This window comes from Nocardia sp. GTS18 (assembly GCF_013839555.1).
GTDB lineage: Bacteria > Actinomycetota > Actinomycetes > Mycobacteriales > Mycobacteriaceae > Nocardia > Nocardia rosealba.
On sequence record NZ_JACBIU010000003.1, the window covers coordinates 230687 to 287449 of the forward strand.

Annotated in this window: 56 protein-coding genes (2 of these 56 only partly in view); 31 read left to right on the top strand and 25 right to left on the bottom strand. The window is 69.0% G+C overall.

What is annotated here, in order from left to right; translation table 11 throughout:
• The 3 genes from hflX to HYG95_RS05845 all read left to right on the top strand — a co-directional run.
• Positions 1–410, top strand: the 3' end of a protein-coding gene (gene hflX / locus HYG95_RS05835) for a GTPase HflX (protein WP_225280811.1). Its footprint begins 1021 nt before the window's first position; only the last 410 of its 1431 coding nucleotides appear in the window; its start codon lies beyond the left edge, outside the window; it ends in the stop codon at positions 408–410.
• 89 nt (positions 411–499) lie between these two features.
• Entirely contained in the window at positions 500–1372 is an 873-nt protein-coding gene (locus HYG95_RS05840) for a lysophospholipid acyltransferase family protein (RefSeq protein WP_181696959.1), read from the top strand.
• Positions 1373–1466: 94 nt separating this feature from the next.
• Entirely contained in the window at positions 1467–2207 is a 741-nt protein-coding gene (locus tag HYG95_RS05845) for a pirin family protein (protein ID WP_181696960.1), read from the top strand.
• A gap of 2 nt (positions 2208–2209) precedes the next feature.
• Here HYG95_RS05845 and lexA read toward each other — a convergent pair whose 3' ends face one another.
• On the bottom strand, positions 2210–2929 hold the full coding sequence (lexA, locus tag HYG95_RS05850; RefSeq protein ID WP_181696961.1) for a transcriptional repressor LexA: 720 nt from the start codon (positions 2927–2929) through the stop codon (positions 2210–2212).
• Positions 2930–3156: 227 nt separating this feature from the next.
• Here lexA and HYG95_RS05855 point away from each other — a divergent pair, with 227 nt between their 5' ends.
• The 3 genes from HYG95_RS05855 to nrdR all read left to right on the top strand — a co-directional run bounded on the left by HYG95_RS05855 (position 3157) and on the right by nrdR (position 5681).
• Entirely contained in the window at positions 3157–3864 is a 708-nt protein-coding gene (locus tag HYG95_RS05855) for a hypothetical protein (protein ID WP_181696962.1), read from the top strand.
• A gap of 66 nt (positions 3865–3930) precedes the next feature.
• Positions 3931–5148, top strand: a complete 1218-nt coding sequence (locus HYG95_RS05860) for a hypothetical protein (protein WP_181696963.1) — start codon at positions 3931–3933, stop codon at positions 5146–5148.
• Between the two features lie 65 nt (positions 5149–5213).
• Positions 5214–5681: a transcriptional regulator NrdR gene (nrdR, locus tag HYG95_RS05865; RefSeq protein ID WP_067492770.1), complete on the top strand. Its 468-nt coding sequence runs from the start codon at positions 5214–5216 to the stop codon at positions 5679–5681.
• 67 nt (positions 5682–5748) lie between these two features.
• Here the strand turns inward: nrdR and hrpA are convergent, their stop codons facing one another.
• Positions 5749–9849: an ATP-dependent RNA helicase HrpA gene (hrpA, locus tag HYG95_RS05870; protein WP_181696964.1), complete on the bottom strand. Its 4101-nt coding sequence runs from the start codon at positions 9847–9849 to the stop codon at positions 5749–5751.
• A 235-nt stretch (positions 9850–10084) separates the two neighbouring features.
• Here hrpA and HYG95_RS05875 point away from each other — a divergent pair, with 235 nt between their 5' ends.
• The 4 genes from HYG95_RS05875 (at position 10085) to HYG95_RS05890 (ending at position 14930) form a co-directional block, all read left to right on the top strand.
• Complete coding sequence (locus HYG95_RS05875) at positions 10085–10738, top strand: Pr6Pr family membrane protein (protein WP_255495021.1); 654 nt, start codon at positions 10085–10087, stop codon at positions 10736–10738.
• A 10-nt stretch (positions 10739–10748) separates the two neighbouring features.
• Complete coding sequence (locus tag HYG95_RS05880) at positions 10749–11972, top strand: aspartate aminotransferase family protein (RefSeq protein ID WP_181696966.1); 1224 nt, start codon at positions 10749–10751, stop codon at positions 11970–11972.
• Positions 11973–12066: 94 nt separating this feature from the next.
• A complete protein-coding gene (locus HYG95_RS24680) occupies positions 12067–13413 on the top strand; it encodes an AAA family ATPase (protein WP_255495009.1) in 1347 nt (448 codons plus the stop codon).
• Between the two features lie 122 nt (positions 13414–13535).
• On the top strand, positions 13536–14930 hold the full coding sequence (locus HYG95_RS05890; RefSeq protein WP_255495022.1) for a hypothetical protein: 1395 nt from the start codon (positions 13536–13538) through the stop codon (positions 14928–14930).
• On the opposite strand, the gene HYG95_RS05895 is transcribed toward HYG95_RS05890, so the two are convergent.
• Positions 14917–15414 carry a GNAT family N-acetyltransferase gene (locus HYG95_RS05895; protein ID WP_181696967.1) on the bottom strand — a complete coding sequence of 166 codons (498 nt, stop codon included), beginning with the start codon at positions 15412–15414 and terminating at the stop codon, positions 14917–14919. The two genes, HYG95_RS05890 and HYG95_RS05895, sit on opposite strands and share 14 nt — an antisense overlap.
• A 102-nt stretch (positions 15415–15516) precedes the next feature.
• Between HYG95_RS05895 and HYG95_RS05900 the strand changes: the two genes are divergently transcribed.
• Positions 15517–16095 carry a DUF5134 domain-containing protein gene (locus HYG95_RS05900; RefSeq protein ID WP_181696968.1) on the top strand — a complete coding sequence of 193 codons (579 nt, stop codon included), beginning with the start codon at positions 15517–15519 and terminating at the stop codon, positions 16093–16095.
• Positions 16096–16714: 619 nt separating this feature from the next.
• On the opposite strand, the gene HYG95_RS05905 is transcribed toward HYG95_RS05900, so the two are convergent.
• Positions 16715–17008: a hypothetical protein gene (locus tag HYG95_RS05905; RefSeq protein WP_181696969.1), complete on the bottom strand. Its 294-nt coding sequence runs from the start codon at positions 17006–17008 to the stop codon at positions 16715–16717.
• A 42-nt stretch (positions 17009–17050) separates the two neighbouring features.
• On the opposite strand from HYG95_RS05905, the gene HYG95_RS05910 reads away from it, so the two are divergent.
• Positions 17051–17803, top strand: coding sequence for a sigma-70 family RNA polymerase sigma factor (locus HYG95_RS05910; RefSeq protein ID WP_181696970.1), 753 nt, complete (start codon positions 17051–17053; stop codon positions 17801–17803).
• A 13-nt stretch (positions 17804–17816) separates the two neighbouring features.
• Here the strand turns inward: HYG95_RS05910 and HYG95_RS05915 are convergent, their stop codons facing one another.
• The 3 genes from HYG95_RS05915 to HYG95_RS05925 form a co-directional block, all read right to left on the bottom strand.
• The gene (locus tag HYG95_RS05915; RefSeq protein ID WP_181696971.1) at positions 17817–18518 is read right to left on the bottom strand and encodes a PhzF family phenazine biosynthesis protein; all 702 of its coding nucleotides are present in this window, start codon (positions 18516–18518) and stop codon (positions 17817–17819) included.
• 121 nt (positions 18519–18639) lie between these two features.
• Complete coding sequence (locus HYG95_RS05920; RefSeq protein ID WP_181696972.1) at positions 18640–19179, bottom strand: carboxymuconolactone decarboxylase family protein; 540 nt, start codon at positions 19177–19179, stop codon at positions 18640–18642.
• Between the two features lie 44 nt (positions 19180–19223).
• The gene (locus HYG95_RS05925) at positions 19224–19811 is read right to left on the bottom strand and encodes a peroxiredoxin (protein ID WP_067981263.1); all 588 of its coding nucleotides are present in this window, start codon (positions 19809–19811) and stop codon (positions 19224–19226) included.
• A 109-nt stretch (positions 19812–19920) separates the two neighbouring features.
• Between HYG95_RS05925 and HYG95_RS05930 the strand changes: the two genes are divergently transcribed.
• The 7 genes from HYG95_RS05930 to HYG95_RS05960 all read left to right on the top strand — a co-directional run bounded on the left by HYG95_RS05930 (position 19921) and on the right by HYG95_RS05960 (position 24454).
• The gene (locus HYG95_RS05930; RefSeq protein ID WP_181696973.1) at positions 19921–20829 is read left to right on the top strand and encodes a hydrogen peroxide-inducible genes activator; all 909 of its coding nucleotides are present in this window, start codon (positions 19921–19923) and stop codon (positions 20827–20829) included.
• An 80-nt stretch (positions 20830–20909) separates the two neighbouring features.
• A complete protein-coding gene (locus tag HYG95_RS05935) occupies positions 20910–21494 on the top strand; it encodes a biotin transporter BioY (RefSeq protein ID WP_181696974.1) in 585 nt (194 codons plus the stop codon).
• A gap of 4 nt (positions 21495–21498) precedes the next feature.
• Positions 21499–22179 carry an energy-coupling factor ABC transporter ATP-binding protein gene (locus HYG95_RS05940; protein ID WP_181696975.1) on the top strand — a complete coding sequence of 227 codons (681 nt, stop codon included), beginning with the start codon at positions 21499–21501 and terminating at the stop codon, positions 22177–22179.
• On the top strand, positions 22176–22775 hold the full coding sequence (locus HYG95_RS05945) for an energy-coupling factor transporter transmembrane protein EcfT (RefSeq protein ID WP_181696976.1): 600 nt from the start codon (positions 22176–22178) through the stop codon (positions 22773–22775). Before HYG95_RS05940 ends, HYG95_RS05945 begins: the two co-directional genes overlap by 4 nt.
• A gap of 46 nt (positions 22776–22821) precedes the next feature.
• Positions 22822–23412, top strand: a complete 591-nt coding sequence (locus HYG95_RS05950; RefSeq protein ID WP_181696977.1) for a TetR/AcrR family transcriptional regulator — start codon at positions 22822–22824, stop codon at positions 23410–23412.
• A 74-nt stretch (positions 23413–23486) separates the two neighbouring features.
• Entirely contained in the window at positions 23487–24227 is a 741-nt protein-coding gene (locus HYG95_RS05955) for an SDR family NAD(P)-dependent oxidoreductase (protein ID WP_181696978.1), read from the top strand.
• Between the two features lie 14 nt (positions 24228–24241).
• Positions 24242–24454, top strand: coding sequence for a 4-oxalocrotonate tautomerase family protein (locus HYG95_RS05960; protein ID WP_181696979.1), 213 nt, complete (start codon positions 24242–24244; stop codon positions 24452–24454).
• 12 nt (positions 24455–24466) lie between these two features.
• Here the strand turns inward: HYG95_RS05960 and HYG95_RS05965 are convergent, their stop codons facing one another.
• The 5 genes from HYG95_RS05965 to HYG95_RS05985 form a co-directional block, all read right to left on the bottom strand.
• Entirely contained in the window at positions 24467–25024 is a 558-nt protein-coding gene (locus tag HYG95_RS05965; RefSeq protein WP_181696980.1) for a hypothetical protein, read from the bottom strand.
• Positions 25025–25151: 127 nt separating this feature from the next.
• On the bottom strand, positions 25152–26354 hold the full coding sequence (gene speD, locus HYG95_RS05970; RefSeq protein ID WP_181697035.1) for an adenosylmethionine decarboxylase: 1203 nt from the start codon (positions 26352–26354) through the stop codon (positions 25152–25154).
• Positions 26355–26362: 8 nt separating this feature from the next.
• Positions 26363–27478 (bottom strand): type III PLP-dependent enzyme, encoded by a 1116-nt coding sequence (locus HYG95_RS05975; RefSeq protein WP_181696981.1) that lies wholly within the window; start codon positions 27476–27478, stop codon positions 26363–26365.
• A 103-nt stretch (positions 27479–27581) separates the two neighbouring features.
• Positions 27582–30080: an RNA helicase gene (locus tag HYG95_RS05980; RefSeq protein WP_181696982.1), complete on the bottom strand. Its 2499-nt coding sequence runs from the start codon at positions 30078–30080 to the stop codon at positions 27582–27584.
• 39 nt (positions 30081–30119) lie between these two features.
• Positions 30120–31055 carry a PAC2 family protein gene (locus HYG95_RS05985; RefSeq protein ID WP_181696983.1) on the bottom strand — a complete coding sequence of 312 codons (936 nt, stop codon included), beginning with the start codon at positions 31053–31055 and terminating at the stop codon, positions 30120–30122.
• Between the two features lie 193 nt (positions 31056–31248).
• Between HYG95_RS05985 and HYG95_RS05990 the strand changes: the two genes are divergently transcribed.
• The gene (locus tag HYG95_RS05990) at positions 31249–31977 is read left to right on the top strand and encodes a sensor domain-containing protein (protein ID WP_220139088.1); all 729 of its coding nucleotides are present in this window, start codon (positions 31249–31251) and stop codon (positions 31975–31977) included.
• A 148-nt stretch (positions 31978–32125) separates the two neighbouring features.
• Entirely contained in the window at positions 32126–33283 is a 1158-nt protein-coding gene (locus tag HYG95_RS05995) for a DUF4192 domain-containing protein (RefSeq protein WP_181696984.1), read from the top strand.
• A gap of 23 nt (positions 33284–33306) precedes the next feature.
• Here HYG95_RS05995 and galE read toward each other — a convergent pair whose 3' ends face one another.
• Positions 33307–34287, bottom strand: a complete 981-nt coding sequence (galE, locus tag HYG95_RS06000) for a UDP-glucose 4-epimerase GalE (protein ID WP_067492813.1) — start codon at positions 34285–34287, stop codon at positions 33307–33309.
• Between the two features lie 3 nt (positions 34288–34290).
• Positions 34291–34977 carry a metal-dependent transcriptional regulator gene (locus HYG95_RS06005; protein WP_067492815.1) on the bottom strand — a complete coding sequence of 229 codons (687 nt, stop codon included), beginning with the start codon at positions 34975–34977 and terminating at the stop codon, positions 34291–34293.
• A 129-nt stretch (positions 34978–35106) separates the two neighbouring features.
• Between HYG95_RS06005 and HYG95_RS06010 the strand changes: the two genes are divergently transcribed.
• Together HYG95_RS06010 and HYG95_RS06015 are read left to right on the top strand one after the other, a co-directional pair.
• Positions 35107–36348: an acetoin utilization protein AcuC gene (locus tag HYG95_RS06010; protein WP_181696985.1), complete on the top strand. Its 1242-nt coding sequence runs from the start codon at positions 35107–35109 to the stop codon at positions 36346–36348.
• Positions 36341–39109: a GNAT family N-acetyltransferase gene (locus HYG95_RS06015; RefSeq protein WP_181696986.1), complete on the top strand. Its 2769-nt coding sequence runs from the start codon at positions 36341–36343 to the stop codon at positions 39107–39109. Before HYG95_RS06010 ends, HYG95_RS06015 begins: the two co-directional genes overlap by 8 nt.
• A 232-nt stretch (positions 39110–39341) precedes the next feature.
• Here HYG95_RS06015 and HYG95_RS06020 read toward each other — a convergent pair whose 3' ends face one another.
• The 3 genes from HYG95_RS06020 to HYG95_RS06030 form a co-directional block, all read right to left on the bottom strand.
• Complete coding sequence (locus HYG95_RS06020; protein ID WP_067492821.1) at positions 39342–40310, bottom strand: sigma-70 family RNA polymerase sigma factor; 969 nt, start codon at positions 40308–40310, stop codon at positions 39342–39344.
• 168 nt (positions 40311–40478) lie between these two features.
• The gene (locus HYG95_RS06025; RefSeq protein WP_181696987.1) at positions 40479–41996 is read right to left on the bottom strand and encodes a methyltransferase; all 1518 of its coding nucleotides are present in this window, start codon (positions 41994–41996) and stop codon (positions 40479–40481) included.
• A gap of 42 nt (positions 41997–42038) precedes the next feature.
• Positions 42039–42764, bottom strand: a complete 726-nt coding sequence (locus HYG95_RS06030) for a VOC family protein (protein WP_181696988.1) — start codon at positions 42762–42764, stop codon at positions 42039–42041.
• Positions 42765–43010: 246 nt separating this feature from the next.
• Between HYG95_RS06030 and HYG95_RS06035 the strand changes: the two genes are divergently transcribed.
• A complete protein-coding gene (locus tag HYG95_RS06035; protein WP_255495010.1) occupies positions 43011–44369 on the top strand; it encodes an MFS transporter in 1359 nt (452 codons plus the stop codon).
• Here the strand turns inward: HYG95_RS06035 and HYG95_RS06040 are convergent.
• Positions 44349–44759, bottom strand: coding sequence for a DUF3099 domain-containing protein (locus HYG95_RS06040; protein WP_181696989.1), 411 nt, complete (start codon positions 44757–44759; stop codon positions 44349–44351). The genes HYG95_RS06035 and HYG95_RS06040 overlap by 21 nt on opposite strands.
• Positions 44760–44843: 84 nt before the next feature.
• On the opposite strand from HYG95_RS06040, the gene HYG95_RS06045 reads away from it, so the two are divergent.
• Positions 44844–45083, top strand: coding sequence for a DUF3039 domain-containing protein (locus tag HYG95_RS06045; protein WP_067493022.1), 240 nt, complete (start codon positions 44844–44846; stop codon positions 45081–45083).
• Here the strand turns inward: HYG95_RS06045 and HYG95_RS06050 are convergent.
• Positions 45053–46192: a YihY/virulence factor BrkB family protein gene (locus HYG95_RS06050; protein ID WP_181696990.1), complete on the bottom strand. Its 1140-nt coding sequence runs from the start codon at positions 46190–46192 to the stop codon at positions 45053–45055. The two genes, HYG95_RS06045 and HYG95_RS06050, sit on opposite strands and share 31 nt — an antisense overlap.
• A 251-nt stretch (positions 46193–46443) precedes the next feature.
• Between HYG95_RS06050 and HYG95_RS06055 the strand changes: the two genes are divergently transcribed.
• Positions 46444–48120: a DEAD/DEAH box helicase gene (locus HYG95_RS06055; protein WP_067493026.1), complete on the top strand. Its 1677-nt coding sequence runs from the start codon at positions 46444–46446 to the stop codon at positions 48118–48120.
• 230 nt (positions 48121–48350) lie between these two features.
• Here the strand turns inward: HYG95_RS06055 and HYG95_RS06060 are convergent, their stop codons facing one another.
• On the bottom strand, positions 48351–48956 hold the full coding sequence (locus HYG95_RS06060) for a TetR/AcrR family transcriptional regulator (RefSeq protein ID WP_181696991.1): 606 nt from the start codon (positions 48954–48956) through the stop codon (positions 48351–48353).
• A gap of 149 nt (positions 48957–49105) precedes the next feature.
• Here HYG95_RS06060 and HYG95_RS06065 point away from each other — a divergent pair, with 149 nt between their 5' ends.
• Positions 49106–49843 carry an SDR family NAD(P)-dependent oxidoreductase gene (locus tag HYG95_RS06065; protein WP_181696992.1) on the top strand — a complete coding sequence of 246 codons (738 nt, stop codon included), beginning with the start codon at positions 49106–49108 and terminating at the stop codon, positions 49841–49843.
• Between the two features lie 423 nt (positions 49844–50266).
• Here HYG95_RS06065 and HYG95_RS06070 read toward each other — a convergent pair whose 3' ends face one another.
• Both HYG95_RS06070 and HYG95_RS06075 read right to left on the bottom strand, forming a co-directional pair.
• The gene (locus HYG95_RS06070; protein ID WP_181696993.1) at positions 50267–50815 is read right to left on the bottom strand and encodes a hypothetical protein; all 549 of its coding nucleotides are present in this window, start codon (positions 50813–50815) and stop codon (positions 50267–50269) included.
• Positions 50815–52674: a DEAD/DEAH box helicase gene (locus HYG95_RS06075; RefSeq protein WP_181697038.1), complete on the bottom strand. Its 1860-nt coding sequence runs from the start codon at positions 52672–52674 to the stop codon at positions 50815–50817. Before HYG95_RS06075 ends, HYG95_RS06070 begins: the two co-directional genes overlap by 1 nt.
• A 128-nt stretch (positions 52675–52802) precedes the next feature.
• On the opposite strand from HYG95_RS06075, the gene HYG95_RS06080 reads away from it, so the two are divergent.
• Positions 52803–53555 carry a TetR/AcrR family transcriptional regulator gene (locus HYG95_RS06080; protein WP_181696994.1) on the top strand — a complete coding sequence of 251 codons (753 nt, stop codon included), beginning with the start codon at positions 52803–52805 and terminating at the stop codon, positions 53553–53555.
• A gap of 97 nt (positions 53556–53652) precedes the next feature.
• Here HYG95_RS06080 and HYG95_RS24685 read toward each other — a convergent pair whose 3' ends face one another.
• Positions 53653–53847: a hypothetical protein gene (locus tag HYG95_RS24685; protein ID WP_029903635.1), complete on the bottom strand. Its 195-nt coding sequence runs from the start codon at positions 53845–53847 to the stop codon at positions 53653–53655.
• A gap of 105 nt (positions 53848–53952) precedes the next feature.
• Positions 53953–54126: a hypothetical protein gene (locus tag HYG95_RS06085; RefSeq protein ID WP_157104669.1), complete on the bottom strand. Its 174-nt coding sequence runs from the start codon at positions 54124–54126 to the stop codon at positions 53953–53955.
• Between the two features lie 126 nt (positions 54127–54252).
• Here HYG95_RS06085 and HYG95_RS06090 point away from each other — a divergent pair, with 126 nt between their 5' ends.
• The 3 genes from HYG95_RS06090 to HYG95_RS06100 are packed head-to-tail and all read left to right on the top strand — an operon-like array spanning position 54253 to position 56324.
• Positions 54253–54642, top strand: coding sequence for a DUF952 domain-containing protein (locus tag HYG95_RS06090; protein ID WP_181696995.1), 390 nt, complete (start codon positions 54253–54255; stop codon positions 54640–54642).
• A gap of 18 nt (positions 54643–54660) precedes the next feature.
• A complete protein-coding gene (locus tag HYG95_RS06095) occupies positions 54661–55143 on the top strand; it encodes a TrkA C-terminal domain-containing protein (RefSeq protein ID WP_067492837.1) in 483 nt (160 codons plus the stop codon).
• A gap of 5 nt (positions 55144–55148) precedes the next feature.
• Positions 55149–56324 carry a cation:proton antiporter gene (locus HYG95_RS06100; protein ID WP_181696996.1) on the top strand — a complete coding sequence of 392 codons (1176 nt, stop codon included), beginning with the start codon at positions 55149–55151 and terminating at the stop codon, positions 56322–56324.
• Here the strand turns inward: HYG95_RS06100 and HYG95_RS06105 are convergent, their stop codons facing one another.
• A protein-coding gene (locus tag HYG95_RS06105) for an MHYT domain-containing protein (RefSeq protein ID WP_181696997.1) crosses the window boundary here: on the bottom strand, positions 56325–56763 show its final stretch. Its footprint extends 452 nt past the window's final position; 439 of the gene's 891 nt are visible here — the last part of the coding sequence; its start codon lies off the right edge, out of view — the gene reads right to left on this strand; it ends in the stop codon at positions 56325–56327.

A 56763-nucleotide genomic window follows, 5' to 3' on the forward strand; every position in this document is an offset into this window, starting at 1 on the left:
AGATCCGCGCGGTGCGCGAGGTCATCACCGACGTGATCAAGGAGCAGGGCACGGCGGCTCCGCCGGAACTGCTGGTGGTCAACAAGATCGACGCCGCTGACCCCGACGAGCTCACCCGCCTGCGCGGGCTGCTGCCGGGCGCCGCGTTCGTGTCGGCCCGCACCGGGGCAGGCATCGAGGAACTGCGCGAACGCCTGTCCGAGGTACTCGGCGGGCTCGATGTCGACATCAGTGTGCTGCTGCCCTACAGCCGCGGCGACCTGCTCGCCCGCATCCACGCCGACGGCCGGATCATCTCCTCCGATCACGAGGAGGGCGGCACCCGCGTGCGCGCTCGGGTGCCACACGCGCTGGCGGCGGCCCTGTCGGAATTCGCCCATTCCGGGCCTGCGGAGTCGGCCGGTCGCTAGCGGCGGGTTGCCGCTCGTTTGCGGCTGACACCGATGCGACACAGCCATATTCGGACGCTATGGTCGATTGTCGACAGCAGGAGGGTGTTATGTCGAACGACCAGAAGAACGAAATCGAGCAGGGCGATCACGTTCTCAGCGATGGCGCGCCGTTGAATCCGGCGCCGAGCGAGTGGGAGATCCGGGCCTTCGAGGCGGTGTTCGCACCGGTGCGTGCCTGGGCCAGTCCGCGCTTCTACGGTTTGGAGAACATTCCGGCCGAGGGCCCGGTGTTGATCGTGGCCAACCACAACCTGCTCGGCGGGATCGATGCGCCGCTGCTGATGCCCGCGATCCTGCGGGAGCGTGGGCGGCTGGTGCGTGGCCTGGCCGAGCATGTGCTGATGGTGCCGGGTGTGCGGGAGATCCTGCACCGTTTCGGTGCTGTGCGCGGTACCAGGTCGAACTGCCTCGCGCTGCTCGAACGCGGCGAGGCGGTGGTGGTGTTTCCCGGCGGCGGTCGTGAGGCGATCCGCCGCAAGGGGGAGAAGTATGTGCTCAAGTGGGAGGGCCGCACCGGCTTCGCGCGGATGGCGATCCAGGCCGGCGTCCCCATCGTGCCGTTGGCGATGATCGGTATCGACGATGCCTTCGACATCGTCTTCGACGGCCAGCATCCCGTGATGTCGCCGCTGCGGTGGACGTGTCAATTGCTCGGTATCAACCCCGAACTGAACCCGCCGCTGGTGAAGGGCATCGGGCCGACCCCGATTCCGCGCCCGGAGCGGTTCTACTACTCGGCGGGTACCCCGATCGATCCCACCCCGTGGCTCGGTGCCGACGACATCGACAGTGCTGCCGCCGACCTGCGTGACGTGGTGCAGAAGAGCCTGGAGGAGGAGCTGCAGTTCCTGTTCTCCGAACGTGAGCGCGATACCGGCCGCGGTCTGATCGGCCGATTGCGTAGCGCGCTGCCCTTCTGACCAGCCCGAGCGGTGGGTGTTCGCGGAATACCCACCGCTCACCTCGCGTTACGCGCTATACGGACCAAGGTCCGAATAGTGAGAGGCGAGGTCGATGGCGGCACAGGTGCAGGTGATTCCGGCTGCGAACCGCAGGTACTGGCGCACCGAGTGGCTCGACTCGCGTCAGTCGTTCCCCGTGACCGGCAATTTCGTGCTCGAGGACTACGCGCACGGGCTGCTGCTGGTGCACAACGAGGACATCGTCGACCCCGGCGAGGGCTTCGACACGCATCAGCACCGTGACACCGAGATCTTGACCTGGGTGCTGGAAGGCACAGTGGTGCACCAGGATTCGGCAGGCAACTCGGGATTGATCCGGCCCGGCCTCGCACAAGGGATGAGTGCGGGTACCGGCATCCTGCATTCCGAACGCAACGGCGCCGGCTGGACGGAACGCGAACGGCTGCACGTGGTGCAGATGTGGATCCCACCGGACACTCTCGGCGCGCCGCCGAGCTATCAGGAACTCGACGTCGACGGTGCGTTGCGCCGCAACTCGCTGGTGCCGGTGGCCTCCGGCATGCCGAGGTATCGCGGCGACGCCGCGATCGGAATCGGCAACCGCCACGCCACTTTCCATGTCGCCCGGCTGGATCCGGGACACAGCATCACCGTTCCCGACGCACCGTACGGTCACGTGTTCATCGCCCGGGGCGGCGTCGACTACGAGAACCACGGCGCACTCGGGCAGGGCGACGCCGTCCGGCTCACCGCGACGGGCGGTCACCGCGTGACGGCGACGACTCCCGCCGAGGTGCTGATCTGGGAGATGGACGCGGCGGCGAGCCGCTGACCTCACACTTTACGGATGACGGTGACGACTTTCCCCAGAATTTGCGCGTCGTTTCCTGGGATCGGTTCGAAATGTGGGTTGTGTGGCATCAGCCACACGTCTTTGCCGGTGCGCTTGAAGGTCTTCACGGTCGCCTCGCCGTCGATCATGGCAGCGACGATGTCGCCGCCCTCGGCGACGTTCTGCTGACGTACGACCACCCAGTCGCCGTCACAGATCGCGGCATCGACCATCGACTGGCCGACGACCTTGAGCAGGAACAGCGACCCGTCGCCGACGAGTTCGCGCGGCAGCGGGAACACTTCCTCCACCGCCTGCTCGGCCAGGATCGGCCCACCGGCGGCGATCCGGCCGAGGACCGGAACGAAGGTGGGGGTGGGGCGGCTCGGATCGGCCACGTCGTCCACGGGTTCGGCGGGCAGGGTGGTGACCGCGCGCACCGCTTCGTCGAGTCCGCGCACATTCACCGCGCGCGGCCGGTTCGGGTCGCGGCGCAGGTAGCCCTTGCGCTCCAGGGCGCGCAGCTGATGGGCCACCGAGGAGGTGGAGGTGAGCCCGACCGCGTCGCCGATCTCGCGGATGCTCGGCGGGTAGCCGCGTTCGGTCACCGAGGAGCGGATGACCTCGAGGACCGTGCGCTGACGCACGGTGAGATCCGCGCCGGATCCCGATGTGACGGTGCCGGTAGCGCTTTCGTCACCCGTGTCGTCTGTGTGGGTCACCTGTCCCGCCCTTCCGCTTGTCGAATTCGCCTCTCTCACGCTAGTCGGGCCACGCCGAAGTATCAAACATCTGTTCGAGCATGTCGGGCGTTTCGTGCTGACATGCGCGCCGCCGCGTGGTAGAAATCGAACATCAGTTCGTCGCACAGGTGTTCGAACAGGTTCGGTCATCGTCGCCTCACCTGCCCTTTCATCCAGCGGAGCACACCACCCCGGAGGTTCTTCCGATGAGCACAGCGATCAGCGCCCTGCGTTCCTACGATCCCGCCGAAGTCCCCGAACCGGTGCTGCGTCGCCGCCGAACCGCCCGCGCTCCACGTCCTTTCGCGCTCGTGCGCGGACAGGGCCGCAACAGCGCGGCGCGGCGGGAAGTCGCCGCCCGCTTCATCCCGCATCCGCCGCAACCCTCGGCCCCGGCCGGGCCGGTCCGGCGCTCGCGCGAAGCCGAGGTGGTTCGTGGCGCCGAGCTCCGGGCCAGGGGCGCGCGGACCTTCGACATCACCGAAGCCGAGGTGGATCTCGCCTTCGCGACCGTGCCCCGCTGGGAGTCGGCGCGGTCACGATCCGTGACCCGCGCGCTCGTCGGTGACCCGTCGTCGATCGAAGCGCCGACCCGGCGGGTGCGTGCGGGCGCGCGGGCGTCCGATCGTGGGCCGGAATTTCGTGGGCCGCGCTCGGAACAGGCGCTCTACGCGAGAGTGGCCGGTTCCCGTGCGCGTGGTGCCCATCCGATGGTGCGGGTGCGTCAGGCGCAGGCGGGCTTGGCGGCGCTGGCGCTCACGGCGCTGGTGACCGCGTTGATCGTGGTGACATTCTTAGGGTTGGCGCATCTGCGGGCAGGCAGCTTCGGGGAGTGGACCGAGTCCTCGCCCGGCATCTCCCAGCAGGGTGACCACCCGCAGGTCGGCTTGTTCGAAACGCGACCCCAAAACTAGAACACGTTGCTACCGTGACGATTGTCCCTGCCGGGCAGGCCGGTCGGGGCACGGATGCGAGGTCACGTGCGCAGCTTTTGGATCGTTCTGCTCCTGGGTGTGCTGCTGGCCGTGGCGCCCGCGCCCCTCGTCCGGGCCGAACCCATCTACACCGCCTATCTGGACCTGCCCGCCGTCAACGACGACGGTGAATTCGCCGGCGGCATCCATCCGGCGCTGCCCCTGAGTGCCGAGCCACTGCGTACGGCGCTCGACCAGGCCAGAGCCGACGGGATCGCGCCGAGCAGGTATTCCACACTGCTGCACCAATATTGGCTCGTCGTCGCCACCGACAACGCGGGGATCGATCCAGCCGGCTGGGCGCCGGAGCGTGGCGTGGCAGCCAACACGGACACCTTCACCCGCGTGTACGTGAACTACTTCCGCATCGCCGCGGCCCGCCCGGACTTCTACTGGGCCGGGTTGGCGGGCATCGCGGGCGGCTCGTTCGCATCGGGATTCTTCGACGTGGGCGATATCGGCGCCCTGCTGTCGGTGCCCGGAATCCACGAACTCGGTACGGCCGTCGCCGACCTGCTGCGCGCCACCCCACCGGAACTTGTCGCCGCCGTACCGCCCGATGTCGCCGCGCTCGCCCTGCTCGGCCCGCGCCTGACCGCCGATGACCTGGCGTGGTACCAGACCAGGCTGATCATCATGCAGCGCCACATCTTCACGGATCTGGTGCCGATGCACGAGGCCTACCTCGCCGACGGGATGACGGCGATCGACGAGATGCATGCTGCGGGACTGCTCGACGACGCCATGCACGCGGCCTGGGCCGGAATCGACAACGGCACCGGCCTCGCCGAAGCGCTGGTGACCATGGCCGACCGCGAACAGAACCACATCGTGCCCGAGCAGTGGGACGCCACCGCCGCCGGCCGCGGCGGCCTGGGCCGGGTGCTCACCTACGTCACCACGGTCGCGGGCAAACCCGCCCTGGCGGGCGCCCGGGCACCCGGTGTGTACGCGCCCGCCACCGTGCGCTCGCCGATCCCCGGCAGCGGGCTCGGACTGCGGATGCCGCTGCCCGCGTTCAACTGGGCCGACCGCGACGACCGCTGGGCCTACCTCGCCGCCGACCTGGTGCCCCGCCACCTCGACCTGGCCACCGACCCCGCGCGGGCCGTGGCCGTGTACCGCGAGCCGTTTCCGGGCAAGCTCGACCGGGGCCGGTTGATCGCCCGGCTGCCCGACGTGATCGCGGACCTGACCACGCAGTGGCAGGTGACCCATACCTGAGCGGTATCCTGTCAAGAGTCATGGAGTAGCGAAGTGAACTGCGCACCGACGAAGGAACCCCTCGGATGCATTGCCCGTATTGCCGTCACCCCGACTCGCGTGTCGTCGACTCGCGGGAAGTCGAGGAGGGCACGGCGATTCGCCGCCGACGTTCCTGCCCGTCGTGCGGGCGCCGGTTCACCACCGTCGAGACCGCAGTGCTTTCGGTGGTCAAGCGCAGCGGTGTCACCGAACCGTTCAGCCGCGAGAAGGTGATCGTCGGTGTGCGACGCGCCTGCCAGGGCCGCGAGGTCGACGACGACGCCCTGAATCTGCTGGCCCAGCAGGTCGAGGACGCGGTGCGCGCCAAGGGTTCTCCGGAAGTCCCCAGCCACGAGGTGGGCCTCGCCATCCTCGGCCCCCTGCGCGATCTCGACGAAGTGGCCTACCTGCGCTTCGCCTCGGTCTACCGATCCTTCACCAGCGCAGACGATTTCGAACGCGAGATCACCGAGATGCGCGCTGCCCGCGCCGCTACCGCAGCCACCGACTGAGCCCGCGTCGCCGCACCCGTGCTGCCCCGTGGGTCGGTTCGCCCACTTCTTCGCCGAACCACACCCGTCAACGGCGGATGGAGGCGATCGCCTTTTCGATGCGTTTGGTCGACACCGGGTACGGGGTCCCCAACTTCTGGGCGAACAGGCTGACGCGTAATTCCTCGATCATCCACCAGATCTCGGTGACATCGCGGGCGTTGCGGCGGTTGTCGGGAAGACTGCGGACGAGTTTGTCGTAGGCGGCGAGCATCCGGTCGACCTCGACCATCCCCTGTCGGTCGCGCACCGCCGAACCGGGCAGCGACTCGAGGCGCTGGGCGGCGGCGAGCAGGTAGCGGGGGAGTTCGCGCAGCCGGGTGCGTCCCCATTCGGCGACGAATCCGGGGAACAGCAGGTCGTCGAGTTGATGGCGGACGTCGTCGGCGATGTCGGTCTCGGCGGTGTCGGCGAGAGCGGCGCGGGCCTGGTGCGCGGCCGACAGCACCGGCGTCACCAGGCGGATCAGTTCGCTGACCGTGCCCGCCAGTTTCGGGCGAACGGCGGCGACGAGCTTGTCGAATTCCTCCGGCGTGCGGACCGGACCACCGGCGCGGGCGATGAGCTCGTCGGCGGCGGCGACCCGGCAGTCCTCTACGAGCTTGTCCAGGGAACCGTCGGGGTTCTGGCTCAAAGCCAACCGGTCGGCGGCCGACAGCCCGGCGGTGACGGCACGGGTGGAGGTCGGGACGGCGGCGAGCAGCAGGGTACGCACGCCCGCGCGCATGGCGGCGGCCTGTTCGGCGGGCGAACTCAGCACCCGCACGGCGACGCCTTCACCCTCGGGGACGAGGGCGGGATAGCCGGTGACGGTCTGCCCGGCCACCTCGCGCCGCACCGTCGGCGCGACGGAACCGAGCGATTCGGAGGTCCACACGGTCGCAGGCGCGCGTTCGGCACCGGCGGTAGCCCGCGCGACGGACGCCGAAACCTGATCGGCCAGCCGGGTTTTCAGCTGCGGGAGGTTCTTGCTCTTGGCGAGCACCTTCCCGCTCTGATCGACAGCGGCGAAGGTCATTCGCAGGTGGTCCGGCAGGGCGGCGGGCGACAGGTCGTCGGCGCTGATGGTCACCGACCCGAGCCGCGACAGCTCCCGCGCCAACCCGATTCGCAACGGTTCCGCGCGTGGCGTGAGCCCCCGCAGGGCAGCCGACGCGAAGTCGGGTGCGGGAACCACCGCGCGGCGCAATGCCTTCGGCAGCGTCTTGATATAGGCGGCCGCGAGTTCCTCCCGCATGCCGGGAACCAGCCAATCGAAGCCCACCGCGCGCACGTGCGCGAGCTGCTCGACGGGGATGCGGACGGTGACGCCGTCGTCGTCCTTGCCCGGCTCGAACTGATAGGTGAGCGGGAAGGAGAGTTCCCCCTGACGCCACGCATCGGGGAAATCGGTGGGGTCGAGGGCGGCGGCGCCGGCGTTGACCACGGTGTCGGTCGAGAAGTCCAGCAGCCCTGGGTCTTTGCGTTCGGCCTTGCGCCACCAGGAGTCGAAGTGGCGCACCGACACGATGTCGGCGGGAATGCGCTGGTCGTAGAACTCGAACAGCACCTCGTCGTCGACGAGGATGTCGCGTCGGCGCGCCCGGTGCTCGAGGTCGGCGACATCGTCGACGAGCGCTCGGTTGCGTGCGAAGAACCCGTGCCGGGTCTGCCATTCACCCTGCACGAGGGCATGGCGGATGAACAGTTCGCGCGACAGCTCCGGATCGATGCGCCCGTAGTCGACGGGCCGGCCGGCCACCAGCGGCACACCGTAGAGCGTGGCCCGTTCGTAGGCGCGAGCCGCACCACGCTTGGCCGACCAATGCGGTTCCGAATAGGTGCGTTTCACCAGGTCACCGGCGAGCCGCTCGGCCCACTCCGGTTCGATCCGCGCCGCGATGCGTCCCCACAGTCGCGAGGTCTCCACCAGTTCGGCCGCCATCACCCAGCGCGGCGGCTTCTTGGCCAGCGACGAGCCGGGGAAGATCATGAACTTGGCATTGCGTGCCCCGAGGAACTCCCGCGACTCCGCTTCCCGCACACCGAGATGCGAGAGCATGCCCGCCAGCAACGACTGATGGATCTGCGCTCTCGGCCACGGCATCGCCGCCTCGGCCTCGGCAACCGCCGAATCAGTGTTCCCCGCAGCATCTTTCGCACCGGAGCGACGGCCATCGGCTGGTGGCTGCCCGGCCCCACGGCCACGAGACTTTCGGCCGCCCCGCCCCGGCCCCGCCCCACCGTCTCCCGACGGCAGGTGGCCCGTGCTGTCCCAGCCGAGCCCACGGGTGATGGTGCGCAGCTGACCGTGCAGGTCCTGCCACTCCCGGATCCGCAGGTAGTGCAGGAACTCGTCGCGGCACATACGGCGGAACTGGTTGGACGACAACGACTTGCGCTGTTCGGTCAGGTAGTCCCACAGGCGCAGGTAGGCCAGGAAGTCCGAACCGTCGACGGTGAAGCGGGCATGCTGGGTGTCGGCGGCCTGCTGATGCTCCACGGGCCGTTCCCGCACGTCCTGGATCGACAGCGCCGCGACGATCACGAGCACTTCGTCGAGGCAGCCGTTGCGGTTGGCCTCCACCAGCATGCGGGCCATGCGCGGATCGACCGGCAGGTGGGCCATCTCCCGGCCGACCGGGGTCAGCGTGAGATGCCCACCCGATTGTTCTTCGCTACCGACAGCTTTGGAGCTGCCGTGGGCGAGTGCGCCGAGTTCCTCGAGCAGGGCGATGCCGTCGCGGATCGCACGCCGGTCGGGGGCCTCCACGAACGGGAAGCTCTCGATATCGCCGAGGCCGAGCGCGGTCATCTGCAGGATGACCGCCGCCAGATTGGTGCGCAGGATCTCCGGTTCGGTAAACGCGGGCCGCGACTCGAAATCGTCCTCGGAATACAGGCGGATGCAGATGCCGTCGGCGACACGACCACATCGACCCGAACGCTGTCGCGCCGAAGCCTGCGACACCGGTTCGATCGGCAGCCGCTGCACCTTGGTGCGCATCGAATAGCGGGAGATGCGCGCCGTACCCGGGTCGATGACGTACCGGATGCCAGGCACGGTCAGCGACGTCTCGGCCACGTTGGTGGCGAGGACCACCCGGCGACCGGTGTGCGGGGCGAACACCTTGTGCTGTTCGGCCGCCGACAGGCGCGCGTACAGGGGGACGATCTCGGTGCGCGGCAGTCTCAGGTCGCGCAGTGAGTCGGCGGTGTCGCGGATCTCGCGCTCGCCGGACAGGAACACCAGCACGTCACCGTCGCCCTCGGCGAACAGTTCGGTGACCGCGTCGCCGATGGCGTCGGTGGGGTCGCGGTCGACGACGCGGGTGTCGTCCTCGTCGTCGGTGCCCGGCAGCTCCAAAGACAGGGGGCGATAACGAAGTTCGACGGGGTAGGACCGGCCCGACACCTCGACGATCGGGGCCGGGGTGCCGTCGGCGGCGGCGAAATGGCGGGCGAACAGTTCGGGATCGATGGTCGCCGAGGTGATGATCACCTTGAGATCGGGCCGTTTCGGCAGCAGCTGCTTCAGGTAGCCGAGCAGGAAGTCGATATTGAGGCTGCGCTCGTGTGCCTCGTCGATGATGATCGTGTCGTAGCGGCGCAGCAACCGGTCGCGCTGGATCTCGGCGAGCAGAATGCCGTCGGTCATCAGCTTGACCAGCGTGCGGTCCGAGGCCTGATCGGTGAACCGCACCGTGTACCCGACCACGTCGCCGAGTTCGGTACCCAGCTCCTCGGCGATGCGTTCGGCGACCGTGCGCGCGGCCAGCCTGCGCGGCTGGGTGTGCCCGATGGTGCCCCGGATACCGCGACCGAGTTCCAGACAGATCTTGGGGATCTGGGTGGTCTTGCCCGAGCCGGTCTCACCGGCCACGATGACGACCTGGTTCGCGGCGATGGCGGCGGCGATGTCCTCGCGGCGCGCCGAGACCGGCAGCTGCTCGGGGTAGGTGATCGACGGAACCGCCGCGCGGCGATTCGCCACGCGGGTCTCGGCGGTGGCGATCTCGGCGTCCAGCGCGGGCAGGTCGTCGGGGCGCGCGCGGTCCAGTTTGCGCCGGAGCCGATATTCGTCGCGCAGCGAGACCTCCGCCAGGCGGGTGCGCAGCGCGCGGGTTCCGGTGCTAGCTGTCCTGGTCATTGCGCCTACCAGCCTAGCGAAGCACGCCACCGGTTTTCCCGGCGCGCCCGTCGACGGCGGCGTGCTGCACCCGGATCACCGACATCTCATGCGAAGATGCGGCATGACCAAGCACCGGCCTCGGCGCGTCCCCGCCTCTGGACTGACCGGAGGGTGCGACGAAGGAGTGCCCGGAGGGAGGGAAGAGGTGGGGTTCAGCGCCGAGACCCGCGGCGCCAGCCGCCAAAAGATTCAGCTGAGCGGCTCGGTGCGCACGGCGTGGTGGATCAGGGCATACCGGATCGGCTTCGGAGTGCTCGGTCTCGTCGCCCTGCTGTGGATTCCCCTGCGCAACCTGGACTCGCCGACATTCTCGATCGCGAACTACTTCAGTTACTTCACCATCGAGTCGAACATCCTCGCCGTGATCGTGCTGCTCGTCGGTGGCCTGCTCGCGCCGCAGGGACCCGGCTGGCAGGTGGTGCGCGGCGCGGTGACGCTGTACATGCTCATCACGATGGTGGTGTACGCGGTGCTGCTGGCCAATATCGACGTGATGCTCACCGACAAGTGGATCAACGACATCATGCACCGGTACCTGCCGCTGGTCCTCGTCGCGGACTGGCTGCTGGTCGCCATGGGCCGCCGGCTGGCGGCGACACCGGAGCTGGTCGGGAAGTGGTTGATCTTCCCGCTGCTCTACGGTGCCTACACGCTGATCCGCGGCCCGATCGTCGACTGGTATCCGTACCCGTTCATCGACCCGCGCCACCAGGGCTACCTGTCGATGACGCTCGGCCTGATCGTGTTGAGCATCGTGTTCGCGGTGCTCGCGGTTGCCATGGCGTCGCTGGGTGACGTGCCCGCGTGGTGGAGGGCCCGACGAGCGCGCGAGGGCGAGCCGGTGTAAGTGTGGAGCCATGAATGCGCTCTGGCATGGATTCGCCGATATGGGTGCCGTCACTCGTGACGGTGCGTTCGTTGTCGCTCGAGGTGACGGTGCCTACGTCTACGACACCGACGGCAACCGATACCTCGACGCCACCGCGGGTCTGTGGTTCGCCAACGTGGGACACGGTCGCGGGGAGATCGCCGACGCGGTCGCCGAACAGTTGCGCACCATCGCCCACTACTCGAACTTCGGTGACCTCACCGAGCCCGCCACCCAGGAACTCGCCGAGAAGCTGTCGGCCATCGCGCCCGTGCCCGGCAGCAAGATCTTCTTCACCTCCGGTGGTTCGGACTCGGTGGAGACCGCCGCGAAGCTGGCGCGGCGCTACTGGCACGAACAGGGCCGCGCCGACAAGAAGATCCTGGTCGGGCGACGCCTGGCCTACCACGGCATGCACTACGCCTCCACCTCGCTCGGCGGGCTCACCCCGAACAAGGAGGGCTACGGCGTCCTGGTCGAGGACACCCGCACTGTCGAATGGAACGACGCCAAGGCGCTGCTCGCCCTGATCGAGGACGTCGGCGCCGAACGGATCGCGGCGTTCTTCTGCGAACCGATCATCGGTGCCGGTGGGGTGTACCTGCCGCCCGAGGGATACCTGGCCGAGGTGCGCCAGATCTGCCGCGACCACGACATCCTGTTCGTCGCCGACGAGGTGGTCACCGGCTTCGGGCGGATCGGCGGCTCCTGGTTCGCCTCCACCCGCTTCGACCTGCAACCCGACCTGATGACCACCGCCAAGGGCCTCACCTCCGGTTATCTGCCGATGGGTGCGGTGTTCATCGCCCCGCACCTGGCCGAGCCGTTCTACGCCGGCGGTGTGTGGTTCCGGCACGGGTACACCTACGGTGGGCACGCCGGTGCGGCCGCGGCGGCGCTGGCCAACCTCGCCATCGTCGAACGTGAGGGTCTGCTCGAGGAAGCGGCGCGGCTCGAGACGACGCTGCACACCGCCCTGGCCCCGTTGGCCGATCACCCGCGCGTGGCGGAGGTCCGCAGTGGCCTCGGTGCCGTGGCGGCCGTCCAGCTGGCCGACCCCGCCGAAGGACCAGGATTGGTGAAAGCCCTTCGCGCCCAGGGCATCTCGGGTCGTGCTGCCGGAGCGGGCGCCATGCAGATCTCCCCGTCCTTCGTGATGACCGACGCCCAGGTGGCCGAACTCGCCGACGGGTTTTCGCGCGCCCTGGGCTGATGCGCCGCACCGGCCCGTCGGCGAAACTCGCTGGCGGGCCGGGCGATCCGCTCGATACTCTCCTGCTCCGACGAAGTCAGGGGAGGGAACCACGTTGCAGGCATCCGTCACGGTGACACCGGACCAGCTACCGGAACTACTGCTGCATGTCGCCGTGGTGCGACCCGTATTCCTCTGGGGCGCACCGGGAATCGGGAAGAGTTCGCTGGTGCGCACCTTCGCCGACTCGCTCGGCCTCGACTGTGTCACCCTGCTCGGCACCCAGCTCGCACCCGAGGATCTCATCGGGGTGCCCCAGATCGTGGACGGTCGCAGCCGGTTCGCGCCGCCGGAGCTGATCGCCCGCGCCCAGCCCTACTGCCTGTTCCTCGACGAACTCAACGCCGCCTCGCCCGAGGTGCAGAAGTCGTTCTACTCCCTGATCCTGGATCGGCGCATCGGCACCTACGAACTGCCCGAGGGGTCGGTGGTGATCGGGGCGGGCAACCGGGCCACCGACAACGCGCTGGCCCGCCCGATGGCCTCGGCGCTGGTCAACCGCATGGTGCACCTGCATCTGCGCGCCGATGTGGACGACTGGCTGAAATGGGCGGCCGTCAACGACATCCATCCGTGGGTGATCCGCTACCTCACCCAGCGCCCGGACCACCTGTGGTCGGCACCGCCCAAAACCGAGGCGCCCTTCTCCACCCCGCGTGGGTGGCACATGCTCTCCGACGCGCTGTACTCCTGCGGCGACGACATCGACGACGCCACGCTGAATGTGCTGGCCACCGGCACCCTCACCCTCGGCCACGCCTCGGGCTTCCGCGCCTTCGTCAAGACCGTGCGCCACGCCTTCGACCTCGACGCCGTCTTCAAGGGCGATGCCGCCTGGCCGCGCGATCCGGCCGACCGTGACCTGCTGTACTTCCTGGCCGAGACGATGCGGGTCCGCCTCGTGAAGGAACTGCCCGGCGACCGCGACCACACCTCCGCCTCGGTGCGCCGCTTCGTACTGCGCGCCAAGTCGCTGCTGGTGGAGCTGGCCGAGATCTCCGTGGAATGCGCGCAGTTGGTGATCGCCGCCGATGCCGAGGGCGTGCCCGTGCTGCCGTCGTGGTTCCTCATCGAGGTGTCGCGTGATTGCCGCGACTGGCCGCGCGGCGCTGAGCATGGGTGCACGCAAAACGCGCCGGATCGACCCGTGGTACCAGGCTGTCCTAGACGGGTGGGCGATCGTGCGCGGCGTTGCGCCCGCTGGCCGGTGAGCTGTACCAGTTGGACAAGCGCGCACCGCACGAGATGTGGGCACGGCTGGCGGGCGGCCGTCTCGAGTACCACCCGAATCGGCGTGCCACGGCGCAGGAATGGGCGTGGACCTTCGCACATTGCCTGCTGCACGCCGGATTCGGGCACCTCGATCCGCGTAATACGCTGCCTACCAACATCATCGGGTTGACCAGCGAGGACGCCTGGTTCTCCTCCCGGGTGCGCGCGCCGCATCCGGTGTACCGCGCCGCGTGCTGCGCCGCCGTCGACACCTATCTGGCGACGATGAAGATCGGCACCCCGCCCGATCCAATGCCACCCGCACTGACCGACGAGCACGCCGCCGCCGCGCGCTGGCACGACACCGCGGTGCCGGACGCGTTCGCGCGCACCGGACCTCCCGACTTCCTGCTCACCGACGCCGAGACGGCCGCCCGTGTCGATGCGCCTGCCCGGTTCGCGGCGGGGGTGTCCGACGCCGCCCGTGTCGCCCTGGCCACCGCGGGTGGTGACCACACACCCGACGGGAAGCGGCCACGCACGCAGTGGGACGCGGCGCTCGGCTGGTTCGTCTCGTCGTTCCCGTTGCTCGGTGCGCTCGCCGCCGGGATGACCGTGGTCGCCGATGTGGAAGTCGTTCGGGCCGCCGGTATCTCGATCGCCGCCGTGAACGCCGACGCCGCCGAGATCTATGTGAATCCCTACGCCGGGCTCGGCGAAGAGGAATGGCGGTTCGTGCTCGCGCACGAGATGCTGCACGCGGCCCTGCGCCACGGCGAACGGGCGGACTGGCGCGACCACTATCTGTTCAATGTCGCCTGCGATTACGTCGTCAACGGCTGGCTGGTGGAGATGAACGTCGGGCAGATGCCCGAAGGACTGCTCTACGACCCGGAACTGAAAGGGTGTTCGGCCGAGGAGATCTACGACCGCATAGCCGGGGATCTGCGCAGGTTACGCAAGCTCGCCACGCTGCGCGGACGCGGACGAGGCGATGTCCTCGGCGAGCCCCTGCCGCATCCCGGCAGCGCCGGCCGCTATGTCGACCTCGACGAGTACTACCGCAACGCGCTGGTCACCGGGCTGGCGTACCACACCGACAGCGGTCGCGGACATGTCCCGGCCGCGTTGGAGCAGGCCATTCGCGCCCTCGATCAGCCGCCGCTGCCGTGGGACGCGCGGCTGGCTCAGTGGTTCGACGAGCACATACCCACCGTCGACAAACGCCGCAGCTACGCCCGCGCCTCCCGCAGGCAGGCCGCCACCCCCGACATCCCGCGCCCGGCCTGGGTGCGGCCGGAGGAGAACGTGCGCCTGCCGACCTTCGGTGTGGTTCTCGATACCTCGCTGTCGATGAACGTCACCCTGCTCGGCAAGGGACTCGGCGCCATCGCCTCGTACGCGCTGGCCAGGGACGTGCCACGGGCCCGTGTCGTCTACTGCGACGCGGCACCCTACGACGCGGGGTACGTCGCGGTGGAAGACATCGCCGCCGGAATGCGCGTGCGCGGCCGGGGCGGCACGGTGCTGCAACCCGCCGTCCGGCTCCTCGAACGCGCCGACGACTTTCCGGCCGACGGCCCGATTCTCGTCATCACCGACGGCGACTGCGATGCGTTACGCATCCGCGGCGAACACGCCTTCCTGATCCCCGCAGGCGCGTCCCTGCCCTTCACCCCGAAAGGCCCGGTGTTCAGGATCCGGTGACGGCCAGTTCGAGGGTGAAGAACTGGCTGTACGGGTCGAGGGTGTAGTCGGCGAACGGCCCGCATTCGACGAAGCCGTGCCGCAGATACAGGCGCCGGGCCGGGGCGAAGAACTCGCTCGTCCCCGTCTCCAAGCTCAGGCGCCGGTATCCGCGCCGCTCGGCCTCCTCGATCAGCTGGGCGAGCACCGCGGCGGCGACACCACGCCCCGTGAATCCGGCGGCGGTCCGCATGGACTTGATCTCGCCGTGCTCCGGATCCAGCTCCTTCAGGGCACCGCAGCCGACAAGCGCCGGACCCGACCACGCGCTCCACACGGTGACCGCCGGATCGCGCAACCCGGTCAGGTCGAGGGCGTGCATGCTGCACGCGGGGGAGTTGCCCGCCATTTCGGTGTGGTGCTCGGTGAGCAGGGTGGTGATCTGGTCGCCGGTGAGGTCGTCGACGGCGAGGGTGAGCTGCTCCGCCCGGGTGGTGTCGTGCATCGCTCCATTGTGCCCGGGGCGGATGTGACGCGGGAAAACGGCACACGGCCGGGGTGGGCGATGCGACTATGAGGACGAGGGGCGAGCCGAAGGTGGTGGGGCGTGGCCGAATTCGTGGAGGACTATGCGGTTTTGCGGTGGGCCGTGGTGTCGGCGTTCGTGCTGGCGGCCGGGATCGTGGTCGTGCGGTTGAGCAGGCGCGCGGTCCGGGCGGACGCGGCGGCCGACGGCGCGCACCTGCTGATGTGCCTGGTGATGCTGGCCATGCTGGTGTTCCCGGCCGCCACCGACCCGCACGCGATGCGCGGTTTGCTGACCGCGCTCACGGTGGCCTTCGCGCTGCTGCTCGCCGAGCGGGTCGTGCAGTGGCGCAACGGACTGGTGCCGACGGCCGACGGGGTGCTCGCGCTGGGGTATCACACGGTGGCGGCGGCGGTGATGCTCTACGCCATGGCCGGGCACGGATCCGGTCATACCGGAATCCCGCCCGGGCCCGCGCTGGTGCTGGCGGCGCTGTTCGTACTCGACGCGCTCGTCGCGCTCGGCACCGTCGGTCACCGGCCGCGCTGGCACCGCTTCGCCCATCCGGCAGGCACACATCCCCTGACCTCGGCCTTGGTGCCCCATGTGGTGATGGATATCGGGACGGCATTCATGTTGATCGCCGCTGTCGGCGGGTGAATACCGATCCACAACCGTCCGGGCTGCGAATCGCCTTTGTGCGGACAGGAATTCGACTATGAGTGGACAACGCGTTTCAGGCATGTCACCCGGGCGTCGGGGATTCGGTACGCCCCCACCGGAAATCCGGCCGACCGCCGCTGACCGCGAGGTGGTGCGTGCGCTCTACCGCGACGCGGGCCCGGCCGCCTACGGACTCGCCCTGCGGATCCTGCGCAGGCGGGGATCGGCGGAAGAGGTTGTCCGCGAAGGATTTCAGCGCATCGCCGCGAGTCCGTGGATTACCGAGAGCAACGGTCGTGTCCCGGCCGGTGATGCGTGCCATGACCTCGCCACACCGTGGGGCCGTTCGGCATTCGTCGCGAACGAACCACGCACCGACCTCGGCGGCCACCCCGATCGCGCCGGCGGCTTCGATCACGAGGACCACTCGGGTAACGCCGACCGTCGCGACGATGCCGGCCGGTGGGATCACTCGACCGGACGAGATCATCCGGGAGGTCTGGACCGTTCGGGCGGATTCGGCAATCCGAACGGGTTCGACCGTTCGGGTGCCCTCGGGTACTCGGGTGGGACGTCTCGTTCGGGCCGGAGCGACGATGGGGGCGGCGACGGCTGTTCAGGTCGCTTCGGTGACACAGGCAGCCTCGGTCATGAGCCGATATTCGAGGGGCCGCACGACCGGGTGGGTCGGCTCGACGACGAAGGCCGACTGGATCGAGCGGGCCGCCGCGACCACACAGGCCGATACGACCACCCGGAGCGAGACGACCACAGGGATCGCCTCGATGACTACGGTCGCCTCGACTACGCAGCGCTGCACGACCCACGGCTCGGTTTCGCACGCCGAGACAGCGAGGTATACCTCCACAGCCGAGCAGGCCGACCGGAACACGCGGATAGCGGAGACCACGCGAGCCGACTGCTGGACTCAGGTCTGTCGGGCGACGCGGTCATGTTCGACGGTGTCGGTTCGACGGATGGTTCGGGCCTACTCGATCGTGCAGGGCGCCTCGATGTCGCAGGTCACCCGGACGGTGCCGCGCCCTTCGATGTCACCGACCCCCTCGCCGACACGGGCCACTTCAACACACCCGACGCGACCGGCACCCGGTACATGCCGACCCTGCACACCAGACTCCTGGCCCAGGTGCACCGCCTCGCCATCCAGCGTCTGCGCCTGGACCGCAACGACCGCATCGACATCCCCTGGCTGGCCGCCTCGGCCCGGCTCGGTTTCGACCCGCTCGACAGCCGCTGCGAAGTCTTCGTCCTCGCCTACTACGGTGGGCGCACCTACCGTTCCATCGCCCGGGAACTCGGGATGCGTGTCCCGGCCGTCACCCGCTTGCTGGCCGAGGGCATCGAACGCCTCGCCCACCAGCGTCTCGTCCGCGTCGCCGCGCGCCGCCCCTGGACCCCGCCCGGTTCGGTCCTCGCCCTCGCCGACGCCTACGCCCTCGATGCTGTCGCCGAACTCGAGCACCACCACATCGAGAACAAGCTGGCCGCCACGACCACTACCGGCCTCGCCCAGTTCGACGCCAGAGTCGGGGGAGTGCACGAGCTGCTGGCCCAACTGGCCGCCGACGATCGGCAGCCCCCACCCCGCAACCTGGAACAGCGCATCCTCGCCGCGATCGACAGCCCGGGCCGACGCGGTGCCCGGACCGGCAGGCCGCCGTGGTTGCCCCGCTTCGGGAGTTAGCTGCGAACCGGAATCAGAGCACCACCACGTGGTCCTCGACGACGCGTCCGCCCAGGCGCACCCAGCCGTCGGAATCCCACTCGGTGTAGAGCTGGGAACCCTGCCCCTGGGTGATGACGAGCCCGCGCCGCAACTTGGCGGTGAGGGCGACGGCGGCCGCGCCGGTCGCCTCGTCCTCGGCGATGCCCATGGCGGGCGCGAACATCCGGGAGCGCACGGCACCGCGCGATTCGTCGGTCCACGTCCACACGTAATGCTGGCCTTCGGTGTAGTCCGAGGCGCGGAGCATGGCCAGTTCGTCGAGTGAACCGGCCTGGTGGAAGGTGAAATCCGGGGCCCATTCGGCGCGGGCGGTGATCCAGGTGAGCCCGTCGGTCTCGGTCACCCGGACCGGGCCCGCCGGCACGTTCAGCGTGTGCACGGGAGTGCCGCGCGCGGCCATCCACCATCCGGTGCCCACGGTGGGGTGCCCGGCGAAGGGCAGTTCGACGGCCGGAGTGTAGATCCGGACGTCGGCGACACCGTCGACAGGTTCCCCGACCACCGTGGTCTCGCTGAACCCCAGCCGCGCGGCGAGTTCCTGTTTGTCGAGCGCGACGACATCGCCCGCGCGGGCGATACCGAGCGCATTGCCGAGCCTGCCCGTCGGATCGGTGAACACGCGGACGACCTCGACCTGGATGTCAGGGGCTTCCGGCACATCGTGTGCGTTCATGCTCGCGAGCCTACCGCGCAAGATCAACACCGCCGTCCGGGCGGTTCTCACGCCGCGTCACGCGCGCGAACGCGAACGACCCCGACCCGGCTACGCGGATCGGGGTCGTGCGACGAGCGGATCAGACGGCGGCCGCGGCCAGCGCCTCGGTGGCGGCGACGGCCTGGCCGACACCGGCCACGATCGCCGCCGCACGCAGCGACTCGAAGATCACCTCACGCGAGACACCGGCCTCACGCAGCGTCTTCTCGTGCGAATCGAGGCAGTGCGCGCAGCCGTTGATGGAGGAGACCGCGAACGACCACAGTTCGAAATCGGCCTTCTCCACGCCCGGGTTGCCGATGATGTTCATCCGCAGGCCCGCGCGCAGGTCGTCGTACTTGCCGTCCAGGAACGCCTTGCCCCGGTAGAACACATTGTTCATGCCCATGATCGACGCGGCACCCAGCGCGGCCTCGTAGGCCTCGGCGGACAGCACGTCGGCGGCTTCCTCGGCGATCTCGCGCAGCGTGGTGGCCGAACGAGTGGCGGCCGCGGAGGCGAGCAGAGTGCCCCACAGCTGCTGTTCGTTCAGCACGGTGGTGCGCGAAATCGAGGACAAGTTGAGCTTGAGGTCCTTGGCGTACTCGGGAAGAGAGTTCTTCAGGTTCTCGATGCTCATGGAAAAGGCGCTCCTGTCAGGGGGATCGGGTGGAGAAGGGTGGATCAGACGCTGGCGGAGAGCAACTCGCCCGCGTTGATGGTCGGGTCGCCCTTCTTCCAGTTGCACGCGCACAGCTCGTCGGACTGCAGGGCGTCGAGCACGCGCAGCACCTCGTCGACGTTGCGGCCGACGGAACCGGCGGTCACCGAGACGAACTGGATCTCGTTGTTCGGGTCGACGATGAAGGTGGCGCGGTCGGCGACACCGTCGGCGTTGAGAACGCCGGTGGCGGCGGCCAGTTCACGCTTGAGGTCCGACAGCATCGGGAAGGGGAGGGTCTTGAGATCCTCGTGCTGTGCACGCCACTGGAAGTGCACGAACTCGTTGTCCACCGAGGCGCCGAGGACCTGGGTGTCGCGGTCGGCGAACTCGTCGTTCAGCTTGCCGAACGCCGCGATCTCGGTGGGGCAGACAAAGGTGAAGTCCTTCGGCCAGAAGAACACGACCCGCCACTTGCCCGCGTGGTCGTCGCTGGTGATCTGGGTGAAGTAATCGTCGGGCTGCTGCGCGTCGACCTTCGACAGGTCGCCTCCGATGACGGCCTTGAGGTTGTATGCCGGGAACTGGTCGCCAATGGTCAGCAGAGCCATGCTCATCTCCTCGTTGATGGTGTGGTCGTGCTCGTCGTGTGAGCCCGCAAAGATCTTGCCCAAAGCCTACTGAAAGGTAAAGCCGATCGCTCGTTCTACACTGATAGGCGTGACTGATCAGACTTATCAGCCAACCCTCTCGCAGCTGCGTGCGTTCGTCGCCGTCGCCGAATACCGGCATTTCGGCACTGCCGCAGCGCGTTTGGCTGTGAGCCAACCCACGTTATCGCAGGCACTCGCATCACTGGAAAACGGCCTCGGCCTGCAGCTGATCGAGCGCAGCACGCGTCGGGTGCTGGTCACCGCCGCCGGGATGCGGCTGCTGCCACAGGCGATGGCCACGCTCGAGGCGGCCGACCGTTTCGTCGCCTCGGCGACCGGCGACAGCCTCGGTGGCGTGCTGCGGTTGGGCATCATCCCGACCGTCGCCCCGTATGTGCTGCCCGGTCTGCTGCCCGAGCTGCGCCGCAAACTGCCCAACCTGGTGCCCCAGGTCGTGGAGGACCAGACGGCCCGCCTGCTCGACGGCCTGCGTACCGGTGTGCTCGACGTGGCGGTGCTCGCGTTGCCGAGCGAAGCGCCCGGTCTGGTCGAAATTCCGCTCTACTCCGAAGAATTCGTGCTCGTGACACCGCGCGGGCACGAGCTGGCCGGGCGCACCGACCTGGCCGCGCCGGTTCTGGCCGACCTGCCTCTGTTGTTGCTCGACGAGGGTCACTGCCTGCGCGATCAGACGCTCGAACTGTGCCGCACCGCCGAGGTGCATCCCGGTTCGGTCGGTGACACCCGCGCCGCCTCGCTGACCACCGTGGTGCAGTGTGTGGCGGGCGGGCTCGGGGTGACGCTCATCCCGCAGATGGCGGTGCCGGCCGAAACCGCGCGCGGCACCCTCGAGACCGCGCGGTTCGCCGATCCCGCGCCGGGACGCACGATCGGCCTGGCCTACCGCGCGTCCTCGGCCCGGGCCGACGACTACGAGTACCTGGCGGCGGTGATCCGCTCGAAGCGGCCTTTCTGAGCCCCGAACCACTCGAACCGCCGCCCAGCTCGACTGCTATTTTGAACATCGTTCAATTGCTTGTGCAAAGGAAGTCCGACGTGCCCGATCCAGAGAACACCGCCACGCGTACCGGCCGCTTCGCCGCCCGGGACCTGGCGCAGATCGCGGTGTTCGCCGCGCTGATCGCCGCCCTCGGGCTGCCGGGCGCGATCACCGTCGGCTTCAGCGGCGTCCCCATCACCTTGCAAACCCTCGGCGTGATCCTCACCGGCGCGATCCTCGGCGCGCGCAAAGGTGCCGCGGCGGTCGCCGTGTTCATCGCGCTCACGCTGATCGGTCTGCCGCTGCTCTCGGGTGGGCGCACCGGCCTGACCGCGCTGGCCTCGCCGACCGCGGGCTATCTGATCGGGTGGATCCCGGCGACCCTGCTGATCGGCTGGCTCACCGCCCGGATCCTGCCGAAATACCCGCTCGCGCTCGGTCTGCTGATCAACGCCCTCGGCGGCATCGTGGTCATCTACCTGTTCGGCACCGCGGGCCTGCTGGTCCGCACCGAACTGGATCTGTGGGCCGCGATCTCGAGCAACTTCGCATTCCTGCCCGGCGACCTGGCCAAGGTCGTCATCGCGACGGTGGTCGCCAAGGGTGTGCACCGGGCGTATCCGGGGCTGATCCGCGCGTGAGCCGATGAGTGAGATCGTCGTCGATTCGGTCGGCCACCGGTTCGGTGACCGGGTGGTGTTGCGCGATATCGACCTGACCATCACCGAACGACGTGTCGGCTTCATCGGCGCCAACGGTTCCGGGAAGTCGACGCTGGCCCGCATGCTCAACGGCCTGCTGAAGCCGACCACCGGCACCGTCACCGTCGACGGGATCGACGCCACCCGCAAAGGCGCCCAGGTACGGCGCAAAGTCGGGTTCGTGTTCACCGATCCCGACACCCAGATCGTGATGCCGACAGTCGGTGAGGACCTGGCCTTCTCGTTGCGGCGCAGCGAGCTGAGCCGAACCGAGATCGCCGACCGAGTGCGGCGCATGCTCGACCGGTTCGGTCTCGCCGGGCACGCCGACCATCCCGCGCACCTGCTCTCCGGTGGGCAGAAGCAGTTGCTGGCGCTCGGTTCGGCGTTGATCCGCGAGCCCGAGGTGATCGTCGCCGACGAACCGACCACCCTGCTCGACCTGCGCAACGCCCGCCTGGTGTCGCGGGCCCTGAATTCGCTCGACCAGCAGGTGATCGTGGTGACCCACCAGCTCGCCCTGCTCGACGGTTTCGATCGAGTCGTGGTGCTGGACAACGGTTCTGTCGCCTTCGACGGTGCCCCGGCCGACGCCGTCGGCGCATACCGGCGCCTGGTCGAATGATCGGCCTGTACTGCCCCGGCGACTCGCTGGTGCACCGCATGCCTGCCGGTCTCAAACTTCTGCTGCTGGTTCTCGCGATCGTCGCGATGACGGTCTTCGCCCGCACGCCACTGGCCGTGGCGGGCGCCGCGGTGACGGTCGCCCTGCTGTTCGCCCTGGCGCGCATCTCCTGGCGGGTGGCGGTGGCGCAGATCCGCCCGGTGCTGTGGATGACCCTGATCATCGGCGTCTTCCAATTGCTCACCACCACCCCCACCCGGGCTGTCGCCGTCTGCGGCGTCCTGCTCGTCTCGGTGGCCCTCGCCGCGCTGGTCACCGTCACCACCCGTGTCACCGCGATGCTCGACGCGCTCGTCCGCGCCCTGGGCCCGCTGCGCCGGGTCGGCGTCGACCCCGAGCGCGTGAGTTTGCTGCTGGCCCTGGCGATCCGGTGCGTCCCGCTGTTGGCCGGCATCGTTCACGATGTCGCCCAGGCGCGACGAGCGCGCGGCGTCTCCTGGTCGGCCACCGCCCTCGTGACGCCGGTCGTGGTACGTGCCCTTCGTACGGCCGACGCGATGGGTGACGCGCTCGCCGCCCGCGGGGTCGACGACTGAGAACGCTCGGGTTGCATTAGTAGACGACCGGTCGTATATTCATCGCATGGCACGACCCAGGCGCAGCGACGACACGCGCGCCCTTCTCATCGAGGAGGGCGCGGCCGATCTGCTGTCCCACGGCTACCACGGCACCGGCATCAAGCAGGTGCTCGACAAGGTCGGGGTCCCCAAGGGGTCGTTCTACAACTACTTCGACAGCAAGGAAACCTTCGCCCAGGCGGTCATCGAACACCACTCGCTGTGTATTCAGCGCAACCTCGCGGATGCCTTCGGCTCCACCGACGAACCGCTCGCCGGTGTGCGTGCCTTCTTCGAACGCCAGACCGCCGAGTTCGTCCGCACCGACTTCACCGGCGGCTGTCTGCTGGCGAACCTGGCCGCCGAACTCGAGGGCAGTGACGTGCTGCGGGAAGAGCTTTCGGCCGCCTGGACCGCCTGGCGCGACGGTGTGGCCGAAGCCCTGCGCGCGGCCCAGGCGGCAGGCACCGTCCGTGCCGATGTGGACGCGGTCGACCTGGCCGACCTGCTGCTCGAGTCGTGGGAGGGTGCGGTGATCCGCATGAAACTCCAGCGCACCGTCGAGCCGTTGCGCAAATGTCTGCGGCGCCTGCTGGACGACTACTTCCGGCCCTGAGCGGACCGGATCTACCGGCTGGTTGTCGTGTACCCATTCCAAGACGACCGGTCGTATCAACTGAAAGGGAAGTCATGTCCACTATCAAGACGGTCATCGTGACCGGATCCTCCAGCGGGATCGGGCGCGATATCGCCCGGGCCTTCCTCACGCGCGGCGACAATGTGGTCCTCAACGGGCGTGACCCGGACAAGCTCGCCGCCGTGGCCGCCGAGCTGGATGCCCCCGAACGCACCGCCACGGTGGTGGGCGACATCGGTTCGCCCGCCACCGGTTCGGCCCTGGTCTCGGCCGCCGTCGAGCGCTTCGGGCGGGTAGACGTGCTGGTCAACAATGCCGGGACGTTCGCGGCGACCCCGTTCACCGATGTCACCGAGGAGGAACTGAACAGCTATCTCGACGGCAACCTCAAGGGCACCTACTTCACCACCCAGGCGGTCGTTCGCCGGCTGCGCGAGCAGGGCGACGGCGGTGGCATCGTCAACATCGGCACGGTGCTGGTGAACCATGCCCTTTCCGGCACTCCCGCCTCGGCGCCGCTGGTCAGCAAGGGCGCGATCCACGCGTTGACCACCAGCCTGGCGGCCGAACTGGCCGTCGATCGCATCCGCGTCAACGCGGTGGCACCCGGTTTCATCCGCACTCCGCTCATCGCCGGCGCCGACGAAACGGCACTCGGCCGCCTCGCCCTGCTCGATCGCATGGGCCACGTCACCGAAACCACCACGGCAGTGCTGTACCTGGCCGACGCCGAGTTCGTCACCGGCCACATCCTCCCCGTCGACGGCGGGTTCATCTCCGGTCGAGCAGCGTAGAAGGGAATCGGGTCATGCCGTATGTGAATATCAAGGTCACCGACGAAGGGGTTACCCCGGAGCAGAAGGGGCAGCTCATCAAGGGTGTCACCGACCTGCTGTTCGATGTGCTCGGAAAGGCACCGGACAGCACCTACGTGGTCATCGATGAAGTGCCGCTGACCGACTGGGGTGTGGGTGGCGTGAACGTCGCCGAGTATCGGGCTCGACGCTCGACACAGGGCTGAAGGCTGACCCCGTCAACCGATCTCGCGGAACGGGACGGTCGCGTCGAGCGCGAACCATCCCATCGACTGACGCTTCCCGCCCATCAGCAGGAAGCTGGGTCCGAGCCAGAGGTCCGGTTCGATCTCGCGGAGTTCGTCGTAGATGCGGCGGGCCGGTCGGCGGGCACCCACGCGCGGGTCGTTGTAGTCCAGGCGGACCGCTGGCCTGTGGTCGACAACCGAATCGCCCACGGTGGCAACGAAGTTCAAGGCGCGTAGGCCGCCGAGGAGCTGGAAGAAGTTGTGGCCGAAGGCGGTTCGGTCGTCGATGTGCCGGAAGGACTTGCCGGTCCAGAAGTAGGAGGGGCGTGCCATCAGGCGCCCCAGGGACGCGCCTGGCGCCGGAAACGTCCGCATCACCAGGTCGCCGTCGAGCCGGGCGAAATCCTCGGCCGTCACGGCAGGTGCCCCGGTGAACAGGCGTCGGAGTTCGGCGGCCCCGGCGGCCGAGAGGCGGTCCAGGCGCGGGCGGTGCGCCGACGGGCGGCGCGGCGGCATCAGGCCGTCCGTCGGCAACGGTGTGTGCGTCACGTGCTGACTCGATTCTGTTCGGAACTCACCTCGCATGGTGCCAAGGCGGGCCGCGGCGCGACACCGGTTTCGGGAACGACGAAGGCGGTGACCCGGACGAACCGGATCACCGCCTTCGGTGGTGTGCTCAGCGACGCAAGGCGTACGGCTCGATCGCGCCGCGCTCGAGGGCGCGGGCGTCGATGGTCTCGGCCTTGTAGGGGAGCAGGGCCAGGCGATCGGTCATGCCGCGCACCGGGTCCTCGATCTTCTCGTTCAGACCGAACAGGAAGGTCCATTCGTGCTCGTCGCTGCCGTAGGGCACCACGGTGGCGAACTGCTCGTGGAACCGTCCCCACGACCGCTTGAGGGTCTCGTTGCGCCACATCGTCGCGCAGCCGGCCTGGGCCGACAGCACACCACCGGGCGCGAGCAGTGCCTTACATCGGGACAGGAACTCCGACTCGTAGAGGCGGTTGTGCTGGGCGTCCTCGACGCGCTCGTCGGGCAGGTCGATGACGATCACGTCGTAACGGGTGCCCGCCTCCTGCGCCTTGGCCAGGAAGTCCCAGCCGTCGGCGTAGTGCACGTGCACCGGGCCCTCGCCACGCACGGCGGCGGCCAGTTCCTCGGGGGTGTACCCGTAGGGCAGGTGCCGGGCGCACAGTTCGACCTCGCGCTGGTCGATGTCGACGTGGTCGACGAGGGTCGCCCCGGCCGCCACCGACATCTGCGAGGCCACACCCTCACCGGAGCCGATGATGAGCACCCGGTCCAGCTTCTCGGCCAGCACGAACGCCGGGACCATCATGGCCTCGTGGTAGGTGACCTGGGAGAACTCGGTGGACTGGCGGTCGTCGTCGGAGAACAGGGAGATGCCCTGGTCGGTCCGGGCGATCACCATGTGCTGGTACGGGGTGTTGGTGTCGACGATCACCTCGTGCAGATCCCAGATCCGGGTCAGGCCGTCGCCCACCGGTTCGTAGATCTTCTCGGCGCCGTGGCCGCGCTGGACAACCTTCATCCGAACTTCCTTGGGAGACAACTTGTCTCGCAGAAGTTCCACGGCCTTCGTCGCGCCCGCACCGATGCTGCCGCAGGTGAAGACGTCGACGAAGATCTCGCCGGACTCCGGATAGGTGTGAATCGAGGCGTGGGACTCCGACAACAGCGCGAGGACGGTCACCCCCTGCGGTTCGAACTTTTTGTGAACGACATCGCAGATGGTGACGCCCGCCGCGATCAGAGACTCACGCAACGCCGATTCGAGTCGTTCGAGATCGTCACACAGGTCTGTGTCGACACCACCGAACTCGGCCAGCACATGCCAGCCGGTGAATTCCGCCGTCATGGGCAAACTCACTCTCGCTCAGCGCCCGAGACATGAACGGTCAAGGGCGGAAAACCATTGAAGGACACCGACGAATAACTCGCGGTATAGGCGCCGGTGTCGAGAATCTGGATCTGATCACCGGCTCGCAACGTGGTCGGCAGAAGGACCTTCGTGCGTTGATACAGTACATCGTCGCCGTCGCAGGTCGGACCCGCGACCACCGCCTCGCCCACCGGATCGCCGTCGCGATCGGTGACGAAACGGTAGGCGATGTACTCGTTCTCCGTCTCGGCCATACCGTTGTATCGGCCGATGTCGAGATACACCCAGCGCCGCCCGTCCGGCGCGAAACGCACGCCGACGACCTCGGCGTGGATGGTGCCCGCGTTGCCGACCAGGGCACGCCCCGGTTCCACGATCAGATCGACCGACGCGGGCAGGAATTCGGCCGCGGCCTGCGCCGCGGCGGCCGCGATCGTGCCCGGTTCGGGCGCCGACTCGGCGTAGGAGATGGGCAGGCCGCCGCCGATGTTCACCGCGGCTACATGAATGTCCTTGTCCGCCAAGGCCTTCACGATCTCACCCGCTTGCTCGATGCCGATCCGCCAGGCGGCCGGATCGAGCTGCTGGGAGCCCACATGGAAGTACGGGCCACCGACACGCAGGCCCAGATCGCGGGCCCGCACCAGCAACCGCAGCGCCTCGCCCGGCGCACACCCGAACTTGGTGCCGAACGGGGTGCGCGACTCCGGTGCCGAGGACAGGAACCGGCACTCCACCTCCGCGCCCGGCGCGTGCTCGGCGATGCGCTCGAGATCGTCTTCGGTGTCGAAGGCGAACCGGCGCACACCGGCGGCGTGGGCGTAGGCGATGTGGGCGGCCTTCTTGATCGGATTGCCGTAGCACAGCTTGTCCGCCGCGATACTGAGGCGCACGCACTGGTCGATCTCCCCGACACTGGCGACGTCGAACTCGGCGCCCTCGGCATCGAGCAGGGTGAGCACCTCGTCGACGGGAGCCGCTTTCACCGCGTACCTGATCCGGGTGCCCTGCTCGCGCTGCGCCGAGACGGCCGCGGCGAGGGTTCGGTAATTGGCACGTACCCGCTCGGGGTAGATGACAAGGTACGGGGATTCGGGCATAGTTGAACTTTCGGTCGGCGGCCGGGAGAGAGTATCAGCGGCCACTACCCAACAACGAATCCGTCAAACATTCGTCACATACGTCATACCGATCGGGTATGACTCAGCCGGGCGCCACCGTGACCTCGTCGAACACCACCTCGCCCGCGGCGTCGGACTCCTCGAGATCCACGATCGCCGTCAGCGCCCACCCGTGGTCGCCCGCCGGGTCGTCGATCACCTGGCGCACATGCCAGAAACCGGGCCGCTGCTCCACCCGGAACAGCTGCGGGCCGCGCGCGTCGGGGCCCGTGCCGATGGTCTCGTACTCCTCGAAATAGGGTGCGAACTCCTCGGCCCAGTCGGGGCCCGTCCCGAGCTGATCCAGCTCGTACCAGCGCTGTCGCGAGGCTAGCTCCACGCGGCGGAACATGGCGTTGCGCACCATGATCCGGAAGGCGCGTTCGTTGGCCGAGATCGGGCGCACCTGTTCGGCACCGAAGGCGACCTGGTCGGTGTCGATCTCGGCGCCGGGGTTGGTGAGCTGTTCCCATTCGTCGAGCAGGCTCGAATCGACCTGGCGGATCAGTTCGCCGAGCCATTCGGTGAGGTCGTCGAGCTCCTCGGTGCGCGCCGCGTCGGGCACGGTGCGGCGCAGCGCGCGGTAGGCGTCGGCCAGATAGCGCAGCACCACACCTTCGGAGCGGGTGAGCTCGTAGAAGGAGATGAGCTCGGCGAAGGTCATCGCGCGCTCGATCATGTCGCGCACCACCGACTTCGGCGACGGCGCGAACTCCGACACCCACGGGTGTCCCGCGCGGTAGGTCTCGAACGCGGGCTCGATCAGCTCGGCGAGCGGCTTGGGCCACGTCACTTCCTCGAGCAGCTCCATGCGCTCCTCGTATTCGATGCCCTCGGCCTTCATCTCGGCCACGGCGGCGCCGCGCGCCTTGTGCTGCTGGGCCATCAGCAGCTGCCGCGGGTCCTCGAGCGTCGCCTCGATGAGGGAGACGACATCGAGTGTGTAGGTGGGGCTTTCGCGATCGAGGAGCTCGAACGCGGCCAGCGCGAACGGCGACAGCGGCTGATCGAGCGCGAAGTCGCGTTGCAGGTCGACGGTGAGCCGCGCCATCCGGCCCTTGGCGTCGGGCTCGGAGAGCTGTTGCACCACACCGGCATCGCGCAGCGAACGGTAGAGGCGGATGGCGCGCAGGATGTGTTTGCGCTGGGCCGGGCGCGGTTCGTGATTGTCCTCGAGCAGGTGCCGCATGGCGTAGAAGCAGTTGCCCGGCCGGGCGATGACATTGAGCAGCATCGAGTTGGTGACCGCGAAACGCGACACCATCGGTTCGGGTTGTGCGGCGACCAACCGGTCGAAGGTCTCCTCGCTCCACGACACGAACCCCTCGGGGGGCTTGCGGCGCTGCACCTTTCGCTGCTTCTTCGGGTCGTCGCCCGCCTTGGCGATCAGGCGGGCGTTCTCCACCTCGTGCTCGGGCGCCTGCACCACGACGGTGCCCATGGTGTCGAATCCGGCGCGTCCGGCGCGTCCGGCGATCTGATGGAACTCGCGGGCCTTGAGTCTGCGGGTGCGCACGCCGTCGTATTTGGTGAGGCCGGTCAGCAGCACGGTGCGGATCGGCACGTTGATCCCGACGCCGAGGGTGTCGGTGCCGCACACCACCTTCAGCAGGCCCTCCTGGGCGAGCTTCTCCACCAGCCTGCGGTATTTGGGCAGCATGCCCGCGTGGTGCACGCCGATACCGTGACGGATCAGCCGCGACAGGGTCTTGCCGAAACCGGACGCGAACCGGAACTCGCCGATCGCTGCGGCGATGGCGTCCTTCTCGGCGCGGGAGGCGAAGTTCACACTGGTCAGCGCCTGCGCGCGTTCCAGGGCGGCGGCCTGGGTGAAGTGGACTACGTACACCGGGGCCTGGTGGGTGGTGACCAGTTCCTCGAGGGTTTCGGTGATGGGGGTGCGCACGTAGGAGAACGTCAGCGGCACCGGACGTTCGGTGCCCGCCACCACGGCCGTCGGCCTGCCGGTGCGCTGCTCGAGGTCGGTGGCGAAGAAGTCGACCTCGCCCAACGTGGCCGACATCAGGAGGAATTGGGCGCGCGGCAGCTCGATAATCGGCACCTGCCAGGCCCAACCACGGTCCGGGTCGGCGTAGAAATGGAACTCGTCCATCACCACCTGGCCCACCTCGGCGGCGGCGCCCTCGCGCAGCGCCAGATTCGCCAGGATCTCGGCGGTGGCGCAGATGATCGGCGCGTCGGCGTTCACGGCCGCGTCACCGGTGACCATGCCGACGTTCTCGGCGCCGAACACCTCGCACAGCGCGAAGAACTTCTCGCTCACCAGCGCCTTGATGGGCGCGGTGTAGTAGCTGCGCTGCCCGTTGGCCATGGCGAACAGATGCGCGCCGACCGCGACCAGGGACTTACCGGAGCCGGTCGGGGTCGCCAGAATGACATTGGACCCCGACGCCAGCTCCATCAGCGCCTCGTCTTGCGCCGGATACAGGGTGGTGCCCTGCTCGGCGGCCCACAGCGCGAACGACTCGTAGAGCGCGTCGGCGTCGGTACCGGGAATTTCGAGCAGGTCGGTCAGATCCACTCCGACCACCCTAGTGGGCGGGTGCGGTGCGACCGTGCGTCAGTCCCGTCCGGTGTCGTCGTAGCCGCCCTGCTCGGCCAGGAACCGTTCGAACTCGGCGCCGATCTCCTCGCCACTGGGCAGCTCGCCGTCACTGGCCAGCAGGCTGGACTGGCGTTCCTGGGCGGTGACGAAGCTGTCGTACTGGCGTTCCAGCGCCGCGACGACCGTCTCCACCTCCTCGTTGCCGGCGATGTGCTCGGCGACCTGCTCGCGCACCCGCGCGGCCGCCTCACCGAGTGCGGCAAGCGGCAGCTCGAGACCGGTGTTGTCGGCGACGCTCTCGAGCAGGGTCTGAGCGGCCTCGGGGTAGTCGGTCTGGGCGAGATAGTGCGGAACGTGCACGGAGAACCCGAGCGATTCGTGGCCGTGCTGTGCCATCCGGAACTCGAGCAGCGACGAGGCGCTGCCGGGCACCTGCAGCTCACCCGGCCAACGCTGATGCTCACCGAGCAGCGACCGGTCCGAGGAATGCGCGGTGACACCGAGCGGGCGGGTGTGCGGGATCGCCATCGGGATCGCCGACAGGCCGATCGTGCGGCGCACGCCGAGCTGTTCGGCCAGCAGCCGCACGGCGGTGGTGAACTTCTCCCAGCGCAGATCCGGCTCGAGACCGGCCAGCAGCAGGAACGGTGTACCTGCCGTGTCGCGCAACGCCCACAGGTTCAGTTCGGGCTCGGCGTAATCGGCGAAATGATCGGTCTTGAACGTCATCAGGGGACGGCGCGACCGGTAGTCGAGCAGCTCGTCCACGTCGAACGACGCGACCAGTTCCGATTCCAGGCTCTCGCGTAGGTGCGTCGTGGCCAGGCGCACCGCGTGGCCGGCGTCGGTGAAACCTTCCAGCCCGTGCACCAGCACGGGACCGGCGCCGTCGTCCGCGGACAACTGCGGTGCCGGAAACTCCAGTTCGTACATATGCGACTGGTCATCCATCGCGTTTCTCCTTCCTGCGCGGTCCACCAACGCTCGCGGCGGGGGAGGCTCGTCCATTGTCCCCCATGCGAGCACGACCGACGCACACGGCCGGAGGACGGCTCGTCCTGCTTCCAACAGCCGCACGCGCCCCAGCATTCCCTCCGGCGTGGCGCGCGGCGACCGCTCGGTCCGGTGGGGCACAGTGAAGGGTGTGAACGTGGCGCGCACCTCGCTCGGCAGGGCCGTTCCGACGACGGCGGGTCGTCGGCGAGTCGCGGCCTGTGCCGTGCTGATGGCGGGGGCGCTGACCGGGTGTGCCGAGGCGGTGAGCGGCATCCCGGTCGCCGAGAGCGCCACCTCGATGCACCATGTCGAGGCCGCGCCCGCCGATCTGCTGCCCGCCCCGCACGAGTTCCCGGCCGCCTATCCGGCTGTCGTGCTCACGCCGCAGGCCGCCTCGGCCGCGGCGGAGGATCTGGACGGCGTCGGGATGGGTGCGACCGTTAGCCCGGTCGAATGCACGCCGCCGGAGTCCGAAGCCGGTGCCGAACCGCCCGCGGTGGCGGTGGGGACCGACGAGGTGAGCCGGGCCAGTCTCACCGTCGAACTGTCGCGGACAACCGAACTGCTCGCGCGGGTGCGTGACCGGTTGCGGGCCTGCGAACAGATCCGGGTGAGCCGGGCGGGAGCGGGGTCGACCGTCACCACCGAGGTCTCCGCGCACGTACCGGCCGGTGCCGACGAGGCGATGACCTTGCGGCGCAGCGTGATTCCGGATGTCGGTGGGGCGGGGCTGACGCAGACCATGTACACCTCGGTCGGGCGCGTCGGCGACATCAGGATCACCGTCACCTCGATGACCTTCGGTGCGGGCGAACCCGACAAAGCCGCCGTCGACGAGCTGTTCGCCACGGCCGTGCGCTCCGTACGCACGCGCTGATCGGCCGCTACCACTCGGCACCGACATTTTCGGCGCGCCCGGACCCGCGCCTGCGGTGGTTGTGCACAGGTTTGCCGCTGTGCACAGGGCGGCGATAAGCCCAGGTCGCGCCATCGGTGCCGGGACGGCGGGCGAGGACGCTCGAGCCATGACATCTTCGACCAACCCGACCCGGCGGGCCACCCGTACAGGACCCTTTCCCCGGGCGCTCACCTGCGCAGAGACAGGCCCGGGTTACCGGGATCTGCCTACCCCTGCCGTCCGCGTCGACGAGCCCGGCGATCTCATCGCCGCGCTTCCGGCCATGCTCGGTTTCGTTCCGGAACGCTCCCTCGTCGTCGCCGTACTGCACCCGCACCCCACGGCCGCCGCCGCGATCGACGCGGTGGTGCGTTTCGACCTCGACGCCGTCACCGATCCCGACCACTACGAGCATTTCCTCGGCTGTCTCGGATCGATCTGCCTGCGCGAACAGGCCAGCGGGGTGTTCGCTGTCTTCATCGACGACCGGCAGCGATCCTTTTCGGCCACCGCCGCGCGCGCCGACGCGCTGCTCGCCGCGATCGGTGCGCAGGGGATCGAGGTGCGTGGGGCGTGGACGGTGCGTGCCGTCGCCGCGGGCGCGCGGTACCGCAGTCTGCTCGGGACCGGCGGCGGGCTGGTCGCCGACCCGGACTCCTCGATGGTCTCGCTGTCGCATGTGCTCGACGGCAGGCAGATACGGCGCTCCCGCGGCGAACTCACCGCACTCGTGGAACCCGACGAACAGTTGTGCGCGCGGGTTCGGCGCAAGCTCGGACCGGCAGTCGCCCGCTACCGCGGCGGGCTGGCGACGGCCGAACGGGTGGGGGAGGGCGCGGTGTTTCAGCGTCGCGCGCTGGAGTGGGTGCTGTGGCAGATCGCCGACGCCACGTCGGGACTGCCACGTGCCGATCGTGAATTCGCCAGGCTGGCTGCCACTTTGCGTGATCGGGCGGTTCGGGACGCGCTCTACGGGCTGGCCGTCACCGACCACGCCGAAGCCGCCGAAGGGTTGTGGGCACAGCTGGCCAGGGCCACCCCGGCGGGCGACCGCGCCGAGGCCGCCGCGTTGCTCGGCTTCAGTGCCTATGTGCGCGGCGACGGGCCGTTCGCGGGCATCGCGCTGGCCGCCGCCGTGGATGCCGACGGTGACCATCCGATGGCGGTCCTGCTGGAAACGTCGCTGCAGTCGGGTCTTCGGCCCGAACGGTTGCGCACGCTGGCCGACTGCGGGCGCCAGGTCGCCGCCGATCTCGGGGTCGACCTGGGGCCGGTGCGGCCGTGAGCGGGCCGCACCGGTCGGCCGTGTCAGCGGGCGCTGTGCGCCTTGTCGCCGAGCGAACGCAGGAATTCCCAGGCGTCGGTGACGATCTCGTCGATGTCGTTGTGCTCGGGCGTCCAGCCCAGCTCGGCGATCGCCTTCTCGCTCGAGGCGATCAGGACGGCCGGGTCGCCCGCGCGGCGGGGCGCGTCGATGGCTTCGATGGGCAGACCGGTCACCCGCTCGCACGCCGAGATCACCTCGCGCACCGAGAAACCGGTGCCGGAACCGAGATTGAGAACGCGGTGACTGCCCGGCTGCGAGGACGACAGGGCGAGCAGATGCGCCTGGGCCAGATCGCGGATATGGATGTAGTCGCGCACACAGGTGCCGTCCGGTGTGGGCCAGTCGGTGCCGTACACCGAGATCGCCTTGCGATGACCGAGTGCCACCTGCAGCACGAGGGGGATCAAATGGGTTTCCACCACACGGTTTTCGCCGAGCCCGGCGTAGGCGCCGGCCACATTGAAGTAGCGCAGGCTCGTCGCGGCCAGCCCGTAGGCCACCGCGTAGGAGGTGATGGCGTGGTCGATCGCCAGCTTGCTCGCGCCGTAGGGGTTGGTCGGGCGAGTGGGCGAGTCCTCGGTGATGGGCACCTGTTCGGGCTCGCCGTAGACCGCCGCCGTCGAGGAGAACACCAGGCGCCCGGTGCCGGTCTCGCGCATCGCGTCGAGCAGGGTCAGCGTCTTGGCCACGTTGCCGTGCCAGTACTTGGCCGGCTGCTCCACCGACTCGCCCACCAGCGACTGGGCGGCGAAATGCAGGACACCGTCGAAGGATTCGGCACGCAGCAGAGCCGGGGCGGCCTCGGCGATATCGCCTTCGACGAATCGCGCGCCCGCCGGGACACCGTCGGCGTTACCGGTCGACAGGTCGTCGACGACGACCACCTCGTTGCCCTGCTCGAGCAACACCGCGGCGCACACGCCGCCCACATAGCCGGCGCCGCCGGTGACCAGAAGTTTCACGAATCAGACCAGCCTCACCTGGACGGCGTGCGCCATCTCCTCGGACAATTCGAAACCGTGGTGCCCCGGCACCGTGATCAGCACCGCACCCGGCTTGGTTTCCACGGTGACGCGTGCGTCGGGAACGACACCGGCCTCCCGCAACCGGCCGATGACCTCGGGGTCGGTCTGGATGTGCTCGGCCAGCCTGCGCACGACCACCGCGTGCAGCGCGCCGTTGGGCAGGTCCGAGAGGCGGATCAGCTTCTCCTCCATCGGCGGCGGGTCGGCGAGGCCGAGTTCGTCGAGGCCGGGGATGGGGTTGCCGTAGGGCGAGGTGGTCGGGTGGTTGAGCACCTCGATCAGGCGTCGCTCCACCTCTTCGCTCATCACGTGCTCCCAGCGACACGCCTCGGCGTGCACGTTCTGCCAGTCCAGCCCGATGATGTCGACCAGCAACCGCTCGGCGAGCCGGTGCTTGCGCATCACCGCGACCGCCATCGAGCGGCCCTTGTCGGTCAGCTCGAGATGGCGGTCACCCGCGACGAGCAGCAGGCCGTCGCGTTCCATCCGCGCGACAGTCTGGCTCACCGTCGGACCACTCTGCTCGAGCCGCTCGGCGATTCGTGCCCGCAAGGGCACCACGCCCTCTTCCTCGAGGTCGTAGATGGTACGGAGGTACATCTCCGTGGTGTCGACCAGATCTTTCACCTGATAACCCCTTCGTCGGCACGATTCTACCCACGGGCGAACGCCGGTCCGTGCGCTGGACCGGCGGCCCTATTTCTACTGCATGTCAACGTCTCACGGGGCCCGCTGCTTCCGGCTAGCGTGGCGAGCATGGTCACTGTGCCACCGAGCCGAGCACCGGGAACTCTCGTATGGACCGAGCGATTCCTCGGCTACACCTGGAGCCCCGAACATCCGATGAAACCGGCGCGCCTGCGGTTCACCATGTCGCTGGCCGAAAGTCTCGGTCTGCTCGACGGTATCGAACCGCTCGCCCCCGCCGAGGCTACCCAGGGCGAGTTGATGCGGGTGCACAGCAGCGCCTATATCCAGGCGGTTCGCCGAGCCGGAGCGGGACCCGCCACCCCTGAGGACACGCTCTACGGCCTGGGAACCGCCGACAATCCGGTCTTCCCGCACATGCACGAGGCGGCGTCGGTGATCGTCGGCGGCACGCTGGCCGCGGCGCGGGAGATCGCGGCCGGGCGTACCCGGCGCGCGGTGAGTATCGGTGGCGGCATGCACCACGCCATGCCGGATTCGGCGGCGGGGTTCTGCATCTACAACGACGCCGCGATCGCCATCTCCTGGTTGCTGGACAACGGATTCGACCGGATCGCGTATGTGGATGTCGATGTCCATCACGGCGACGGTGTGCAGCGCGCCTTCTATGCCGATCCACGGGTGCTCACGGTGTCGCTGCACCAGCATCCGGCCACGTTGTGGCCCAATACCGGGTGGCCGGAGGAGACCGGGCTCGGCAGCGCCGAGGGCACCTCGATCAACCTGCCATTGCTGCCCGGCACCCGGGACGCGCAGTGGCTGCGCGGTTTTCACGCGGTGGTGCCCGGTGCGATCGCCGCGTTCCGGCCGCAGATCATCGTCAGCCAGTGCGGGGTGGACACCCACCGCGAGGACCCGCTCGCCGATCTGGAACTGACCGTCGACGGTCAGCGCGCGGCCTTCCTCGCCATGCGCGAGCTGGCCGACCGCCACGCCGAGGGCAGATGGCTCGCGCTCGGTGGCGGCGGTTACGGGGTGGTGCGAGTGGTGCCACGGGCGTGGACCCACCTGCTCGCGGCGGCGCTGGACCGTCCGTTGGCGCCGGACACCCCGATTCCCGAGAGCTGGCGCGAGCAGGTACGCGCGTCGGCGCCGCGGATCACCCCGCCGACGACGATGAGCGACGGTGGCGACGCGACCTACCGCCCGTGGGACGGGCCGGGCGGCACCCCCGAGATCGGTGACGCCGACGAGGTCCGAGCCCAGCGCGCGGTCGACACCGCCATCTCGGCCACCCGACGGGCCAGTTTCTCGCTGCTCGGTCTCGACCCGGAGGATCCCCGTGACTGAACCACTGCTGCCCGACACTCCCGATACGCCCGCGAACCCGCCCGAGCCGCCGCCGCAGCTGTTCGGTGATGTGCTGGCGGCCGACGGCGGGGTGGTGCGGATCCGTCCGATCGTGCCCGCCGATGCCGACGCGCTGGCGGATTTCCACGCCCGGCTCTCGGATCGCACGCGCTACCTGCGCTATTTCGGTCCCTACCCGAGAATCTCGCCCAAGGACATGTACCGCACCACCCATGTCGACTATCACGACCGGGTGGGGTTGGTCGCGGTGCTCGGTACCGCGATCATCGCGGTGGCCCGCTACGAACTGCTCGACCGGCCGGGGCCGCGCGCGGCCGAGGTGGCGTTCGTCGTCGCCGACGAACACCAGGGGCGCGGACTCGGGTCGATCCTGCTCGAGCATCTCGCTGGTGCCGCTGCCGAGAACGAGGTGGAAACGTTCACCGCGGAGGTGCTGGCCGAGAACGAGGCCATGATCACGGTGTTCCGTGACGCCGGCTACCAGTTGCAGCGCAGCCGCGACGGCTCCGAGGTGCACCTGGAGTTCGCGATCGACCCCACCGAGGCACTGCGCACCGTTCGGGATGCCCGGGAGGCCGCGTCGGAGGCGCGCAGCGTCGGCAATCTGCTCGCACCCGGTTCGGTGGCGGTGATCGGCGCGTCGCCGGAGAGCACCCGGGTCGGTGGCGCCGTGCTGGCCAATCTGCTCGCGGGAGGATTCGCCGGCCCGGTGTTCCCGGTGAATCCGCATCGCCGGTCGGTGCGCGGGGTGCGCGCCTACGCCACCGTTCGCGAGATTCCCGACGAGGTCGACCTCGCCGTCGTCGCGGTGCCGCCCGCCGCGATCGGACCGGTGCTCGACGACTGCATGGCCAAGGGCGTCAAAGGCTTGATCGTGCTCACCGCCGGTTTCGGGGAGACCGGGCCCGCGGGGTTGGCCGCCGAACAGGACCTGGTCGCCGCCGCCCGGGGGCACGGGATGCGGGTGGTCGGTCCGAGCGCGCTCGGCATCGCCAACACCGACCCGGCCGTGGGGCTCAATGCCACCCTCGCCCCGGTACTGCCGCAGCGTGGGCGGATCGGGTTCTTCTGCCAGTCCGGGCCGCTCGGCGCCGCGATTCTCGCCGAGGCCGCCACCCGCAATCTCGGGGTGTCGACATTCGTGTCGGCGGGCAACCGGGCCGATGTGTCTGGCAACGACCTGCTGCAGTACTGGGACACCGCCGCCGACACCGAGGTGATCCTGCTCTACCTGGAGAGTTTCGGTAATCCGCGCAAGTTCTCCCGGCTCGCGCGGCGGGTGGCGCGCGGCAAACCGATCGTGGCCGTGAGCAGTGGCAGGCTGGCCGCCGGCGCCGATATGGATCGCACAGTGGTGCGTGACCTGTTCGCCCAGGCCGGGATCATCCAGGTGGACTCCATCTCCGAATTGTTCGACTGCGCCGCCCTGCTGGCGTGTCAGCCGTTGCCGCGCGGACCACGGGTAGCGGTGGTCGGCAACAGCGCTGCCCTGAACTGGCTGGCCATCGATGCGGCCACCAGCGAAGGCCTACGTATCCACCGCCCGCCCACAGCCGTCGACCGTGGCCCCGGAGCCCGGCCCACCGAACGCGGACCGGGCGGTCCGGAAAGCGACATCGGGGGCGTGGCGGCTGACGGGCCGGTGGATCTCGGACCGGAAGCGACCCCTGCCGACTTCCGGGAGGCTGTGCTCGCGGCTCTGCGCAGTGCGGAAGTCGATGCGGTGATCGTGGTTGTCGCGCCACCGGTGCCGGTGCATATGGGTGGGTTCGCCGATGCGCTGCGTGCGGCCGCGGCCGCCGCACCCGACCGGGACAAACCGGTGCTCACCACCTTTGTGGCGGAATCCGGAATTCCTGATCTGCTCGCTGTGCGGTCGACCGGTGGCGCGCCGGGGCGCGGGTCCATCCCGTCGTATCCCGATCCGGAACGTGCCGCCCGTGCGCTGGCCAGGGTCGATCGCTACGCGCGCTGGCGGGATCGGCCCGTCTCGCCGGTCGTTCGTCCTCCCGGGATCGACACCGCCGCGGCGACGGCGATGGTGGAGCAGTGGTCGGCCGGGTCTTCGGGGCGGTGGCTCACCGATGACGAGGCGGTGCGGTTGCTCGAGTGCTACGGCATCGACATCGTCGACTTCCGGGCGGTGCGTGACGCGGAGCAGGCGGTGGCCGCTGCCGAGGAACTGGGCTACCCGGTCGCCGCGAAGGCCACCGGTGAGCTGTGGCGGCGCAGACCGGATCTGATCGGGGTCCGGTTGGATCTGTGGGGGCCCGACGCGGTCCGTCAGGCGTACTCCGATCTTGTTGCGATATGTGGCGATCCCCTGCTGCACGTGCAGAAGATGGCGACCAAGGGCGTCGGGTGCGTGCTGAGCGTCACCGACGACCCGTCGTTCGGTTCGGTCATCGAGTTCGGCCTGTCCGGCATGATCATGGACCTGCTCGGCGACCGTGCCTACCGCGCGCTACCGCTGACCGCCGACGAGGCCGCCGCCCTGATCGACGCACCTCGCGCCGCACCGCTGCTCTCGCCCGGTCCAACGGGCCCGGGTGTCGACAAGGCGGCGCTCATCGAACTGGCCCAACGCATTTCGGCTCTCTTCGACGACATCCCCCAGATGCGCGAACTGTCCTGCGACCCCGTCCTGGCTTCCCCCGGCTCGGCTGAGATCATCTACGCCCGCGCCCGCATCGGCCCCCAACCCACCCGCTTCGACACCGGCCCCCGACGCCTGGCATGAACGACCACACGGCCGCGTCGGCCCACCCGGCGCCCGCGCGGCGGCGGTCCATGCCACAGGCGTGGTGGTGGACGGACAACGCCGACCGGTTCGCGACCCCGGAGGGGGATGGAGTCACGGACACCGGTCGGCGTTTCGGAAGACGACCCCTGAGGGCCGTCAGGTCTTGGTCAGCGCCGGCAAGTCACCGTCGACACGATGGCGGCGGATCAGCACGGCGCTGACAGTGGCATCAGCTCGCGTAGGCACGCAGACGGTCGGCGCGCTCACCCTTGCGCAGCTTCGACATGACCTCGCGCTCGATCTGGCGCACCCGCTCGCGCGACAGGCCGAACAGCTTGCCGATCTGGTCGAGGGTGCGGGGCTGCCCGTCGTCGAGCCCGAAGCGCAGGCGGATGACCTGCTGTTCGCGTTCGTCGAGGGTGGCCAGGACGCTGCGGACGTCGTGGTGGAGCAGGCCCGCGATCACGGCGCTCTCGGCCGAGGTGGCCTCGGAGTCCTCGATGAAGTCGCCGAGTGGGGCTTCCTCATCGTTACCGACGGGCATGTCGAGGCTCACCGGGTCGCGGCTGTGGTCGAGCAGGTCGGCGATCTTCTCCACCGGGATGCCCGACTCGTTGGCCAGTTCGGCATCGGTGGCCTCGCGACCGAGCTGCTGATGCAGTTCGCGCTTGATCCGGGCGAGCTTGTTCACCTGTTCGACCAGGTGCACGGGCAGCCGGATGGTGCGGCTCTGATCGGCCATACCCCTGGTGATGGCCTGCCGGATCCACCAGGTGGCGTAGGTGGAGAACTTGAAGCCCTTGGCGTAGTCGAACTTCTCCATCGCGCGGATGAGGCCGAGGTTGCCCTCCTGGATGAGATCGAGCAACGGCATGCCGCGGCCGGTGTAGCGCTTGGCCAGCGAAACGACCAGACGCAGGTTGGCCTCGAGCAGGTGCGAGCGGGCGGCTTGCCCCTCGCGGACCAGAACGGCCAGATCACGCTTGCGGGCCGCCGACAACCGTTTGCCGGTCTCGAGCAGGTGCTGGGCATACAGGCCCGCCTCGATACGCTTGGCCAGCTCGACCTCGTCGGCCGCCGTGAGCAGTGCCGTGCGGCCGATCCCGTTCAGGTACACGCGTACCAGGTCGGCGGCGGGGCTCTGGGCGTCGATATCGGACTCGCTGGGGCGCACTCGAGTAGTGGCGGGGCTTGTCATGACTTGCCTCCTGTCGGTGGTGTCTCACTCCGATCAACGGACCCGACTTAGAGAAAGTTCCCGATCCCGTGCGTAATAAACCGCTCTGAGCTGCGGATTTATCCGTGCACGGCTGAGAAGTTCCTGAGAAGGACGCCGTCGTGGAACGCGTGCCCCGTCCAGCCCGGTCTACACCGGCCGTATCAATCCGTGGCGGACGAGACCGGCGACCACGCCGAGAGCCTGGGCCGCGAACTCGGGGGTCACCTGCTCGGCTCCGTCGGCGAGCGCGAGCAGTTCGATCAGTTCGTACAACGGCAGGCCGTCGGCCCGCATTCCCGCGACGAGCGCGACGGTCGTCTCGTCGACCTCGTGCTGCCAGCGCGGACCGTCGCCGCGGTGCAACCGTGCCACCTGCTCGGCCCAGCCGTCCTCACCCGGCAGGTACACCCGTTCCAGGGCAGTGGCCGGGCTCGGCGCGAAACGTGAACGCCACGCGAGGTTTTCGTCGGCGGCCACCGCTCGCAACCAGGCCGAACGGGCGAAATAGTCGCCCACTTCGGCCCCGAGCGGGTCGTCGAAGCCGTGTGTGAGGTCCTCGGCCAGCAGTTCGGTCGGCCCGTCGATGGCCCGCAGGTAGACGAAGCCGAAGCCGATGCCCGTCACGTCGGCGGCCTCGAAGGCATCGAGCCAGCGTGCCGCGCGTTCCTGCGCCTCCGGATCCCGCGGGTCCAGACCCGCGTCGCGCAACCAGGTGCCCACGTACAGCCCGGGATCGGCGACATCGCGCTGCACCACCCAGGCGTCGACGCCGTGTTCCGGCAACCATGACGACACCCGCTGCCGCCAGTCCTGTCCCTCGACATGTACCCAGGCGGCGAGCATGGCCGCGGTACCGCCGGGTGCGAGCAGTCCGGCGGCCTGCCCGATCACCAGCTCGCTCGCTCCGTCGAGCGCGAGCCCGGAGTCGCGGTAGGTGTGTTCGATGCGTGCGGGTCCCACGACGAAGGGCGGATTGGCGACGATCTGATCGAACCGCCTGCCCGCCACCGGCTCGAACCACGACCCTTCGAGCAGCTCGATCTCGAGTTCGTTGAGCGCGGCGGTGGCCTGTGCCAGCCAGAGCGCGCGCGGGTTCACGTCGGTGGCGGTGATCTTGTCCGCGTAGGCGGCCGCGTGCACGGCCTGTACGCCGCAGCCGGTGCCCAGGTCGAGTACGGTGCCCACCGGTTCGGTCGGGGTGGCCCGCAGCAGCGAGAGCGAGGCGTGGCCGACGCCGAGGACGTGCTCCTCGGTGAGGGTTCGCCTGCGCATCGAGTCGTCGAGATCGGACAGGATCCAGCGGTTCCCGTGTCCGGCGTCGAGCGGGCGCAGATCGAGTGCGGCGCTCACCTCGTCGCCGTCTCTGGTGAGCAGCCCGGCGGCCACGGCGTCGTCGACACGGACCGGTGCCAGCGCCGCGGCCACGTCGGGTTCGGGCAATGCGTCGCCGAGCAGCAGCAACCGGATCAGTGTGCCGAGTTCACCGGCGTCGCGCGCGGCACGGCGCACCGGCACCGGCTCCGAACGACCCAGTGCCGCATGCACATCCGGGCCGAGCGCGTCGACCAGCCCGTCGGCGGTGTAGTCGACCCTGGTCAGCGCCGCGCGCAGATCCGGGCACAGTGCGGTGAGCAGGGAACCGGTGGTGGTGTGGTTCGTAGGCACCCGACCACTCTGCCAGCCTCGGCGAACCGCGCCTCGGCCAGCTCAGGCAGGCTTGCGGGAGGTCACGCAGTAGGGGGTGCCACTGGGGTCGGCGAGGACGATCCAGAACTCCTCGTCCACGAGACGGGTGGCGCCGAGGGATTCGTGCCAGGTGGCGACGGCGGACATGTCGGTGGCCGCGAAGTCGATGTGGGCGCCGGGGTGCCGAGGCTCGTCGAGGCGTTGCAGCAGGAACTGCAGTGGTTGTCCGGGATCGCGCAGGCGCGTGAACTCGGGGCGCCGGGTCGATTCGGGGGACCACCCGGTGAGCGCCTGCCAGAAGGAGGTGTCGGAGTCGAGGTCGGTCGGTGCGAGGTCGAGGCAGATCTGATCAAGTGCCGCGACGTTTCCATCGGGCGTCGTGACCCGTGTCATCGCACCGGTAGCGGCGGACGGGCCCGCGGCAGTGAAGCAGAAGGTCTGTCCCGCAGGTGATTCCATCACTGTGTAGTCGGGATCGACCAGGACCACCTGGGCCCCGAGTGCCGTCGCCTCGGCTACCGCGGCGGGGATGTCATCGACATCCAGGTCGAGGTGGATCCCGCCTGGGCCGCCCACCCGCTGCATTTTCAGCCACGCGGGTCCGGTCGACGGCAGCAACGTGACGAACTCACCGTGCGCCCCACGTGGCGGCGACACCGTCGACCCGGTCGCCGCGGCCCAAAACCGTACGCACTCGTCGAAACTGGCTGCGGGCCGGTCGATGAACGCCCAGGTCCAGCGAATCATAGTGTCTCCCTGGTAGATCGGAGGTTCGAGACATCACCACGAAAGCAAGGCCCGACCGTCGCGAACCCGCGCGGCACGGGCAGCGGCGGCTCCTTTCGCACGGTATGCCGCACAAGCCGCGCTGTCGACCGAAATGCTGCGTCCGGTGCGGGCTTCGGTCGCCGCGACTCACCCGGCCGATCGAATTGGCCGGATATCGACGAAACGTGTCACTCCGGCCACTCGTTCGAAACGGCAACATCCATCATGATCACCAGGGTGACCGACCTGCGCCCACTCTCTCCGCCCGCCGGTGAAGTCCCGAGCGAACCCGAACCAGGGGTAGCCGACCGGCTCGTCGACGAGCCCCGCCGAACCCTGCACCCCGCCTGGATCGTCGCGGGCGTCGGCTTCGTCGCGCTCCTCGGCGCGGCGGCCTTCCGTTCGGTCCCCAGCGTTCTGATCGAGCCGTTGCACGACGAGTTCGGGTGGTCACACGCGACGATCTCGGCCGCCGTCTCCCTGAACATGCTGCTCTACGGCCTGATCTCGCCGTTCGCCGCGGCGCTGATGGACCGGTTCGGTATCCGCCGGGTGGTGTGCGCGGCGCTGGTGCTGATCGCCGCGGGTGCCGGGTTGACGGTGTTCATGACCCAGGCCTGGCAGCTCCTGATGACCTGGGGTCTGCTGGTCGGTATCGGCGTCGGTTCGATGTCCATGCCGTTCGTCGCCACCATCACCGGTCGCTGGTTCGTCCGCAGCCGGGGCATGGTGACGGGCATCCTGACGGCGGCGGGCGCGACGGGGCAACTGGTGTTCCTGCCGCTGGTCTCGATGCTCGCCCACGACCACGGCTGGCGCCTGCCCTCGGTGATCGTCGCGGCCGTGGCCCTGGCGGTGGCGCCGCTGGTGTGGTTGCTCGTGCGTGATTATCCGAGCGACGCGGGCGTGCGCGCCTACGGTGCCGAACCTGGTTCGGACGTCGGTGTGCGGCGGCCGGTCGCCGGGGGAGCGGGCCGGGCGCTTCGGGTACTCGCCACCGCCGCCCGCAGGCCCGGATTTTGGTTGCTCGCAGGCGGTTTCGCGGTGTGCGGCGCATCGACGAACGGACTGGTCGGTACCCATTTCGTCACCGCTGCGCACGACCACGGCATGCCACCGACCACGGCCGCCGGACTGCTGGCCCTGGTCGGGGTCTTCGATGTGGTGGGCACCATCGCCTCGGGGTGGCTGTCGGACCGGGTGGACCCGCGCTATCTGCTGCTCGGCTACTACTCGCTGCGCGGGCTGTCGCTGCTGATCCTGCCGTCGCTGCTCGGCCCGCACACCCAGCCGAGCATGTGGGTGTTCATCATCTTCTACGGCCTGGACTGGATCGCGACGGTCCCGCCGACGGTGCTGCTGTGCCGGGAACTGTTCGGTGCCGACGGTCCGATCGCGTTCGGCTGGGTGTTCGCCGCCCACCAGGTCGGTGCGGCGATCGCGGCCACCGGCGCGGGCTTCATCCGCGACCTCAACGGTTCCTACGACCTGGCCTGGTACCTGGCCGGCGGGTTGTGCGGTGCGGCGGCGGTGATGTCGATCCTGATCAGGCGGCCGCGGCGCTCACTCGAGGGCTTTGCGTGAGCGCGCCTCGAGGGCGATCTCCTCGCGGCGCCCGTCCCAGCGGCTCGGTTCGTCCTTGGTGCGTGGCGGCCGGTCGTTGGCGACCAGCACCGCGATCCACGGCAGCGGTACCGACGCGGCGATGATGAGGATGGAGACGAGCGGGTTCTCGAACACGCTGTAGGCGATGGCCGCGAGGATCAGGCACGGGATCCGGAAACCCATGATGATCATGTAGCGGCGTACCCGGGCGCGGTGTTGCTCGTCGAGCGAGGTCGCGGCCTCGGTGATGAGCACCGGGTGCTCACCGGAGTCGCGGAAGAACCCCCGCGAGGCACCTTTGCCCGGCAGGTGCACTTCGGGTTCCGGGGTCGGATCGCCGGCGCCGGGGGACTCGCCGTTGGACTGCATGCTCCCGAGTCTTCCACTTGCCGTCGCCGGGCGCACACGCGGCTGGTCAGCGAGCCACCGCCCGGATGCGGCATCATGGAAGGCATGAGTACGGACACTCTGGTACGCCCGGAAACCACGACCGACGAGACGACCGGTGACGACGTCCCCAAGTTCTTCCACTACGTGAAGAAGGACCGGATCGCCGAGAGTGCCGTGATGGGCACCATGGTCGTCGCGCTGTGCGGTGAGGTGTTCCCGGTGACCCGTTCGCCCAAGCCCGGCTCACCGGTCTGCCCGGACTGCAAGAAGGTCTACGAGCGCTTGCGCAAGGGCGGCGACTGAGCCGGTTCCACCGTCGGCGATGACGCCGGCGCCTCCGTCGAGGCGTCGGCGCTTTCGTCGTGTTCGCTGTCGGTTTCGTCGTCACCCAGCACCTGACTGGTGATCCATTCCTTCACCTGCTCGATGCGGGTGGCGCGCGCGGGCCAGAACTCCTGCACCGCCGCGTTGAACTCCGCACCGAGGATCACCGCGAAGCCGAGGAAATAGGTGAACAGCAGGAACGCGATCGGGGTGGCGAGCGCGCCGTAACTCACCCCGGTCTCGGTGATCCAGGACAGGTAGCGGCGCAGCAGGTCGCTGGCGGCCATGAAGAACACTCCCGCGACCAGTGCCCCGGCGAACAACCGGTGCCACGGCAGCGATTTGTGCAGCGCGAGCTTGTAGAGCGTGGTGAGTCCGACGATGAGCAGCAACCCGACGATCGGGTAGTAGAACGTGTCGATCACCCGCAGCCCCGGTTCGCGCCAGGCATCGGGCAGTACCCGCCCGATCCGGGTGGGTCCGAGCGCGATCATCGGTAGCAACAACACCGCCGCGACCAGGAATTGCACATACAGCAGCAACGCGAAGATCCGCTGCCATACCGGGTGGCGGGCGTCCTGCTGACCGTGCGCCTCGACGATCGCGTCGACGAAGGTCGCCATGGCCGAGGACCCGGCCCACAGCGACAGCACGAAACCGAACGACACCACCGCGCCACGACCACGGCCGAGCACATCGTCGACGGTGGGTTCGATCAGATCCGACACCACCGACGGGCTGAAGAAGTCCCGGCTGAAGGCGATGATCTTGGCTTCCACGATCTGCACGGTGTCGGGCCCGAACAGCCCACCCACGTAGCCGAGGCTGCCGAGCAGGCCGAGCAGCAGCGGTGCCAGCGACAGTGTCTGCCAGAACGCCGCCGCCGCCGACTTGGCGAAAATCGAGTTGTCCCAGCACTTGTGCGAGACCCGCACGACCAGCTGCCACGCCGTCCGCAACCACGACAGCCACCGTGCGCGTTCGCGCGGATGTTGCCCGGTGGGGACGGGCACGGCCACGGCTCCGCCCGGCCCCGGGGTGGGCGGCGGATACGCGGCATCGGTCGCGTGGGCCTCGTTGTTGCTCATGTCGTTGTCCAGCATCTCGCACCGATGGCGACCGTGGGGTGCGGGACGAGCATCGTGTCGGTGGGTAACAGGTAAATGGCCGGTGACCTCGGCCGGGATGTGACGCCCGTCGCGCGCGCCGCGTCGGTGTTGGCGACACGCCGCATCGGGCGGCTAGGGTCGTCTGCGTGACTGGGTCGGGTGGCGTCGCTGCGGCGAGAGAAGCGGGTACACCGGTCGATTCGGCGGCAGGTGGTGCGTCGGGCGGTTCCCTGCGCGCCTGGCAGCGCCGCGCCCTGACGAAATACCTGGCCACCAAGCCACGCGACTTCCTCGCGGTCGCCACGCCCGGCGCCGGTAAGACCACCTTCGCGCTGCGGGTTGCCGCCGAGTTGCTGGCGGATCGGACGGTGGATCAGATCACCGTCGTCGCGCCGACCGAGCACCTCAAGCACCAGTGGGCCGCCTCCGCGGCGCGCTCGGGGATCCAGCTCGACTCCCGCTTCTCCAATTCCACCGGCGGCACCTCCGGTGACTACCACGGTGTGGTCGTCACCTACGCCCAGGTCGCCGCACACCCCACCCGGCACCGGGTGCGCACCGAGAACCGCCGCACCCTGGTGATTCTCGACGAGATCCACCACGCGGGCGACGCGAAGTCCTGGGGTGAGGCCACCGAGGAGGCCTTCGGCGATGCGACCCGCCGCCTGGCCCTGACCGGTACGCCGTTCCGTAGCGACGATTCCAAGATCCCGTTCGTCACCTACGAACCCGACGAGTCCGGTTTCCCGCGTTCCCGCGCCGACCACTCCTACGGGTACGCCGACGCCCTCGCCGACGGCGTCGTCCGTCCCGTGGTGTTCCTGGCCTACTCCGGTGACGCGCACTGGCGCGACAGCGCGGGCGAGGAACACACCGCCCGCCTCGGCGAACCGCTCAGCGCCGAACAGACCGCCCGCGCCTGGCGGACCGCGCTCGACCCCGCGGGTGACTGGATCTCGGCGGTGCTGCGCGCGGCCGACACCCGGCTGCGGCAGTTGCGGTCCTCCGGTATCCCGGACGCCGGTGGCCTGGTCATCGCCACCGATCAGGAACGCGCCCGCGACTACGCCGAACTGCTGGAACACATCTCCGGTGAGCGACCCGCGCTGGTGCTCTCCGACGACCCGCAGTCCTCGCAGCGCATCGGCGAGTTCGCGAGCAGCACCCAGCCGTGGATGGTCGCGGTGCGCATGGTGTCCGAAGGTGTCGACGTGCCGCGCCTCGCGGTCGGCGTGTACGCCACCAGCGCGTCGACGCCGCTGTACTTCGCCCAGGCCATCGGGCGTTTCGTGCGTGCCCGCAAGCCGGGGGAGACCGCGAGCGTGTTCCTGCCGTCGGTGCCGGTGCTGCTGGATCTGGCCGCGCAGCTCGAGCTGCAACGCGACCACGTGATCGGCAAGCCGCACCGCGAGAAGAACGCTCTCGACGACGAACTGCTCACGGAGGCGAACAAGACCAAGGACGAGCCGGGCGAGGAGGAGAAGTCCTTCGTCGCCCTGGCCGCCGACGCCGAGCTCGACCAGGTGATCTACGACGGATCCTCCTTCGGCACCGCCACGTTCGCGGGCAGCGACGAGGAAGCCGACTACCTGGGCATCCCCGGTCTGCTCGACGCCGATCAGATGCGGGCGCTGCTGCGCGACCGGCAGTCGCGTCAGCTGTCGGAGCGCAGCGCCGCCGTCGCCGCGCCCCAGCCCGCCGCCGTGGCCGAACGGGTCGCGACCTCGGACAAGCTGGGCGAACTGCGCCGCGAACTCAACAGCCTCGTCGCCATGCACCACCACCGCACCGGGAAACCACACGGCGTCATCCACGGCGAACTCCGCCGCGAATGCGGTGGTCCGCCAACCGCTTTGGCGACCGCCGATCAACTCACCGAACGAATTGCGGCGCTGCGCCGGCGATAGTCGTTCGGACATGAGCGGGTAGCTGTCGCGGCGGCCGGAGTGTCTGTGGATCGGCAGTAGCGATCTGGGCGGGCAAGTGAGGCGCGCGTGAGGCATACACGGTTCGTCGATACGTGCGCGAACACAGCTGTCGGCGAGGTGGGTACGCGCAGTCTGGGCACGTCGGCAGTCGTGCGAGTAGCCGCGCGGTGTGGCCGATGCCGGCAGGTGCGTGCGCTGGATCCGGTTGATCAAGCGGTTCGGGCGGCGGCGAGGATTTCCAGCGCGGAGTCGGCGGCGGCGGTGAGTTCGGTGTGGCCCACGCCGTCTCGTGCCTGGACGGACAGTCCGTAGAGGACCGTGCTGAACAAGGCTGCGAGCGCGGCGGTGTCGGTGCCGGGTTTCAGATCGCCCTCGACGACGCCGCGCTCCAGCCGGGCCTGTATGTCGGCTGTGGTGCGGCGGCGTGCCTCGGTGAGGAACTCGCGCACCGAGGCGTTGCGGGTGGTGTAGGTGGCGCCCGCGAGGACCACCATGCAGCCCTGGGGCAGGCCGGGGTCGGTGTACATGGCGATGTTGTCGTGCAGCATGGCCGCGATCGCGGCATAGGCGGTCGGTTGCTCGCTCAGCGCACGAGCGGTGCGCGATCCTTCGGCGCGGCCGTAGAGTGCCACGGCTTCCCGGAACAGGGATTCCTTGTCGCCGAAGGCCGCGTACAGGCTGGGGGAGTTGATGCTCATGGCGGTGGTGAGGTCGCTCATCGACGCGCCCTCGTAGCCGCGTTCCCAGAACACCTCCATGGCCCGGCGCAGTGCGACATCCCGGTCGAAGGCGCGGGGGCGACCACGTTCTGCCATAAGAAACCTTTCTGTGCCGATCGGTAAATATACCGCGACCGTCGCCGGCGATTATTTCTGTATCGGTCGATAAGAAAAGCCTTGACGTGAGCCGGTCGGATGCGCTTACCTCTTTATGTATCGATCACTACAGAATTGGAGCAGTCTTCATGTCGCACAGCACCACCGTCGCCCTGGTGACCGGCGCCAGCCGGGGAATCGGCGCCGCCATCGCCCGGAAACTGGCATCCACCGGTGCCGATGTGGCGTTTACCTACCAGCGCGACGAGGTCGCCGCGAAGTCCGTCGCTGCCGACATCGAGGCCCTCGGCAGGCGTGCGCTGCCGATCCAGGCCGACAGCGCCGATGCCGCCGCCGTGATCGCGGCCGTCGACCGGACCGCTCGCGAACTGGGTGGCCTCCACGTGCTGGTGAACAACGCGGGCATCTTCCCGGCCAAGCCCTACGAGGAGTTCACCCTCGCCGAGATCGATCGGGCGCTCGACATCCACGCCAAGGCACCGTTCGTCGCGGGTCAGGCCGCGCTGGCCCACCTCGGCGACGGTGGGCGCATCATCTCCATCGGATCGAACCTCACCGACCGCGCCCTGTTCGGCGGCCTGGCCCTCTACAACCTGAGCAAGTCGGCCCTCAACGGCTACACCAAGGCGCTGGCCAGGGAACTCGGCCCTCGCGGCATCACGGTCAACCTCGTGCAACCCGGCCCCACCGACACGGACATGAACCCGGCGGCGGGCGAGCACGCACCCACTCAACGAGAGTTCAACGCGCTCGGCCGTTTCGGCACCCCCGACGACATCGCCGACCTGGTCGCCTTCCTCGCGGGCCCGTCGGCCCGCACGATCACCGGCGCGATCATCACCGTCGACGGCGGAACCAACGCCTGACCCGGCCGGCTCCGAATGCCGCCGACCATCAGGCGCCCATGTGGCACACGCCACGCAGCCTGGTACTCCACGGCACCGACGACGCCCCTAAGCCGCACTCGCTGTCACCAACCGCACCACAGACGCCACGGGCCACGGCCCCCGCCAAGCGGCACGGCTGGTGTGATGCGGCACGGCTGGTGCGATGCGGCACGGCTGATGCCACGCGCACATGCGCGCACCGAACTCGCGCCCGGCGGTTTTGCAGGCGCGGCACGGCTGATGCCATGCGGCACGGCTGATGCCACGCGCACATGCGCGCACCGAACTCGCGCCCGGCGGTTTTGCAGGCGCGGCACGGCTGATGTCACGCGGCACGGCTGATGTCACGCGGCACGGCCGACGTCACGCGGCACGGCCGATGCGGAGCCGACTGGAGTGGGTTCAGCCGGTGACGGAGAAAAAGTGGGCAGGGTCGAGAGTGTGGATCGGGGTCCAGGGTGACTCTGCTACGGGCGCTTCGGGGTCGTGGGCGGTGTCGAAGTAACCCTGCAATTCCAGGGCGAGGCGGGGGTTTTCGTCCACCTGACGGGCGATCGTGTAGAGCACCGCGAGCACGTGGAGGCAGCGGGGTGTGCGGGCGGAGCAGGAGCAGTCCGTGCTCACCAGGGTCGGGGCGGGGGAGTGGCCCGCGTCGAGCAGGGCTCGGTGCATGTCGTCGGTGACGACGGTCGCGTCGGGAATCACCTGCTCGATCGCGGTCACCGCCGCGCGGGAGAGCGGCGCCACCTCCACGTGTGCGATCGAGGCCTGCCCGCCCCGGTGCAGGTGCGCGCGCACCGTGCGGCCCTCGATCTCGGTGCGCACCCCGTTGTTGCGGGCGACGCTGCGGGCGCGCGGCAGCAGCGGTTCGGGGCGGGTCTGGCGCAGCGGTTCGGCCAGTCGCACCCAGTCCTTACCCCACGGCGTGTACCCGAACTCGTTGTCTGGCATCAGTTCTCTCGCTTCCGTCGCAGGATGTCGACCAGGGCGTCGTCGTCGAGTCGGGCCAGTTCGGCGATGCCCGCGGCATCGGACAGGTCGGTGAGGGCCGACTTGCGGGTGTGCATGCCCGCGATGTGTTCCTCCACCGTGGTGGCGCTGGTGAGCGTGGTGACGGTGACCGTGCGCGTCTGCCCGATGCGGTGTGCCCGGTCCGAGGCCTGGGCCTCCACCGCCGGATTCCACCAGCGGTCGAAATGGATCACGTCGGCTGCGCGGGTGAGGGTGAGGCCGGTGCCCGCGGCGCGCAGGCTCAGGATGAGAACCGGTGGGCCGTCGGGTGATTGGAACTCGTGAACGATCGCCGCACGCTGATCGGCGTCGAGTCCGCCGTGGAAGAAGGGTGCCCGCACCCCGAACTGTTCGGCGAGGTGGCGCACGAGCAGTTCACCGGTCTGCCGGTACTGGGTGAAGATCAGCGTGGGGTCACCGGTGTCGAGATTGGTCGCCACGATGTCGGTGCACAGATCGAGTTTGCCCGAGCGCCCGGCCAATTCGCCCAGGTCACCGGTGACCAATCCGGGGTGGTTGCACACTTGCTTGAGGTGCGTGAGGGCCGCGAGTACCCGGCCTTGTCGTTGCAGACCCGACCCGAAACCCTCGTCCAGGGATGCGGCGAGCACCGTGTCGTAGGCCTTTTCCTGCTCCGGGGTCAGGTCGCACAGCAGGTCGCTGTGGATCTTGGCCGGCAACGACGCCGCCACCTGGATCTTCTTGCGGCCCAGCAGTACCGGTTCCACCGCATCACGCAAGCGCGCGGCCGCATCGGCCGAGCCCTCTTCGATCGGCCGCACGAACCGGCGCCGGAACTGGGTGCGGTGCGCGAACAACCGGGGCGTCGTGAGGTTGAGCAGGGCGAACAGTTCGTCGAGATGGTTCTCCACCGGGGTGCCGGTGAGCGCGACCCTGGCGTCGGCGGGCACCGCACGCGCGGCCCGCGACACCTGGGTACGCGGATTCTTCAACGCCTGCGCTTCATCGAAGACGACGGTGGCCCAGTGCTTCTCGGTCAGCGCCGACCCGTGCAGACGCAGCGTCGGATACCCGGTGACCACGACGGTCCCGGCGTCGGCGGGCACCTCACCGCCACGCCACGACACCACCGTCAGCCCGGGTGCGAACCGTGCGATCTCGTGCACCCAGTTCCCGACCAGCGAGGTCGGGCACACCACCAGCTGCGGACCCGCGGCCCGCCCCTGGAGGAACCCGATCGTCTGCACGGTCTTGCCGAGGCCCATCTCGTCGGCGAGCACCGCCCCGCCGTACGCGGCCACGGTCTCCCGCAACCACCCGACCCCACGCACCTGATAGGGGCGAAGGGTCGCCTCGAGCGCCCCGGCGAGCTCCGCCGCCGCGGCTTCGGTCTCCCGCACCACCCGCACCGCCCGCTCGGCCGACACGACCGCCGTCCCCACGGCGTTGGGCACCGCATGCGCCGCGATGGGCAGCTCGACCGGCGCGTTCGCGGCCGCCCGTGTATTCGCGGTGGGCAGCCCGCCCGCGCCGCGGTCTGTCGAGGGCCGCCCGTCGTCCGCACGAGCCTCACCGGCGGTGGGCGCTTCCCGATGCCGGTGGTCGACGTCCGTGCGGGCGTCGTCGAGGAGCATGCGCCAGGCCTGGGCCGAAGGGCCCAGCTCGGCGACGGGCAACTCGAGCAACTCCGAACCGGTCACGACGGCAGCAGGTACCTCGACCGGCTCGAGCGCCCTGCGCTCACCGACCGGCAGCGCCAGCGTCAACGTCTCGGGGTCTCCGACGTCGCGTGGTGGGCGCCCGGCGCCGAGTCCGCTCCAGGTCCACAGGGCGAACAGGTGACGATCGGGAAGATAGGTGGCCTGGATGGCGGGCAGAACATTCTCCTCTGATCGGGCAGCGCGAACAGGCTAATAACGTACACTGTACTGAATTTGTTCCCGACCGACCGGAAAAGGTTCCGCGCATGCCGACCGACGGCAGATCCACCGACCAGGCCGCCCAGCTCGTGCAGTTGCTGTGGCGTCATGCCCTGCCGGCCAAGCCCGGCGCGCGCGGTCCCAAACCCGGCCTCACCGTCGACGCGGTCGTGGCGGCGGGCATCGCCCTGGCCGATCGCGACGGCATCGGCAAGCTGACCATCCGCGCGGTGGCCGCCGCCCTCGACGTGCGTGCCATGAGTCTCTACACCTATGTGCCGAGCAAGGAGGCGTTGCTGGTGCTGATGGTCGACGCCGTGGCCGCCGAGGACGAGCCGATCCCCGCCGAGCTGCCGCTGCGCGAGCGCATGATCGCCGTCGCGGACCGTGTCCGCACCGAGCTCCTCGCCCACCCGTGGCTGCTCGAGGTGTCGCCGTGGCGCCAGGTCCTCGGCCCGGCGAGGATGCGCCGCTACGAGAACCAGCTGCGCGCCATCGACGGCGCGGGCCTGTCGGATCTGGCGATGGACCGCGCCATCGCGGTGCTCACCGATTTCGCCACCGGCAATGCCCGCCTCGCCGTCGCGGCGGCGGGCGCGGCCGACCAGCTCAGCGATGCCGATTGGTGGCGGGTACACGGTCCGCTACTGGCCGAAGTGATGCCCGCCGACCAGTTCCCCCTCGCCGCACGTGTGGGCACCACGGTGGGCGAGCACTATCAGGCCCCCGCCGATCCGGACGGTGCCTACGCCTACGGTGTCGCGACCCTGGTCGACGGCATCCTCGCCGACACCGCCTGACCCCGGACGCCACAACAGCGGGCGCCGGAATCCGGTCGCCCGCTGTCGGGGGTTTTCTATTGTCGGATGTTGTTGTGTTCGGACGCGAGAGGAGTGGTCAGAGAGCTGGAGCCGATTCCGTGTCGATCACGGCTTCGAGCTCGCGCAAACGGTCCATGTGTTCATTCGCGTGGTGCTGGCAGAAGAGCAACTCGCCACCCGCGGGAAGAACGGCACGCACTCGGGCAGCCGCCCCGCAACGATCGCAACGATCGACCGCGGTCAGTGGGGTGCTGGTCAGGGTTCCTGGCATGACTCCTCCGTCCCGGCTCCCGGCGCTGCGTGGCCGTTCGCCTAGGTGTGGGCCCCGTGGTCACTCCACGTGGCTCGCGTCCGCTACTTCCCAGCAGTGGTACGACTACTCTGTCAGACGTTCGGGGTTCAGGCTTTGTTCCCGGAAGTGAATCTTTGTGTTTTCGATAACACGACCTGCGGTTTCGCTGAAAGCGAACATGCGCTGGTCGTCGGTCTCGAGCACCCGCCGATCACCCGTGGCGCCGTTTCCCACCTCCTGTTCGATCCTGACACTCATCGACTGTGTCGCTCGCTGTGGTGTTGCTCGTTACGCCACGAGCTCGATCACCACCGTGCGGCCCCACCGCCCACCGTGTGACAGGGTCTTCACCGTCCGAACCTGTTGTCTACCCGGAGATTACCCGTGATATCCGACACTCACACGCTTGTTCACCTGTGTTCTTCCCAAGAGTGGCAACAATTTGCGCACGACGGGCAACGCCGCCCGCCGTCGCTGGCCGAGAGCGGCTTCGTGCACCTGTCCACCCCCGAACAGGTGCGGCTGCCCGCGAATCGCCTCTTCGCCGGTCGCACGGATCTGGTGCTGCTGTGGCTGGACCCCGCCCGGCTCGCGTCGCCGCTGAAGTGGGAGCCGGGCGTGCCAGGCGACCCGGAGTCGATGCTGTTCCCGCACCTGTACGGGCCGCTGCCGCTCGCCGCGGTGCTCGACGTCTCGCCCTATCGACCGGGCCCGGACGGCGTGTTCCATACCCCACGCCGACCGGGAGTGGCACAGGACACAACCGCGCTCTGACGGGTCTATCGTGGATATGTGAATGTCGATGTCACAGCGCTACCGGGGATCGGAGTGCGTAAGGATTTCGAGGTCAGGTCGGGGCGCCGCGTCGGGGTGGTCGCCCATCGCGACGGTGACATCGATCTGATCGTGTCCAAGCCCGACGACCCCGACGCCATCGCCGCGCAGGTGCCGCTGTCGGTGGACGAGGCCTCGGTGCTCGCCAATCTGCTCGGCGCACCGCAACTGGTGGCCAAGCTCAACGACGACCACCGCGACCTGCCCGGCATCACCACCCGTCAGCTCGTGCTGCTCGCCGAGTCACCGTACGCGGGACGCACACTCGGCGAGACCGGGATGCGGACCCGCACCAAGACCTCGATCGTGGCCGTGATGCGTGCCGGCCAGCTCCACCCCTCACCAGGTCCGGACTTCACCTTCACCGAGGGCGACCAGCTCGTGGTCGTCGGCACGCCGGAAGGCCTGGACGCAGCCGCGAAAATTCTCACGCACGGCTGACGGCCGTGACCGCGCAGGCCCTGGCACTGCTCGAACTAGGCATGATCTTGTTCGCGCTGGGGATCTGCGGCCGGATCGCGGGCCGGTTCGGTATGTCACCGATCCCGCTGTACCTGCTGGGTGGGCTGGCGTTCGGGCGTGGCGGTTTCGTCGAATTGGAAGGCGCGATCGAATTCGGTCACGTCGCCAGCGAGATCGGCGTGGTGCTGCTGCTGTTGCTGCTCGGGCTCGAATACACCGCGCCCGAACTGATGACCGGGCTGCGCCGCTCCTGGACCGCCGGTGTGCTCGACCTGCTCGCCAACGCGCTGCCCGGCGCCGCCGTGGCCCTGATCCTGGGCTGGGGAATTCTCGGCGCCGTGGTGCTCGGCGGCGTCACCTACATCTCGTCCTCGGGGATCGTGGCCAAACTCCTCGACGACCTCGGCCGCCTCGGTAACCGCGAAACCCCCGTGGTGCTCTCGATCCTCGTGTTCGAGGACCTCGCGATGGCGGTGTATCTGCCCATCCTCACCATGATGCTGGCGGGCCTGAGCCTGCTCAGCGGGCTGGTGTCGCTGGCCGTCGCGCTGGCGACGATCACCGTGGTGCTCGTGGTGGCGTTGCGGTTCGGCCGGGTGGTCTCGGCGGTGCTCGACAGCACCGATCGCGAGGTGTTCCTGCTGCAATTGATCGGCGCGGCGCTGCTGGTCGCCGGTGCCGCCTCGGCGCTGAACGTGTCGGCGGCGGTCGGCGCGTTCCTGCTCGGCATCGCGATCTCGGGATCGACCGCGCAGGAGGCAGCCAAGCTGCTCGAACCGTTGCGCGATCTGTTCGCCGCCATCTTCTTCGTGGCCTTCGGCCTGTCCATCGACCCGGCTGCCATTCCGCCGGTGCTCGCCTGGGCGGCGGGGCTCGCGGTGGTCACCACGGGCACCAAGATGGTCGTCGGCTGGTGGGCGGCGAGCAGGCAGGGCATCGCGCGGGCGGGCCGGGCGCGAGCGGGTGCGGCGCTGGTCGCCCGCGGCGAATTCTCCATCGTCATCGCCGGTCTGGCGGTGAGCTACGGCACCGCCGACCACCGCCTCGTCGCTCTCGCGTCGGCCTATGTGCTGCTGATGGCGATGCTCGGTCCGGTCATCGCCCGCGTAATCGAACCCGTCGTCACTCTCGGTGGGCGCCGGCGTCTTTCGACGACCTGACTAGTCGATGACCCGGCGCGGCCAGGCGCCCGCCACGTCGTAGGCCAGTTCCTCCGTGCGGTATTCGATCGGCTCCTGCATGCGCACCGGCGTGGGCATCGCGGGCGGCGGTACGGCACGCTTACGCGGCTGGTGCCGGGAGGTGAGCCACATGCGCGGCAGCGCCTCCTCGTTCTCGATCTCGGTGAGACTCACACTGATCAGCACCAGCATGGTGACGATGCTGCTCACCCCGATCAGCGGCGCGAGCAGTTCCATCGCCCCCGCCCCCGAAGGCGGGCCGCCATGGTGGCCGGGGTGGGCCTTCATGGCCGCCATGCCGGTGTAGTGCATGCCGGTGACGGCCACACCCATGATCAGCGAGGCACCGATGGTGGCCAGAAATCCCTTGACGCGCAAGGTGAACCACAGTGCGACGATCGAGGCGACCACCGCGATC

Coding starts and splice junctions, on each gene's coding strand:
- HYG95_RS06045 (WP_067493022.1), top strand. CDS start 44,844: ATGAGTACGGACACTCTGGTACGCCCGGAAACCACGACCGACGAGACG.
- HYG95_RS06060 (WP_181696991.1), bottom strand. CDS start 48,956: ATGGCAGAACGTGGTCGCCCCCGCGCCTTCGACCGGGATGTCGCACTG.
- HYG95_RS05890 (WP_255495022.1), top strand. CDS start 13,536: ATGCCACCCGCACTGACCGACGAGCACGCCGCCGCCGCGCGCTGGCAC.
- HYG95_RS05940 (WP_181696975.1), top strand. CDS start 21,499: ATGAGTGAGATCGTCGTCGATTCGGTCGGCCACCGGTTCGGTGACCGG.
- HYG95_RS05925 (WP_067981263.1), bottom strand. CDS start 19,811: ATGGCTCTGCTGACCATTGGCGACCAGTTCCCGGCATACAACCTCAAG.
- HYG95_RS05855 (WP_181696962.1), top strand. CDS start 3,157: ATGAGCACAGCGATCAGCGCCCTGCGTTCCTACGATCCCGCCGAAGTC.
- HYG95_RS05950 (WP_181696977.1), top strand. CDS start 22,822: ATGGCACGACCCAGGCGCAGCGACGACACGCGCGCCCTTCTCATCGAG.
- hrpA (WP_181696964.1), bottom strand. CDS start 9,849: ATGACCAGGACAGCTAGCACCGGAACCCGCGCGCTGCGCACCCGCCTG.
- HYG95_RS06010 (WP_181696985.1), top strand. CDS start 35,107: ATGGTCACTGTGCCACCGAGCCGAGCACCGGGAACTCTCGTATGGACC.
- HYG95_RS05895 (WP_181696967.1), bottom strand. CDS start 15,414: ATGCACGACACCACCCGGGCGGAGCAGCTCACCCTCGCCGTCGACGAC.
- HYG95_RS06050 (WP_181696990.1), bottom strand. CDS start 46,192: ATGAGCAACAACGAGGCCCACGCGACCGATGCCGCGTATCCGCCGCCC.
- HYG95_RS06030 (WP_181696988.1), bottom strand. CDS start 42,764: ATGATTCGCTGGACCTGGGCGTTCATCGACCGGCCCGCAGCCAGTTTC.
- HYG95_RS06020 (WP_067492821.1), bottom strand. CDS start 40,310: ATGACAAGCCCCGCCACTACTCGAGTGCGCCCCAGCGAGTCCGATATC.
- HYG95_RS24685 (WP_029903635.1), bottom strand. CDS start 53,847: ATGCCAGGAACCCTGACCAGCACCCCACTGACCGCGGTCGATCGTTGC.
- HYG95_RS05880 (WP_181696966.1), top strand. CDS start 10,749: ATGAATGCGCTCTGGCATGGATTCGCCGATATGGGTGCCGTCACTCGT.
- HYG95_RS05920 (WP_181696972.1), bottom strand. CDS start 19,179: ATGAGCATCGAGAACCTGAAGAACTCTCTTCCCGAGTACGCCAAGGAC.
- HYG95_RS06080 (WP_181696994.1), top strand. CDS start 52,803: ATGCCGACCGACGGCAGATCCACCGACCAGGCCGCCCAGCTCGTGCAG.
- HYG95_RS05995 (WP_181696984.1), top strand. CDS start 32,126: ATGACATCTTCGACCAACCCGACCCGGCGGGCCACCCGTACAGGACCC.
- HYG95_RS05840 (WP_181696959.1), top strand. CDS start 500: ATGTCGAACGACCAGAAGAACGAAATCGAGCAGGGCGATCACGTTCTC.
- HYG95_RS05975 (WP_181696981.1), bottom strand. CDS start 27,478: ATGCCCGAATCCCCGTACCTTGTCATCTACCCCGAGCGGGTACGTGCC.
- HYG95_RS05960 (WP_181696979.1), top strand. CDS start 24,242: ATGCCGTATGTGAATATCAAGGTCACCGACGAAGGGGTTACCCCGGAG.
- HYG95_RS06040 (WP_181696989.1), bottom strand. CDS start 44,759: ATGCAGTCCAACGGCGAGTCCCCCGGCGCCGGCGATCCGACCCCGGAA.
- HYG95_RS06085 (WP_157104669.1), bottom strand. CDS start 54,126: ATGAGTGTCAGGATCGAACAGGAGGTGGGAAACGGCGCCACGGGTGAT.
- speD (WP_181697035.1), bottom strand. CDS start 26,354: ATGACGGCGGAATTCACCGGCTGGCATGTGCTGGCCGAGTTCGGTGGT.
- HYG95_RS05915 (WP_181696971.1), bottom strand. CDS start 18,518: ATGAACGCACACGATGTGCCGGAAGCCCCTGACATCCAGGTCGAGGTC.
- HYG95_RS05955 (WP_181696978.1), top strand. CDS start 23,487: ATGTCCACTATCAAGACGGTCATCGTGACCGGATCCTCCAGCGGGATC.
- HYG95_RS05910 (WP_181696970.1), top strand. CDS start 17,051: ATGTTCGACGGTGTCGGTTCGACGGATGGTTCGGGCCTACTCGATCGT.
- nrdR (WP_067492770.1), top strand. CDS start 5,214: ATGCATTGCCCGTATTGCCGTCACCCCGACTCGCGTGTCGTCGACTCG.
- HYG95_RS05985 (WP_181696983.1), bottom strand. CDS start 31,055: ATGGATGACCAGTCGCATATGTACGAACTGGAGTTTCCGGCACCGCAG.
- HYG95_RS06070 (WP_181696993.1), bottom strand. CDS start 50,815: ATGCCAGACAACGAGTTCGGGTACACGCCGTGGGGTAAGGACTGGGTG.
- HYG95_RS05945 (WP_181696976.1), top strand. CDS start 22,176: ATGATCGGCCTGTACTGCCCCGGCGACTCGCTGGTGCACCGCATGCCT.
- HYG95_RS06065 (WP_181696992.1), top strand. CDS start 49,106: ATGTCGCACAGCACCACCGTCGCCCTGGTGACCGGCGCCAGCCGGGGA.
- HYG95_RS05845 (WP_181696960.1), top strand. CDS start 1,467: ATGGCGGCACAGGTGCAGGTGATTCCGGCTGCGAACCGCAGGTACTGG.
- HYG95_RS06035 (WP_255495010.1), top strand. CDS start 43,011: ATGATCACCAGGGTGACCGACCTGCGCCCACTCTCTCCGCCCGCCGGT.